The 45,607-nt window shown below is 34.7% G+C and carries 37 protein-coding genes and 2 pseudogenes; 35 read left to right on the plus strand and 4 right to left on the minus strand.

Annotated features, from left to right (window positions below):
* Positions 1-117 (plus strand): annotated as a pseudogene (locus tag QLS31_RS13025) (IS1595 family transposase); the annotation flags it as partial.
* A gap of 32 nt (positions 118-149) precedes the next feature.
* On the opposite strand, the gene QLS31_RS13030 reads toward QLS31_RS13025, so the two are convergent.
* Both QLS31_RS13030 and QLS31_RS13035 read right to left on the minus strand, forming a co-directional pair.
* Complete coding sequence (locus QLS31_RS13030) at positions 150-2,189, minus strand: transketolase (RefSeq protein WP_282744218.1); 2,040 nt, start codon at positions 2,187-2,189, stop codon at positions 150-152.
* 400 nt (positions 2,190-2,589) lie between these two features.
* The gene (locus tag QLS31_RS13035) at positions 2,590-3,588 is read right to left on the minus strand and encodes a GntR family transcriptional regulator (RefSeq protein WP_282744219.1); all 999 of its coding nucleotides are present in this window, start codon (positions 3,586-3,588) and stop codon (positions 2,590-2,592) included.
* Between the two features lie 101 nt (positions 3,589-3,689).
* Here QLS31_RS13035 and QLS31_RS13040 point away from each other — a divergent pair, with 101 nt between their 5' ends.
* The 8 genes from QLS31_RS13040 to QLS31_RS13075 all read left to right on the plus strand — a co-directional run bounded on the left by QLS31_RS13040 (position 3,690) and on the right by QLS31_RS13075 (position 14,733).
* Positions 3,690-4,742, plus strand: a complete 1,053-nt coding sequence (locus tag QLS31_RS13040; protein ID WP_282744220.1) for an aldose epimerase family protein — start codon at positions 3,690-3,692, stop codon at positions 4,740-4,742.
* Between the two features lies 1 nt (position 4,743).
* A complete protein-coding gene (locus tag QLS31_RS13045) occupies positions 4,744-5,838 on the plus strand; it encodes a glycosyl hydrolase 53 family protein (RefSeq protein ID WP_282744222.1) in 1,095 nt (364 codons plus the stop codon).
* Positions 5,839-5,844: 6 nt separating this feature from the next.
* Positions 5,845-6,891 carry a glycosyl hydrolase 53 family protein gene (locus QLS31_RS13050; RefSeq protein ID WP_282744223.1) on the plus strand — a complete coding sequence of 349 codons (1,047 nt, stop codon included), beginning with the start codon at positions 5,845-5,847 and terminating at the stop codon, positions 6,889-6,891.
* Between the two features lie 34 nt (positions 6,892-6,925).
* Positions 6,926-9,352 (plus strand): DUF4982 domain-containing protein, encoded by a 2,427-nt coding sequence (locus QLS31_RS13055; protein WP_282744224.1) that lies wholly within the window; start codon positions 6,926-6,928, stop codon positions 9,350-9,352.
* A 96-nt stretch (positions 9,353-9,448) separates the two neighbouring features.
* Complete coding sequence (galK, locus tag QLS31_RS13060; RefSeq protein WP_282744225.1) at positions 9,449-10,618, plus strand: galactokinase; 1,170 nt, start codon at positions 9,449-9,451, stop codon at positions 10,616-10,618.
* Positions 10,618-11,670 carry a UDP-glucose--hexose-1-phosphate uridylyltransferase gene (locus tag QLS31_RS13065; protein WP_282744226.1) on the plus strand — a complete coding sequence of 351 codons (1,053 nt, stop codon included), beginning with the start codon at positions 10,618-10,620 and terminating at the stop codon, positions 11,668-11,670. Before galK ends, QLS31_RS13065 begins: the two co-directional genes overlap by 1 nt.
* Positions 11,667-12,686, plus strand: a complete 1,020-nt coding sequence (gene galE, locus QLS31_RS13070; protein WP_282744228.1) for a UDP-glucose 4-epimerase GalE — start codon at positions 11,667-11,669, stop codon at positions 12,684-12,686. The genes QLS31_RS13065 and galE overlap by 4 nt, the downstream gene beginning before the upstream one ends.
* A gap of 361 nt (positions 12,687-13,047) precedes the next feature.
* Positions 13,048-14,733 carry a sodium/sugar symporter gene (locus tag QLS31_RS13075; protein ID WP_282744230.1) on the plus strand — a complete coding sequence of 562 codons (1,686 nt, stop codon included), beginning with the start codon at positions 13,048-13,050 and terminating at the stop codon, positions 14,731-14,733.
* 387 nt (positions 14,734-15,120) lie between these two features.
* Here QLS31_RS13075 and QLS31_RS13080 read toward each other — a convergent pair whose 3' ends face one another.
* Positions 15,121-15,468 (minus strand): membrane-binding protein, encoded by a 348-nt coding sequence (locus QLS31_RS13080; protein ID WP_099713783.1) that lies wholly within the window; start codon positions 15,466-15,468, stop codon positions 15,121-15,123.
* 228 nt (positions 15,469-15,696) lie between these two features.
* Here QLS31_RS13080 and aspS point away from each other — a divergent pair, with 228 nt between their 5' ends.
* The 21 genes from aspS (at position 15,697) to QLS31_RS13185 (ending at position 35,623) form a co-directional block, all read left to right on the plus strand.
* A complete protein-coding gene (gene aspS, locus QLS31_RS13085) occupies positions 15,697-17,442 on the plus strand; it encodes an aspartate--tRNA ligase (protein ID WP_282744231.1) in 1,746 nt (581 codons plus the stop codon).
* Between the two features lie 132 nt (positions 17,443-17,574).
* Positions 17,575-17,769 carry a cold shock domain-containing protein gene (locus QLS31_RS13090; protein ID WP_007137066.1) on the plus strand — a complete coding sequence of 65 codons (195 nt, stop codon included), beginning with the start codon at positions 17,575-17,577 and terminating at the stop codon, positions 17,767-17,769.
* Between the two features lie 297 nt (positions 17,770-18,066).
* The gene (locus tag QLS31_RS13095; RefSeq protein WP_282713500.1) at positions 18,067-18,432 is read left to right on the plus strand and encodes an NADH-quinone oxidoreductase subunit A; all 366 of its coding nucleotides are present in this window, start codon (positions 18,067-18,069) and stop codon (positions 18,430-18,432) included.
* 71 nt (positions 18,433-18,503) lie between these two features.
* Positions 18,504-19,052, plus strand: coding sequence for an NADH-quinone oxidoreductase subunit B (locus QLS31_RS13100; RefSeq protein ID WP_066335808.1), 549 nt, complete (start codon positions 18,504-18,506; stop codon positions 19,050-19,052).
* A 3-nt stretch (positions 19,053-19,055) separates the two neighbouring features.
* Positions 19,056-19,577 (plus strand): NADH-quinone oxidoreductase subunit C, encoded by a 522-nt coding sequence (locus QLS31_RS13105; protein ID WP_099713780.1) that lies wholly within the window; start codon positions 19,056-19,058, stop codon positions 19,575-19,577.
* 35 nt (positions 19,578-19,612) lie between these two features.
* On the plus strand, positions 19,613-20,851 hold the full coding sequence (locus QLS31_RS13110; RefSeq protein WP_282744232.1) for an NADH-quinone oxidoreductase subunit D: 1,239 nt from the start codon (positions 19,613-19,615) through the stop codon (positions 20,849-20,851).
* An 86-nt stretch (positions 20,852-20,937) separates the two neighbouring features.
* Positions 20,938-21,468, plus strand: coding sequence for an NAD(P)H-dependent oxidoreductase subunit E (locus tag QLS31_RS13115; protein WP_282744233.1), 531 nt, complete (start codon positions 20,938-20,940; stop codon positions 21,466-21,468).
* 1 nt (position 21,469) lies between these two features.
* Entirely contained in the window at positions 21,470-22,834 is a 1,365-nt protein-coding gene (gene nuoF, locus QLS31_RS13120; RefSeq protein WP_282744234.1) for an NADH-quinone oxidoreductase subunit NuoF, read from the plus strand.
* A gap of 5 nt (positions 22,835-22,839) precedes the next feature.
* The gene (locus QLS31_RS13125) at positions 22,840-23,214 is read left to right on the plus strand and encodes a four helix bundle protein (protein ID WP_282744235.1); all 375 of its coding nucleotides are present in this window, start codon (positions 22,840-22,842) and stop codon (positions 23,212-23,214) included.
* A 56-nt stretch (positions 23,215-23,270) separates the two neighbouring features.
* A complete protein-coding gene (locus tag QLS31_RS13130) occupies positions 23,271-24,320 on the plus strand; it encodes a 2Fe-2S iron-sulfur cluster-binding protein (RefSeq protein WP_121340741.1) in 1,050 nt (349 codons plus the stop codon).
* Positions 24,313-25,365 (plus strand): NADH-quinone oxidoreductase subunit NuoH, encoded by a 1,053-nt coding sequence (nuoH, locus tag QLS31_RS13135; protein WP_099713775.1) that lies wholly within the window; start codon positions 24,313-24,315, stop codon positions 25,363-25,365. The genes QLS31_RS13130 and nuoH overlap by 8 nt, the downstream gene beginning before the upstream one ends.
* Before the next feature lie 134 nt (positions 25,366-25,499).
* Entirely contained in the window at positions 25,500-26,045 is a 546-nt protein-coding gene (locus QLS31_RS13140) for an NADH-quinone oxidoreductase subunit I (protein ID WP_091172451.1), read from the plus strand.
* Complete coding sequence (locus QLS31_RS13145) at positions 26,045-26,557, plus strand: NADH-quinone oxidoreductase subunit J (protein ID WP_091172454.1); 513 nt, start codon at positions 26,045-26,047, stop codon at positions 26,555-26,557. Before QLS31_RS13140 ends, QLS31_RS13145 begins: the two co-directional genes overlap by 1 nt.
* A 1-nt stretch (position 26,558) precedes the next feature.
* The gene (gene nuoK / locus QLS31_RS13150) at positions 26,559-26,879 is read left to right on the plus strand and encodes an NADH-quinone oxidoreductase subunit NuoK (protein WP_066079401.1); all 321 of its coding nucleotides are present in this window, start codon (positions 26,559-26,561) and stop codon (positions 26,877-26,879) included.
* A 6-nt stretch (positions 26,880-26,885) separates the two neighbouring features.
* Positions 26,886-28,769, plus strand: coding sequence for an NADH-quinone oxidoreductase subunit L (gene nuoL / locus QLS31_RS13155; RefSeq protein ID WP_282744236.1), 1,884 nt, complete (start codon positions 26,886-26,888; stop codon positions 28,767-28,769).
* Positions 28,770-28,778: 9 nt separating this feature from the next.
* The gene (locus QLS31_RS13160) at positions 28,779-30,221 is read left to right on the plus strand and encodes an NADH-quinone oxidoreductase subunit M (RefSeq protein ID WP_282744237.1); all 1,443 of its coding nucleotides are present in this window, start codon (positions 28,779-28,781) and stop codon (positions 30,219-30,221) included.
* Positions 30,222-30,233: 12 nt separating this feature from the next.
* Positions 30,234-31,604: an NADH-quinone oxidoreductase subunit N gene (locus QLS31_RS13165; RefSeq protein ID WP_282744238.1), complete on the plus strand. Its 1,371-nt coding sequence runs from the start codon at positions 30,234-30,236 to the stop codon at positions 31,602-31,604.
* A gap of 217 nt (positions 31,605-31,821) precedes the next feature.
* The gene (locus QLS31_RS13170) at positions 31,822-33,402 is read left to right on the plus strand and encodes an anti-phage dCTP deaminase (protein WP_282744239.1); all 1,581 of its coding nucleotides are present in this window, start codon (positions 31,822-31,824) and stop codon (positions 33,400-33,402) included.
* A gap of 1 nt (position 33,403) precedes the next feature.
* Positions 33,404-33,613 carry a hypothetical protein gene (locus QLS31_RS13175; protein ID WP_282744240.1) on the plus strand — a complete coding sequence of 70 codons (210 nt, stop codon included), beginning with the start codon at positions 33,404-33,406 and terminating at the stop codon, positions 33,611-33,613.
* Positions 33,614-33,869: 256 nt separating this feature from the next.
* Positions 33,870-34,586, plus strand: a complete 717-nt coding sequence (locus QLS31_RS13180) for a DsbA family oxidoreductase (RefSeq protein ID WP_282744241.1) — start codon at positions 33,870-33,872, stop codon at positions 34,584-34,586.
* A gap of 53 nt (positions 34,587-34,639) precedes the next feature.
* Positions 34,640-35,623 carry a Gfo/Idh/MocA family oxidoreductase gene (locus QLS31_RS13185; RefSeq protein ID WP_282744242.1) on the plus strand — a complete coding sequence of 328 codons (984 nt, stop codon included), beginning with the start codon at positions 34,640-34,642 and terminating at the stop codon, positions 35,621-35,623.
* Positions 35,624-35,702: 79 nt separating this feature from the next.
* On the opposite strand, the gene QLS31_RS13190 is transcribed toward QLS31_RS13185, so the two are convergent.
* The gene (locus QLS31_RS13190; protein WP_282744243.1) at positions 35,703-36,299 is read right to left on the minus strand and encodes a hypothetical protein; all 597 of its coding nucleotides are present in this window, start codon (positions 36,297-36,299) and stop codon (positions 35,703-35,705) included.
* 188 nt (positions 36,300-36,487) lie between these two features.
* On the opposite strand from QLS31_RS13190, the gene QLS31_RS13195 reads away from it, so the two are divergent.
* The 5 genes and pseudogenes from QLS31_RS13195 to QLS31_RS13215 all read left to right on the plus strand — a co-directional run.
* A complete protein-coding gene (locus QLS31_RS13195; protein ID WP_282744244.1) occupies positions 36,488-37,360 on the plus strand; it encodes an AraC family transcriptional regulator in 873 nt (290 codons plus the stop codon).
* Between the two features lie 1,355 nt (positions 37,361-38,715).
* The gene (locus tag QLS31_RS13200; RefSeq protein ID WP_282744245.1) at positions 38,716-40,767 is read left to right on the plus strand and encodes a hypothetical protein; all 2,052 of its coding nucleotides are present in this window, start codon (positions 38,716-38,718) and stop codon (positions 40,765-40,767) included.
* Between the two features lie 74 nt (positions 40,768-40,841).
* A pseudogene (locus QLS31_RS13205) lies at positions 40,842-41,748 on the plus strand (IS1595 family transposase).
* 274 nt (positions 41,749-42,022) lie between these two features.
* Complete coding sequence (locus tag QLS31_RS13210) at positions 42,023-45,088, plus strand: Ig-like domain-containing protein (RefSeq protein ID WP_282744246.1); 3,066 nt, start codon at positions 42,023-42,025, stop codon at positions 45,086-45,088.
* Between the two features lie 78 nt (positions 45,089-45,166).
* The coding region (locus tag QLS31_RS13215; protein WP_282744247.1) for a DUF11 domain-containing protein at positions 45,167-45,607 on the plus strand (441 nt) is incomplete at its 3' end.

Raw genomic sequence — 45,607 nt, forward strand, 5'->3', positions numbered from 1 at the left:
ATTAAAGGGAAATATCTCCAATTATACCTAAACGAGTTCGTTTACAAGCTTAACAGACGGTATTTTGAGGAAAAATTATTCGATAGGCTAGTAATAGCAAGTATTACAGGATTATGATTAAAAACGGACAATCAAATTTATTTAAATGTTTATTTATTTTCTTCAATGTACTTTAGGATTTCTGTGCAAACACTTTCGCTGGTAAATCCAAATTTTTGATCCAATACACTTGCTGGTGCTGAATATCCAAAATGCTCCAATCCAACTATTTTTCCGCTGTCGCCAATTAAGCCTTCCAAGTTTACCGGCAGTCCGGCAGTAAATCCGAACACTAATTTTCCCTTTGGAATAATGCTTTCCTGATACGCTTTTGGTTGTGATTTGAATAATCCTTCAGATATTATTGAAGCTACGTTTATAGTTAGATTTTTTTCTTTTTCTAAAATAATTGCGGCTTCCAAAAGGGTGGCCACTTCTGATCCATTTGCGATTAATGTAATGTCAGGATTTGGTGTAGATTTAACCAAATAACCTCCTTTTACAGACGCAGTGGCTTCTTCATATCTTGAAGTTCCAGTTGCAGGAATGTCCTTGATGTTTTGTCTCGAAAGAATCAAAGCTGTTGGGGTAGTGGTGTTTTTCAAAGCCATATCCCATGCTACTGAAGTTTCAATAGCATCTGCAGGGCGGAGCGCTAATAAACTTTGATGCCCCGAATGGTTTTTTATTTTTTCCAACAAACGCATTTGTGCTTCCTGCTCAATAGGTTGGTGGGTTGGTCCGTCTTCGCCCACTCGGAAAGAATCGTGTGTCAAGACATATTTCACCGGTAATTCCTGAATTGCGGCTAATCGAATGGCAGGTTTCATATAATCCGAGAATACAAAAAAGGTTGCTACCACTGGGACCACACCTCCATGAAGGGCAATTCCGTTAGCAATAGAAGTCATGGTCAATTCTGCCACTCCGGCTTGTAAAAAGGCACCACTGAAATCATTTTTTTGTAAAACAGAAGATTTTTTTAAGAAACCATCCGTCTTATCACTGTTGGATAAATCTGCCGAAGAAACAATCATATTTTCCACGTGTTCCGCTAAGTAAGCTAATACTGCCGATGAAGCATCTCTTGTCGCGGCATTTGCTTTTTGGACTACATTACTCAAATCCAGTTCTGGAAGTTTTCCGGATAGAAATGAATCCATTTTTTGAGCCAATGCCGAGTTTTCTTTTTTCCAAGTGGCTACATGATGCTTTTTGTACGCGGCCTCTTCCGATTTTTTGGCTTTTATTTTATCATAATGTGTTGCCACATCTTCATAAATTGCAAAAGGATTTTCAGGATTTGCTCCAAGGTTTAGTAAGGTTTTTAGATAATCGGCATTGGTATCACCAATAGGTTTTCCGTGCAGTTCACATTCGCCTTCATATATATCGCCATTGGCGGTAACGCAACCTTTTCCCATAATCGTTTTTCCAATTATTAAGGTTGGTTTTTCTGATTCTTCATTGGCTTCGTTCAATGCTTTTCTAATTTGCTCGTGGTCGTGTCCGTCAATTGTGATGACTTTCCATCCCCAAGCTTCGTATTTCATAGCCGTATTCTCTGAAGTTACTTCATCTGTCATGGACGAAAGCTGTACATCATTCGAATCATAAAACATGATGAAATTGTTCAAGCCTAAATGTCCGGCGATTCTACCCGCTCCCTGAGAAATTTCTTCCTGAACACCACCATCTGTGATGAAACCGTATATTTTGTGATTGAAAATTCCCTTGAATCTGGCCTCTAGAAATTTGGCGGCGATAGCAGCACCCACTCCCATTGCGTGTCCTTGTCCCAAAGGTCCGGAAGTGTTTTCTATTCCTCTAAGCACATCTACTTCCGGATGTCCAGGAGTGACGGAACCCCATTGTCTGAAGCTTTGTAAATCTTCTTTTTTGTAATTGCCTAACAAATAATATTGGGAATACATCAAGGCTGAAAGGTGTCCTGCATCCATAAAGAAACGGTCCCTGAATGACCAATCCATTTCTGTTGGGTCAAATTTTAAGTACTCAGTATATAAAATGTGCAAAAAATCTGCGCCTCCCATGGCTCCTCCAGGATGGCCTGAATTCGCTTTTTCTACCATCGAAATAGCTAATGCTCTAATATTGTCAGCAGCTAAATTGTCAATTTTTTTATTCATGTTTAAATTGTAAAAATTAAATGTTTTTTGAATAGTATAATATGATTCGTTTTATTATTTGTGTCCAAAGTTTTATAAGCGGTGGCAAATTTTACTTTTTCCTATATTAAAATTAGAGCTTAAAAAATTCATCCTGACTAACCGACAAAATCAGTGTCAGATAAAATATATTTTACATTTAAACCAAAAATTAATTAGTAACAGCTTCTTTTTTAGTAGCTCTATGTGAAAAATAATAATAAGTGTAAAAAATACATTTACAAATGTAGACAAATTTTTTTAACAATGACAAATAAATTTTTTTCTTGCAATTTTAAAATAAGAATCGCATTTTTTTTGCCAATAAAAAATGGCAATACTAATTTTTTAAAAATAGTATTGCCATAAGAAGATTGAATTGCTACAATGAATTTCGAATTATTAACGTGCTTTTGTTTTCTATTTGTTCTTTTTTACCTTGTAGAATCATCTCTGCCAAAATTTTCCCCATAGCTTCAAAATTGGTGGAAATGGTTGTAATTCCATTGGCAACTACCTTTTTTAGAGGAGTTTCGTTATAGGAAATAATGCCAAAATCGCGCCCTAATTGTAAGTTTTGAAGCTTTGATTTTTCGATAACACGAACGAGATCTCGGTCATTTGGAATCACATAAACTTCTCCTGCTTCTATAGCTCTATTGTTGAATTCAGTGATGGTTTCGTGGTCAAAAATAAAATTTTCACAAAAGTTTTCGAAACCAATTTTCATTCCTAAAGGTTCTCTAAATCCTGGGAATATCATGATTATTTTATTGTATTTGACTAAGCGGGATTTTGCTTTCATTAAGCCTTCATAGATGTCTTTTTTATGATTTTGATATACCGCAGGAAAGGAATTTAGTTCAGGATTGGTTTGATCTAATATATAAACTTCATTTACTGGTAGGGTTTTTATAACTGATGCCGCCTCAGCCAAATTGGTAGGCATGATGATGTATTTTGTATAATTTCCATTACTGTCATTTATTAGTTTTTGGAAAACTTGAATATTAAAATGATGAAAGAAAATATCAACCTGAACGTCATTCCCAATGTTTTCCAAGAATGAGTTGTAGATGTCTTCTTTGAAAATATTTAATTCATCAAAAAGTAAAAATATCCTTTGTTTTATGGTAACCGCGATACTTTTTACATAATATCCTTTTCCAGGAATTGCATAAATAATACCTCTTTTTTTTAATTCATCATAGGCCAGTAGAACCGTATCACGAGACAGTGAAAACTCTAAACTGACTTTGTTTACAGAGGGAAGTTTGTCTCCTTTTATTAATTTTCCTTCTTCAATTCCCTTCTCAACGGTAATGATAATTTGTTTGTATTTAGGAATTCCAAGATTATTTTGAATCGAAATAATTTTCATAAATGAATGAATTTTTTCGCAAGATACAAAAACTGGTGGGTACTGGTATGTAACTGATAATAATTATTTTACTTTTGGTTTTCACATTTCATAAATAAATCATGAAAATAAAACACATATCACATTTTAAAGCTAGTTCTGCAATGAAATTATTTGGTTTTACATCAGATGGCGAAGAGGTTTCTCTTTATGAATTGACGAACAAAAACGGAATGCAGCTTAAAGTTACTAATTATGGTGCAACTATTACCTCGTTGAAAATGCCACTGAAAAACGGTGAATTTGTAGATGTGGTTTTGGGTTTTGATACTTTAGAGGCTTACATCAAATCATTTGATTTGGAAAGCGCGCCTTACTTTGGAGCAACAGTAGGAAGATTTGCAGGAAGAATAAACGACAGCGAATTTTTATTAAATGGCACGTCAATTCGTTTAAAAAAGAATTATAAGGATCATTCTTTACATGGCGGAAATAGTGGTTTCAGCCAAAAAATATGGAAAGTCAAAAATATAAATAACGGTAAAAGTCCTTCTATAACGTTAGCTTATTTTAGCCCTCATCAAGAAGAAAATTTCCCTGGGGATTTAACGGTTGAATTGACGTACACTTTATCTGATGCAAATGAATTAATTATAAATTACACGGCATCAACTACAGAAGATACTGTTGTGAATTTAACGCATCACAGTTATTTTAATCTTGATGGTCACAAATCCAATGTTTCTGAACAAGAAATAATGGTCAACTCGCATAGATTGTTAGAAACAACCAATGAGAATATTCCAACTGGAAGGTTTTTGAACGTAGCAAATTGTCCGTTTGATTTTACATCACCAAGAAAGTGTCCTTCTAAAATTGACAATACCTTTATTTTGAATAAAGAAAATGAATTTGCAGCTTCACTTTTCAATAAAAGCAATAATTTAAAAATGTCAGTGTATACCAATCAGCCGGGTGTTCATATTTATGTTGGCGGTAATTGTTTTAATACTTTAAAAGGAAAAGAAAATGCGGATTACCATGCTTTGAGCGGTATTTGTTTTGAGACGCAAAATTTCCCTAATGCACCAAATTACAAGCATTTTCCCAACTCAGTTTTGAGAAAAGAAGAGCTGTATTATCACAAAACCATTTATAAATTTCAATCTTTTTAATATGAAAAAACACATTTTGGTTTTTGGAGTATTTGCACTCCTGGGAATGTTTTTTTCCTGTTCAGCCAATGATACAAATGAAACGCCAATAGTAGAACCGCCAGTTGCGGAAGATACTTTTATCAGAGCTGCAGATATTTCTTTTCTGCCGGAAATAGAAAGTTCTGGAACTATTTTATACAATAATACTAAAGCGGAAGATATGCTTACGACTTTAAAAACTGCAGGTTGTAATGCGGTACGAATTCGTCTTTGGAAAAACCCTTCAAACGGACATTCAGGAATGACTGAAGTAAAAGCTTTGGCGGCACGTGTAAAAAAAGCAGGAATGAAAGTTTGGTTAACCGTTCATTATTCAGACACATGGGCTGATCCTGCAGTGCAAACGATACCAGCTGAATGGAAAAATTTGTCTTTTACAGATTTAAAAACGGCGGTAGCTACTTATACTTCGACAATTATTACAGAAATTAATCCTGATATTATCCAAATAGGGAATGAAATAAATAGTGGATTGCTTTGGCCACAAGGTCATTTAATTAATCAGGAAGTTCAATGCCTGGCCTTATTATCTGAGGCAAGCGCAACTATTCGCACCAAAGCCCCAAATACGAAGATAATGATTCATTATGCAGGTGTTAAAGCTTCGGAAACCAATTGGTTTTTTAATAAAATTAAAAGTGTAGATTACGATTATATTGGTTTATCCTATTATCCGATTTGGCACGGAAAAGATTTAGAAGTTGTCAAAGCGACCATTAATACGTTAGGAAAAACATACAATAAAAAAGTAATCATTGCTGAAACGGCTTATCCGTTTACGTTAGGATATAATGACTGGACCAATAATATTGTTGGTTTAGACACACAACTGGTTTCAGGGTATCCTGCTACTACTGATGGGCAAAAAAGTTTTGTAGTGGCAATAAAAACAGTCGTAAAAGAGTCTGAATACGGCTTGGGATTTGCGTATTGGGGAGGCGAATGGATTTCTTTTAAAGGGAATCAAGCCGCAAATGGCTCTACTTTTGAAAATCAGGCATTTTATGATTTTAATAATAAAGCATTACCTGTTTTGCAGGTGTTTAATAAATAAGTACACATGAAAAATTCACCAATGTATTTCCGATTCGTTTTGATGTCTTTAATGATTTCAGTGCTTTATTCTTGTAATACATCCAAAAATATTCAAACAACATCAAAGAGTTCTTTTGCAAAAGGAGCCGATGTGGGGTGGTTGCCACAAATGGAAGCCACAGGATACAAATTTTACGATACCGATGGCTCTGAAAAAGATTGCTTGCAACTGCTGAAAGACAGAGGAATGAATACCATTCGCCTTCGCGTTTGGGTAAATCCAAATGACGATAAAGCCAGTGGACATTGCAGCAAGGAAGAAACCGTTGTCATGGCTTTGCGTGCTCAAAAAATGGGAATGCGTATCATGATTGATTTTCATTACAGTGATTCGTGGGCCGATCCAGGCAAACAATTCAAACCAAAAGCATGGGAGAATCATACTTTTTCAGAGTTAATGACGGATGTGTACGACCATACTTTTGATGTTTTGAGCGCATTAAAATCAGCTGGAGTTACTCCGGAATGGGTTCAAGTAGGAAATGAAATTCCAGGAGGTATGATGTGGCCGGAAGGAAGTACAAAAAATTGGAGCCAATTGGCACAATTACTCAACAAAGGCTATGAAGCAACAAAGGCTATTGATGCTAAAATCAAAGTAATCGTTCATCTTGACGAAGGTAACAATAGTGAAAAATTCAGATGGTTTTTTGATAATGCTACAGCAAATAACGTAAAGTACGACGTGATTGGGCTGTCCTATTACCCTTTTTGGATCAAGAAAGATTATACTGAAACCATTGCGGATTTAGCCAATAATCTTAACGACATGGCTACCAGATATAACAAAGAAGTGATGGTTGTAGAAGTTGGTGGTGAATATGACAAAGTGCAAAACACGTACGAAATGTTAGCAGCAACAATCAAAGCGGTCAAAGCAGTGCCAAATAACAAAGGACTTGGTGTTATTTATTGGGAACCACAGGGCGAAAAGAGTTGGAGTCACTATTCGTTAAGTGCTTGGCAATCTGATGGGAAACCTTCGCCGGCTTTGCATGCGTTTAAAGAATAATTTGGATTAATAAAATTTTAAAAAAGATTTGAAAATGAAGAAAGTAATACACGTTCTGTTTGTATGTTTCACTTTTACACAATTGGCTGTGTCTCAAACACGAGAAGTTAAAGTGTTAGATACCAATTGGAAATTTCAAAAAGGCGATTTTGAAGAGGCAATTAAAGTAAATTTTAATGATTCGAAATGGGAATCTGTGACTGTTCCGCATGACTGGGCAATTTACGGACCTTTTGATAAAAATGTAGATATACAAAAAGTTGCCATTGTTCAAAACGGAGAAAATATAGCCACCGAAAAAACAGGAAGAACTGGCGCTTTACCTCATATCGGGACAGCGTGGTATCGCAATACATTCACATTGCCTAAAGATGTAAAAGGGAAAAAAATAATTTTGCTTTTTGAAGGTGCCATGAGCGAACCTCAAGTGTATTTAAACGGAAAAAAAGTAGGAGAATGGGCGTATGGCTATAGTTATTTTTATTTTGATGTTTCCCAATTTATACAAGAAGGAGCGAACACATTGTCAGTAAAACTAACCAATAAAGAATTTGCTTCCCGCTGGTATCCTGGTGCCGGTTTATACCGAAAAGTAAGTGTTATTATAAAAAATAACGAAAGCATTGACCAATGGGGTCAGTTTGTAACGACACCTTTTATAAGTTCAGAAATTGCGAAAGTTAACATTAAGACCAAAGCTTCTGGGGAAAATACTCGTTTAGTCACCACTATTTTTGATGCCGAAGGACAAAAACTTAGTTCAGAGGAGTCGACTATGCAATTCGGAAAAGAATTCGATCAAAATTTAAAAGTAGAAAAGCCAAAATTATGGAGTCCCGAAACCCCTTATTTGTACAAAGCGGTTTCCCAATTGTATGTTGGAAAAGAATTGAAAGATGCCATTTCAACACGTTTTGGAATTCGCGAAATAAAATACGAGGCCAATAAAGGCTTTAGTCTTAATGGAAAGATAACCAAATTTAAAGGAGTTTGTTTGCATCACGATTTGGGTCCGCTTGGAGTTGCCGTAAATAAAGCCGCGTTACGCAGGCAAATGGAGATTTTAAAAGATATGGGTTGTAATGCAATTCGCAGTTCGCACAATATGCCTTCTTTCGAGCAATTGGAGTTGGCGGATGAAATGGGTTTTATGTTTCTAGCGGAGAGTTTTGATGAATGGGTATTGCCAAAAGTAGAAAATGGCTACCATCGTTTTTTTGAAGAATATGCTGAAAAAGATATCGTGAATTTAGTGCAGGCAACAAGAAATCATCCTTCTATTGTGATGTGGAGTTCTGGAAATGAAGTGCCTGATCAATGGGGAGAAGCTGGTGTAAAACGAGCCAAATGGTTGCAGGAACTATTTCATAGAGAAGATCCAACACGTCCGGTAACTGTAGGTATGGATCAAGTAAAAGCAACTATGGAATCTGGTTTTGGAGCTTTACTGGATGTTCCGGGGTTGAATTATCGGGTACATTTATATGATGAAGCATTTAAAAAATTTCCGCAAGGGTTTATTTTAGGTTCAGAAACAGCATCAACGGTGAGCTCCAGAGGGATTTATAAATTCCCTGTGGTACAGGAAAAAATGAAACAATATCCAGATTTTCAATCTTCCTCTTATGACTTGGAAGCCTGTAGCTGGTCTAACGTGCCTGATGAAGATTTTGTGCTTCAAGATGATAAACCATGGGTAATTGGCGAGTTTGTTTGGACAGGTTTTGATTATTTAGGAGAGCCTACGCCTTATGACGAAAGCTGGCCGTCTAGAAGTTCTTATTTTGGAATTAATGATTTAGCTGGTTTACCAAAAGACCGTTATTATTTATATAGAAGTCGTTGGAATACAAAAGAATCAACACTTCATGTCTTGCCACATTGGAACTGGGAAGGCCGTGAAGGAGAGATAACTCCCGTTTTTGTATACACGAGTTACAACAGCGCGGAACTTTTTATAAATGGCAAAAGCATGGGAGTGCAGAAAAAAAATAAAAGTACACCACAGAATCGCTATCGCCTGATGTGGATGGATGTGAAATATGAGCCAGGAACAGTAAAAGTGGTGGCTTATGATGACAATGGAAAAGCTGTTGCTGAAGAAGAAGTACGTACTGCCGGCAAGCCTTATAAAATTGTTTTAGATGCGGACAGGAAAACAATCACTGCCGATGGCGAAGATATATCTTTCGTGACCGTATCTGTAGTGGATAAAAATGGAATTCTTTGTCCTACAGCGACTAATCAGTTAAAATTTAAGGTTTCAGGAGCGGGTACTTACCGTGCTGCCTGTAATGGTGATGCTACTTCACTCGAGATGTTTCATAAAGATACCATGAAACTTTTTAGTGGAAAGTTGGTAGTCCTCGTGAAATCTACTACAACTGCGGGTGATATAAAACTTGAAGTAAATGGAGGTGGGCTTAAGAGCGGAAAATTGATTTTGGCTGCTGCCAAATAAATAAAAATCTTAAAAAGAAAATAGTTGTTCAAGTATCAATTACGGATTTAAAAACGAATACTTTAACAATTTCAAAATAACGGTAATTTAAAGAAAATGAACGATTCATTAATTAAAAAAACGACAGCTTTCTTTGAAGAAAGTTTTGGTTCAGCACCCAAAAAAATAGTACTTTCTCCGGGAAGAATTAATATTATCGGAGAGCATATCGATTATAATGACGGCTATGTTTTACCAGCAGCAATTGACAAAATCATCTGCTTTGCTTTCGAAAAAAGTAATTCCAATACCTCGAAAATTATTGCGATTGACCTTGACGATTCGTTTGAAATCGACGTTACCGATTCAATGGAATTAACCGATAATGTTTGGACGAATTACATTCGAGGCGTTATCAATCAATTGAAAATCAAAGGTTTTAAATTTGATGGTTTCAACTGTGTTTTTAGCAGTAATATTCCCGTAGGTTCTGGTTTGTCTTCCTCGGCGGCATTGGAATGTGGATTTTTGTTTGGAATCAACGAGCTTTTTGAACTGAAAATAAAACCGGTTGATATTGCCTTAATGGGACAAAGTGCCGAACATTGGGTAGGAATCAATTGCGGGATAATGGATCAGTTTTCAAGTGTTATGGGTTTAGAAAATAAAGTCATAAAAATTGATTGCAAGACCTTAGAATATGAATACCATAATGCTGATTTTAATGATTATTCTTTGATTTTATTCGATTCGAATGTAAAGCATTCCTTGATGACATCGGCTTATAATGAGAGAAGACAGCAATGTGAAGAAGGGATTGCGATTATAAAAAATAATTTTCCTGAGATAACGAGTTTTAGAGATTGTAACGAAGAACATGTTTTAGGATTGCAACATACAATGAGTGAAAATGTTTTCAAAAGGTGTCTTTTTGTGGTAAAAGAAATCAATCGGGTGAAACTTGCCTGTGAAGCATTAGATAATGGAAAGATTGAAGTTTTAGGGAAATTAATGTTCGAAACACACGAAGGATTATCGGTTGATTATGAAGTAAGTTGTGCTGAGTTAGACATGATTGTGGATACACTTAAAAAGGAAGAAGCCGTAGTTGGTTCCCGATTAATGGGCGGTGGCTTTGGTGGTTGCACTATCAACTTAATCAAAAAAGGACATGAAGAGCGAATTAAACAACAGCTTTCTGCACTTTATTTAGATACTTTTGGAATAGAATTAAAAATTTACGATGTAAAAACCGGAAATGGAACATCACTTTATATCGCGAAATAATGAAAAATTTTGATATCAACGAAGATCCGCACAGACGCTATAATCCGTTAATTAACGAATGGGTTTTGGTTTCTCCACACCGTTCGAAACGCCCTTGGCAAGGACAAAATGAAACAGTAACTTCGGATGCATTGCCGGAATATGACCCAACATGTTATTTGTGTCCGGGAAATGTTCGAGCAAATGGAATGGTGAATCCGGATTATGAAAATTCTTTTGTTTTCGAAAATGATTTTGCCGCTTTAAAGCAAGAAGAAATTGCATTTGAAGAAAACAAAAAAGAGACTTTTTTTAGAGCTAAACCAGAAAGAGGAATTTCTCGAGTGGTTTGCTTTTCGCCAAAACATAATTTGACATTGCCTGAAATGCCAGCAACTGCTATTGAAAACATCATTCATACCTGGCAAAAAGAATACACAGATTTAGGTAACGTGGACTACATCAACCATGTTCAGATTTTTGAAAATAAAGGAAGCGTTATGGGTTGCAGTAATCCGCATCCTCACGGGCAAATATGGGCGCAATCGTCTTTGCCGACTGAGGTGGAGAAAACGCAAAATAACTTAAAAGCTTATTTTGAAAAACATAACAAAACACTTTTTCAAGATTATTTAAATGAAGAAATGAAACTCGACGAGCGCATTGTTATTGAGAATGATCATTTTGTGGCATTGGTTCCTTTTTGGGCGATTTGGCCGTATGAAACGATGATTGTCAGCAAACGAAATGTGAATAAAATTACGGATTTCACGGAAACGGAAGTAACCGATTTTGCAGTTATTTTAAAACAATTGACTACAAAATATGATAATCTTTTTGAAACTTCTTTTCCATATTCATCAGGAATTCATCAGTCACCTACTGATGGGGAATTGCATCCGGAATGGCATTTTCACATTCATTTTTACCCACCGTTGTTGCGATCTGCAACCGTAAAGAAATTTATGGTAGGATATGAAATGATGGGTGAATCACAACGGGATATTACGCCAGAGAAAAGTGCCGCGGTTTTAAGAGAACAGTCTAACGTACATTACAAAAATAAGTCATGAAAATAGTTGTTACCGGAGGTTTGGGATTCATTGGTTCGCATACCGTAGTGGAATTACAAAATGAAAATTTTGAAGTAGTTGTTGTTGATAATTTGTCTAATTCTTCGATTGATGTTTTGGATGGCATAGAACGAATTACAGGTAAAAAACCGCTTTTTGAACAAATAGATTTAAGAGATAAAGCAGCTGTTCAAGCTTTCTTTCAGAAGCATGAGGATGTGGCTGGAGTGATTCATTTTGCTGCCTCCAAAGCAGTTGGTGAAAGTGTGAAAGAACCCTTGTTGTATTATGAAAACAATGTTGCTTCGCTGGTTTACATTTTACAGGAGTTACAGAAAAAGCCGGAAGCCAATTTTATCTTCAGTTCATCTTGTACCGTTTATGGTCAAGCCGAAGTGATGCCCATTGCCGAAACTACGCCTGTACAAACGGCTATGTCTCCGTATGGAAATACCAAACAAATTGGGGAAGAAATTATTACCGATGTCACTAAAATAAGTAACGTCAATGCTATTTTGTTGCGTTACTTTAATCCAATAGGTTCTCATCCATCAGCTGAAATTGGGGAACTGCCTATGGGTGTACCGCAAAATTTAGTTCCTTTTATTACTCAAACCGGAATGGGTTTGCGTGAATCATTATCCGTTTATGGGAATGATTACCCAACGGTTGATGGAACCTGTGTTCGCGATTATATTCACGTAGTTGATTTGGCGAAAGCCCATGTCATTGCTTTACAAAGATTAATGAACAAAAAGAATTCTGAGAAATTAGAAGTTTTTAATTTGGGAACCGGAACCGGAAGCTCGGTGTTGGAAGTGATTAGCGCTTTCGAAAAAGTTAGCGGACAAAAATTACCTTATACCATTGTTCCAAGAAGAGAAGGCGATGTGACTTCGGTTTATGCCAATACCGATAAAGCGAATACTGTGCTTGGATGGAAAACACAGTCAACTCTGGAAGAAGCGATTGCCAGTGCTTGGAAATGGGAACAAAAGGTCAGAAATAGCCGTTAAAATTTTATGGAATCCATTTTTTGTTGTGAAACATGTATAAAAATGGGATTTAGATAGTAGTTTAAGTGCTTTTTTTAAGATTTAACCTATACAATAATAATAAATGTAAAAAATACATTTATAAATGATGTAAATAAATATTTTTATTTTACTTTTGACTTTCATAATTCATAAAAAAACAATAAAATTAAAATACATATCACATTTTATATTCAATTCTATAATGGAATTGTTTGGTTTTAAGCCAAGTTGTGTGTGATTTGTTTAAAAAAAAGCAGTATAATTACATTAATAAAAACATTACATATTACAAGACAATAATCTCATTCATTTATATTAATTTCTAAAAAACAAATTACTCATGAACCAGAACCTTGCTTTTGCTGATTACGCAGTATTTATTATCTATTTTATCGTGGTGTCCACTTACGGATATACCGTTTATCGCAAACGTGAGAAAAACGAACATGATGCCAAAGCCTATTTCCTGGCTGAGGGTACATTGACATGGTGGGCTATTGGAGCTTCTTTGATTGCTTCTAATATTTCTGCTGAACAGTTTATTGGAATGAGTGGGGAAGGATTCTTTTTAGGAATTGCAGTTGCCGCTTATGAATGGATTGCCGCTATTGCTTTGATTATTGTAGCCGTTTGGTTTATTCCTGTTTATTTAAAAAACAAGATTTATACTATGCCTCAATTTTTAAAAACAAGGTATAACGAATCAACTGCTTTAATTATGGCCGTTTTCTGGTTGTTCTTATATGTATTTGTAAATCTTACCTCTATTTTATATTTAGGAGCTGTTGCCATTAATGGATTGGCTGGTGGTGAATATTTACACGCTATTATGATTGGGCTTGCCGTTTTTGCTTTAGTGATCTCTTTAGGAGGTATGAAAGTGGTGGCGTATACAGATGTAATTCAGGTTGCAGTTTTAATTATCGGTGGACTAGTTACATCATATATTGCTTTAACTACAGTTGGACAATATTTTGGAGTTGGAGAAAATGCTATTGCAGGTTTCAAGGTGTTAATGAGAGAAGCTCCGGAGCATTTCAAAATGATTATCCCGGAACCAACTGCTACTTCTTCTCAAAATGATATTAATAAGTATCTTACTTTTCCGGGGATGATGTCATACTTGGCGGGTATTTGGATTATTAATCTTAATTATTGGGGTTGCAACCAATACATTACGCAGAGAGCTTTGGGTGCCGATTTACAAACTGCCCGTACCGGTATTTTGTTTGCAGGTATTTTGAAATTATTAATGCCGCTTATTGTTATGTTACCAGGTATTGCTGCTTATGTTTTATATGAAAACGGACATTTACCTCAATTAGTAGGTGGAAAAGATGGTGCGTATTCTGCTGTGTTGACGTTCTTGCCTACGGGATTAAAAGGATTATCTGTTGCTGCTTTAACAGCTGCTATTGTTGCTTCTTTGGCTGGAAAAGTGAATAGTATTTCTACTATTTATACCTTAGATGTGCATAAAAAATACATTCAAAAAGATGCGAGCGACAGAAGCCAGGTGAATATTGGAAGATATGCTGTTTTTGCAGCGATGCTTCTTGCTGTTTTGTTTACATGGAATGATATATTAGGAATTGGTGGTGTAGGTGGATTTACTTATATCCAAAAATACACAGGGTTTATCAGTCCTGGAGTTTTTGCCATGTTTTTCCTTGGAATGTTTTGGAAAAGAACTACTGGAACTGCTGCGATAATAGGGGTGATTTCCGGTTTCTTATTGTCAGTTTTGTTCAACGAATTTGCACCGGCATTATTTGGCACCGAAACATTACTTTACACGGCTTATGCCAATGGAAAAGGTGGATATGAAATACCATTCCACATTTGTATGGGATTGTCATTTATGTTTACAATGCTTATTATGATTGCAGTGAGTTTTGCCGGACCAAAAGTGAATCCAAAAGCTTTTGAGTTAGATACTGAAATGTTCAAGGTAAAACCACAAACAACAGTATTAATCGTAATCACTTTATTGATTATTTTTGCATTGTACGCTAAGTTCTGGTAGTATATAACAACTAGTTTCAAGTTACAGAAATAACTATCATTGCCGTTTAGTTAAGATCAGTTGGTAATCCCAAATGAAAACGTAACTAAACGGCATTTGATTTTAAATGTATTTGGAGTACGTAACAATAGATTTTGAAAGCGTTTCCACAAAAGAATTTCTGTGTTGTTAAAGTAAATAGAATCGCTGTAAGACAATTTAAATATTAGAATTAGTACTGGTAAATCTTGCGAGATTAGCCGTATTTCAGGCGGATTAATTGCTCTGTTTTGAGAATTTTCAACTAGTGATTGAAAGAGTTGTATTTATTGCTTATTTAGTAAATAGTAGGCATAAAAAAAGCTTCCGAAATTAACGGAAGCTTTTTTTATATTTTAAGTGATGCTTTTAGTCTCTGTTAACCAATGCTTCTTGTTTCCATGTTTTTACGGAAGCAATTCTGCTGTTAGAATAGTCTACTTCGCTTAAGTTGTTACCATTCCAAAAAAGCCATTTTCCAGTTTTTTCTCCATTTTCATAATTAGCAACAGATAATTTGTTACCATTTGTGTCATATGAAGTCCAAAGTCCTTCAAGTTTCCCGTTTTTAAAGAAACCTTCTTGTTGTACTTTTCCATTTTCAAAGTAGTAAGTTGTTTTTACTAATTCACCTACAGCTTCTAATTTTGGATTGTTTTCTTGAGCAAATGCTATACCTGAGAAGATTAATGCGGTTAAGATTATATATTTTTTCATGTCGTTTGGATTTTTAAATTCATATTAGCTTAACAAATATATAAAACATTTTACAATAAAAAAACTTTAAGTTAACAATTTAGTAACATTGGAGTAAAACTTAACATTGGAAATAAAATTTTCAGTAAAAATCTAACACTAAAAAATGGTATTTCTCAATTCATTATTCATAATTAGTCCTAAATTTGCACCCGAGCCTAAAGGGCGAAACAATCTAAAATTAGAATAATGTATAGAAGTCATAATTGTGGCGAGTTGAATGCCTCACATATTAATACAGAAGTTACACTTGCGGGATGGGTTCAAAAATCGCGTGATAAGGGATTTATGAACTGGGTTGATTTACGGGATCGTTATGGAATTACGCAATTAATTTTTGACGAAGGTCGTTCAGAGAAATCAGTTTTTGAACTGGCTAAAACTCTTGGTCGTGAATTTGTAATTCAGGTAAAAGGTACTGTTATTGAGCGTGAAGCTAAAAATAAAAATATTGCAACAGGTGAGATTGAAATTTTAGTTACTCAACTTACTATTCTTAACGCTTCTCTTACGCCTCCTTTTACAATTGAAGATGAAACGGACGGTGGAGAAGACATCAGAATGAAATACCGTTACCTTGACATTCGAAGAAATCCGGTGAAAAACAGTTTGATGTTTCGTCATAAAGTAGCAATGGAAGTGCGTAAATACCTTTCGGATTTGGATTTTTGTGAAGTGGAAACACCTTATTTAATTAAATCTACTCCAGAAGGAGCAAGAGATTTTGTGGTGCCTTCTCGAATGAATGAAGGACAATTTTATGCGTTGCCACAATCTCCTCAAACGTTCAAACAATTATTGATGGTGGGTGGAATGGATAAATATTTCCAAATCGTGAAATGTTTCCGTGACGAAGATTTACGTGCAGACAGACAGCCGGAATTTACGCAAATCGATTGCGAGATGGCTTTTGTGGAGCAAGAAGATATCTTGAATGTTTTCGAAGGATTGACAAGACATTTATTAAAAGAAATAAAAGGCATTCAAGTAGAAAAATTCCCAAGAATTACCTACGAATACGCCATGAAAACATATGGGAATGACAAGCCGGACATCCGTTTCGGAATGGAGTTTGGTGAGTTGAATGAAGTGGCGCAACACAAAGAATTTCCAGTTTTTAATGCTGCGGAATTAGTGGTGGGAATTGCGGTTCCAGGAGTTGGAAACTATACTCGTAAGGAAATAGATGGATTAATTGACTGGGTCAAACGTTCTCAGGTGGGTGCATCTGGAATGGTCTATGTGAAATGTAATGAAGACGGAACCTATAAATCATCAGTAGATAAATTCTACGATCAAGACGATTTAACGCAATGGGCAAAAATCACTGGTGCAAAAGCTGGAGATATGATTTTTGTGCTTTCTGGTCCAGCCGATAAAACGCGTGGACAATTAAGCGCATTACGTATGGAATTAGCAACGCGATTAGGATTGAGAAACCCGGCTGAATTTGCACCTCTTTGGGTAGTTGATTTTCCTTTATTGGAATTTGACGAAGAAAGCGGTCGTTACCATGCCATGCACCATCCTTTTACTTCTCCTAAGCCAGAAGATATGCATTTGCTGGAAACGAATCCAGGTAAAGTTCGTGCTAATGCGTATGATATGGTTTTGAATGGAAATGAAATTGGTGGTGGATCGATTCGTATTCATGATAAAGCGACACAACAATTGATGTTTAAATATTTAGGTTTTACCGAAGAAGAAGCTAAGGCTCAATTCGGATTCTTAATGGATGCTTTCCAGTTTGGTGCACCGCCACACGGAGGTTTGGCTTTTGGATTGGATAGATTGGTGGCAATTCTAGGTGGTCAGGAAACAATTCGTGACTTCATTGCTTTTCCAAAAAATAATTCAGGAAGAGATGTCATGATTGATGCTCCGTCAGCAATTGATGATTTGCAATTAAAAGAGTTGCATATAAAATTAGCGTAGTTGTACTTTATCGATTAAATTTGTTAGAAAACGTTGAATATCAATATTTTTACAAAATAAAAAGAGAAGAATGTCTTTCGTATTATATTAAATATTACATTTGCTCCATTATAAATTATTATTACTATTACAATGCGTACAGGTACAGTTAAATTTTTCAATGAATCTAAAGGTTACGGATTCATTACAGACGAAGAAACAGGAAAAGACATTTTTGTTCATGCATCAGGAATCAACGCGGAAGAATTACGCGAAGGTGACAGAGTTAGCTATGAAGAAGAAGAAGGAAGAAAAGGAAAAGTTGCTGCGAAAGTAGCAGTGATCTAAGCATAAAAAAATTAATTTTTTTTGCCTACGAATGTTTAAAAAACGTTCCGAATTATTTCGGGACGTTTTTTTTATTCAAAATTGTTGTCATTTTCGGAATAAATGAACCTTCTTTTTAGAATTGTTAAATTTTTAAACGTTAAACACATCTTAAGATAAAAATCTTTTCTTATTTATAATTAATAAAAATTGTAAATTTACAACGTTGTAGTTGCGATGTATTTTTGAGTTTTTATTGTTATTTAATAATTTGAAAGTTATCTTTGTGGCTTATTTTTATTCAAAAAAATCGATAATATGCAATCCGATCAATTAAATTATATACCAATTTTAATGCAGTTTATCCTAGCTGTAGGATTTGTTGTAGGAACTATAATAGTTTCAGGAAAATTAGGCCCTAAAAGATCTTCTGAAATCAAAGATAAGAACTTCGAATGTGGGATTGAATCTGTTGGAAATGCGAGAATTCCATTTTCAGTAAAATATTTCCTTGTGGCCATCTTATTTGTTTTGTTTGACGTTGAGGTGATTTTCTTGTATCCATGGGCAATCAATTTCAAGGAATTGGGAATGGAAGGAATGGTTAAAATGGTGATTTTTATGCTTTTGCTTTTGGTGGGATTTTTCTACATCATCAAAAAGAAAGCATTAGAGTGGGAATAAAAATTTATTTTAAATGCTGAATTTAAATGATGTCATTGTAATTCAGAATTTATAATTCAAAATAATAAAAAATGAGTGATTCAAATATAAATATGGTTGCCCCTCCGGAAGGCGTTGTTGGTGAAGGTTTTTTTGCTACAAAGCTGAATGATGTTGTGGGATTGGCTCGTGCAAATTCTTTGTGGCCTTTGCCTTTTGCAACATCTTGTTGCGGGATTGAATTTATGGCAACAATGGCTTCGCATTACGATTTGGCACGATTTGGTTCGGAGCGAGTGAGTTTTTCTCCTCGTCAAGCGGATATGCTAATGGTAATGGGGACGATTTCGAAAAAAATGGCGCCAATTTTACGTCAGGTTTACGAACAAATGTCAGAGCCTCGTTGGGTAATTGCTGTTGGAGCTTGTGCTTCATCTGGTGGAATTTTTGATACTTATTCTGTTTTACAAGGGATTGATAAAGTAATTCCGGTTGATGTTTATGTTCCGGGATGTCCGCCAAGACCAGAGCAAATTGTTGACGGTGTTATGAAATTGCAAGAATTGGTTAAAACGGAATCGGTAAGAAGAAGAAGTTCTCCAGAATACCAAGAATTATTAGCTTCTTATAATATCAAATAAATAATGGCGCTAGAAACGATACAAATCCAAGAAAAATTAGTTGAAACATTTGATTCAGCTGTTTTTGAATTCAATCAGGAAAGAGATATATTTTCATTTGAAGTCGCTGCTGATAAAATTACGGCAGTGATTCTTTTTTTGAAAAATGACCCAACATTACGTTTTCATTTTTTAACTGATTTGTGTGGGATTCACTATCCTGACAATGATGTTGATCATCAATTTGCAGTGGTATATCATTTGCACAATTGGTACGAAAATAAAAGGATTAAAATTAAGGCATTTATCAACGGTGAAAACCCAGAAATAAAAACGATATCAAACATTTTCTTGAGTTCTAACTGGATGGAAAGAGAAACATATGATTTTTATGGGATAAACTTCATTGGTCATCCGCAATTGAAACGTATTTTGAATATGGATGAAATGATTTCTTTTCCAATGCGAAAAGAATTTCCAATGGAAGATAGCGGAAGAACAGATAAAGATGACCGTTTCTTTGGAAGAACAACCGACAATTATTAAAAACACACACTATTATAATTTTTCACATTAAATAAATGTCAGAACTATTATTACCACCAGAGCATCGCTATGCTAAAAGAATTGCAGCCCAACTAAACGATGACGGAAGCGAGCTTTCGATCTTAAATTTAGGGCCTACTCACCCAGCTACACACGGTATTTTTCAAAATATCTTGTTGATGGATGGAGAAAGAATTCTAGAAGCGGAACCAACTATTGGTTACATTCACAGAGCTTTCGAAAAAATCGCTGAAAATCGTCCTTTTTACCAAATCACACCTCTTACTGATAGAATGAACTATTGTTCATCGCCTATAAACAATATGGGTTGGTGGATGACATTAGAAAAATTGTTGGATATTGAAGTTCCTAAAAGAGCGCAATATTTAAGAGTAATTGTAATGGAATTGGCTAGAATCACGGATCATATCATCTGTAATTCAATCCTTGGTGTGGACACCGGAGCGTATACCGGATTTTTATATGTATTCCAATTTAGAGAAAAAGTGTATGAAATCTACGAAGAAATTTGTGGAGCTCGTTTGACTACTAATATGGGAAGAATTGGTGGTTTCGAAAGAGATTGGTCACCAGAAGCTTTTAGAAAATTAGATGTGTTTTTAGCGGAATTTCCTGCTGCCTGGAAAGAATTTGAAAACTTATTCGAAAGAAATAGAATTTTTATTGACAGAACTGTAAATGTTGGAGCTATAACAGCTGAACAAGCTATGGCTTACGGATTTACAGGTCCAAATTTACGTGCTGCAGGTGTTGATTATGACGTCCGTGTAGCGCAACCGTATTCTTCTTATGAGGATTTTGATTTTATTATTCCTGTTGGAAAATCTGGTGATACGTACGATCGTTTTTGTGTTCGTAATGCCGAAGTTTGGGAGAGTTTGAGTATTATTCGTCAAGCATTAGATAAAATGCCGGAAGGAAATGACTTTCATGCTGATGTTCCGGATTATTACCTTCCTCCAAAAGAAGATGTTTACACCAGTATGGAATCGTTGATTTACCATTTCAAAATTGTTATGGGTGAAGTTCCTGTTCCAGTTGCCGAAATCTACCATCCTGTTGAAGGTGGAAATGGAGAACTAGGTTTTTACTTGGTTACTGACGGAAGTCGAACTCCTTATAGATTGCATTTCCGCAGACCTTGTTTTATTTACTATCAAGCGTATCCAGAAATGATTAAAGGTTCATTACTATCGGATGCAATTGTTATTTTGTCAAGTTTAAATGTTATTGCCGGAGAATTAGACGCTTAATAAAATTATAAATGATGAATTGTAAATTAGGAATGGAAGTCAAAAAACATTTAAAATTTAGGATTCAAAATTTGAAATAATAAAAAATGGAACGTACGTATCACAAACAAGAAATAAATATGACTGAAGCATTGATGTCCCGCATCAATGAACTAATCAGTCATTATCCTGAAGACAAAAGAAAATCGGCTTTATTGCCTGTTTTGCATGAAGTTCAAGATGCTCATGAGAATTGGTTGAGTATTGAATTAATGAATAAAGTAGCCGAAATCCTTTTGATTAAGCCAATTGAAGTTTATGAAGTAGTTTCGTTTTATACGATGTACAACCAAAGACCAGTTGGAAAATACATGTTTGAATTTTGTCAAACTTCTCCTTGTTGTTTGAATGGAGTAGAGGATTTAATGGATTACACTTGTGAAAAACTAGGTGTAAAAGTAGGTGAGCCTACTCCAGACGGTCTGTTTGAAGTTAGAGGTGTTGAATGTTTAGGTGCTTGTGGTTACGCTCCAATGATGCAATTAGGCGATTTTTACAAAGAACATTTGACGGCAGCAAAAATCGACCAGTTAATTGATGATTGCAAAAACGATACAATAATATTACACGATAAATAATATGTCACAAAAAATATTATTAGACAAAATAAATATTCCAGGAATTAAAACGTACGAAGTATACCGTCAAAACGGTGGTTATGCTTCAGTAGAAAAAGCCTTAAAAACATTAACGCCAGACGAAGTTGTCGAAGAAGTGAAAACTTCAGGATTGCGTGGTCGTGGTGGAGCAGGATTCCCAGCAGGAATGAAATGGAGTTTTATTGATAAAAAATCAGGAAAACCAAGACATTTAGTTTGTAATGCGGATGAATCAGAGCCAGGAACTTTCAAAGACCGTTATTTGATGGAATTTATTCCTCATTTATTGATTGAGGGAATGATTACTTCCAGTTATGCTTTGGGTGCAAACCTTTCTTACATCTACATTCGTGGAGAATACATGTGGGTTTATAAAATATTAGAAAGAGCCATTAATGAAGCAAAAGCTGCTGGATTTTTGGGTAAAAATATATTAGGTTCAGGGTACGATTTAGAACTTTATGTTCATTGTGGTGCCGGAGCTTACATTTGTGGTGAAGAAACTGCATTAATCGAATCTTTGGAAGGAAAAAGAGGAAATCCTCGTATCAAACCACCATTTCCTGCTATTTCAGGACTTTGGGCAAATCCAACGGTTGTAAATAACGTAGAAACAATTGCCGCTGTGCCTTGGATTATCAATAATACAGGTGCGGAATATGCTAAAATTGGTATCGGTCGTTCTACAGGAACCAAATTAATTTCGGCTTCTGGACATATCAAAAATCCTGGTGTTTATGAAATTGAATTAGGTTTAAGTGTTTATGAATTCATGAATTCTGATGAATATTTAGGCGGAATGAGTTCTGACAGACCTTTGAAAGCATTTGTACCGGGAGGAAGTTCTGTTCCCGTTTTACCTGTGAATTTAATTTATAAAACGGCAAACGGTGAAGATCGTTTGATGTCATACGAATCGTTAAGTGACGGTGGATTTGCAACTGGTTCTATGTTAGGATCAGGCGGATTTATTGTTTACAATGATACGTCTTGCATTGTTCGTAATACTTGGAATTTCTCTCGTTTTTACCACCATGAAAGCTGTGGACAATGTTCTCCATGTCGTGAAGGTACTGGTTGGATGGAAAAAGTATTGCACAGAATCGAAAATGGTCACGGTCGTGAAGAAGATATCGATTTGCTATTGAGTATTCAAAGTAAAATTGAAGGAAATACCATTTGTCCTTTAGGTGACGCAGCAGCTTGGCCAGTGGCAGCTGCAATTCGTCACTTTAGAGAAGAGTTTGAATACCATATTCGTTTCCCGGAAAAAATAAAAAATAGAGATCATTTTGTTGCTGAACCTTTCTCCAAAGTCATAATGTCCAATGTCTTAAAGTCATAACGGAAATGGGAAGGTTTAATTCATTTGAAGAAATTAATTCTTGTAAAAAATCAAGGATTTTCAACAAACGGATTTATGAAATAACCAATGGTGCAGAATTTAAAAAAGATTTTGATTTAGTTAGACAAATTAGAAGGGCATCAATTTCAATTTCTTCAAATATTGCAGAAGGATTTGAAAGAAACACGGATAAAGAATTTATATATTTTTTGTACGTGGCTAAAGCATCTTCTGCAGAAGTAAGATCACAATTGTATTTAGCATTGGATTTAAATTATATTACAAAAATAGAATTTGACGAATTATTTGAGAATGTTTCAGATATTTCAAAATTATTAAGTGGATTTATAAAATATTTAAATGACAGTCAAAAGAAGTAAAGTCGAAATGTATTCGACATTAAGACATTTGACTTTAAGACGTTAAGACTTTAAACATGAAAGTAACCATAGACGGTCAAAGCATAGAAGTAGAACCAGGAACAACAATCCTGCAAGCAGCACGTATGATAGGTGGAGAAGTAGTTCCGCCAGCAATGTGCTATTATTCTAAACTAAAAGGTAGCGGTGGAAAATGCCGTTGTTGTTTAGTGGAAGTTTCCAAAGGAAGTGAAGCCGATCCAAGACCAATGCCTAAATTAATGGCATCTTGTGTAACCGGTTGTATGGACGGAATGGAAGTAAATAGTAAATCTTCGCCAAGAGTAACCGAAGCCAGAAAATCAGTAACGGAATTTTTATTGATTAATCACCCGTTAGATTGTCCGGTTTGTGATCAGGCAGGAGAATGTGATTTGCAAAACTTAAGCTTTGAGCACGGGAAATCAGAAACTCGTTTTATCGAAGAAAAAAGAACTTTTGAGCCAGAAAATATTGGTCCAAATATTCAATTGCACATGAACCGTTGTATTCTATGTTACCGTTGCGTAATGGTGGCAGATCAATTGACTGATGATCGTGTACACGGAGTAATGGATAGAGGAGATCATTCTAATATATCAACTTGTATCTCAAAAGCGGTTGATAATGAGTTCTCTGGAAATATGATTGATGTTTGCCCGGTAGGAGCTTTAACTGATAAAACGTTTAGATTTAAATCTAGAGTTTGGTTCAGTAAGCCTTATAATGCACACAGAAATTGCCCTACTTGTTCTGGAAAAACTACCGTTTGGATGTTTGGTGACGAAATCCAACGTGTTACCGGAAGAAAAGACGAATACCATGAAGTAGATGAATTTATTTGTAATGGATGTCGTTTTGATCACAAAGACATTGCAGATTGGACTATTGAAGGACCGAGAGCATTCGAAAAAGATTCGGTTATCAACCAAAATAAATACAACAGAAAATTACAAAAAGTGGAAATCGCTACTGAAGAAAATATCCTTTTAGGTAGAGAAGAAGACCGTAAGAAAATAAGCATGGTCGAAATTCCTTTGACTGAAGAAGACATTATTAATCAAAAAAGCTTGGGTAATAATGGATAGTACTATTATCATAGAAAAAAGTGTCATTATTATTGCAGTTTTTGCTTTGACAATGTTGATGGCAATGTATTCCACTTGGGCTGAACGAAAAGTTGCCGCTTGGCTTCAAGATCGTGTCGGACCAAATAGAGCCGGTCCTTTTGGATTGTTTCAACCGCTTGCCGATGGTTTAAAATTATTCTCAAAAGAAGAATTTGAGCCTAATACACCAAACAGATTTTTGTTTTTTGTAGGTCCGGCAATCGCAATGAGTACCGCTTTAATGACTAGTGCCGTAATTCCTTGGGGAGATAAATTGCATTTGTTTGGAAGAGATATTTTATTGCAGGCCACTGATTTGAACATTGGATTGTTATACTTTTTTGGAGTTGTTTCAGTAGGTGTTTACGGAATCATGATTGGTGGTTGGGCATCTAATAATAAGTTCTCTTTGATGGGTGCAGTTCGTGCTGCTTCGCAAATGGTATCTTATGAAGTTGCCATGGGACTTTCGATGATTGCTTTGTTGATGATGACCGGAACATTGAGTTTAAGAGAGATTTCAGCACAACAAGCAGGTATGAACTGGAATGTTTTTTACCAACCGTTATCTTTTATTATATTTTTAATTTGTGCTTTTGCAGAAACGAACAGAACTCCTTTTGACTTAGCGGAATGCGAAAGTGAATTAATTGGAGGTTATCATACCGAATATTCATCGATGAAAATGGGATTCTATTTATTTGCTGAATATGCTAATATGTTTATTTCTTCTACAATTTTGGCGGTTTTATTCTTTGGAGGATATAATTATCCTGGAATGAGTTGGGCTGTTGAAAACTGGGGTGTAAATATTGCCAACATTATAGGATTTGGTGCTTTGTTTATCAAATTGTGCGGATTCATATTTTTCTATATGTGGGTTCGTTGGACTATTCCAAGATTCAGATACGATCAATTGATGCATTTGGGTTGGAGAATATTAATTCCATTGTCAATTATTAATATTATAATTACTGGAATTGTAATTTTGAGAAGTGAAATTGCAACTTATTTAGGATTTTAATCAGTACCGAAAAAGCCCTAGCCCTGATAGCAGTGGAAATCCTTTTATCCTGAACTTGTTTCAGGATCCTGAAACAAGTTCAGGATAAAAGATTGAAACGAATAGCAGGATTAAGCTTCAAATAAAAATAAAAAATGTCAATAGAAAGTATATCCTTATCGGGAAGAAAAAAGCAAGTCTCTAACAAGGAGATGACTTTTTGGGAAAGAATGTATCTTGTTGCAATTGTCAAAGGTTTGATAATTACAATTCAGCATTTGTTTACTAGAAAAGTAACGATTCAGTATCCGGAGCAAGTACGTGAAATGAGTCCGGTGTATCGCGGTCAACATATGTTGAAACGTGATGAGCAAGGTCGTGAGAACTGTACGGCTTGTGGTTTATGTGCGTTGTCTTGTCCTGCGGAAGCGATTACGATGAAGGCTGAAGAACGCAGAGCAGATGAAAAACATTTGTACAGAGAAGAAAAATATGCGTCGATTTATGAAATCAATATGTTGCGTTGTATTTTTTGTGGATTGTGTGAAGAGGCTTGTCCGAAAGACGCTATTTACTTGACAACTTCGAAAGTTCTGGTTCCTTCAAGCTACGAAAGAGAAGATTTTATCTTTGGAAAAGACAAATTGGTCATGCCGCTTGAAATGGCAATGAAAAACGCTCAACTTAAAAACGCTAACTAATGTCTACGATACTTATAATTTTTTGTGTATTGGCTGCTATCACATTAGCAACCGCATTTTTGACAATTTTTAGCAAAAATCCGATTCACAGTGCTATTTATTTAGTGATTTGTTTCTTTTCGATTGCAGGTCATTATCTATTATTGAATTCTCAATTCTTGGCGATAGTGCATATTATTGTGTATTCTGGAGCGATTATGATTTTGTTTTTATTCACCATCATGTTGATGAATTTAAATGAGGAAAGAGAAGTGCACCGACCTAGAATTACGCGATTAGGAGCTATTGTTTCTTTTTGTTTAATCTGTTTGGTTTTGATAGCTATTTTCATCAACTCAAAACCTATTGTTGGAGAATACGTAACTACCGGCGAAGATTATCAGTCTATAAAAGTATTAGGTAAAATACTGCTGAATGAATATATGGTTCCGTTTGAATTTGCTTCTATATTACTTTTGGTTGCTATGATTGGAACTGTGTTATTGTCTAAAAAAGAAAAATTGCAAAAATAAGATGAACAATATTTTAAACCACATTGGTATTGAAAATTATATATTCCTAAGCGTAATACTTTTTTGTATTGGCGTTTTCGGAGTGTTGTACAGACGAAATGCCATTATCGTATTTATGTCAATTGAAATTATGCTGAATGCAGTAAACTTATTGTTTGTAGCATTTTCAACTTATCATCAAGATGCGCAAGGACAAGTTTTTGTGTTCTTCTCGATGGCTGTTGCTGCGGCAGAAGTTGCGGTAGGATTGGCAATTCTGGTTTCTATCTTTAGAAATTTAGGATCAATTACTATCGATAATTTAAAAAACTTAAAAGGATAAATGGAAATGAATACCAATATAGCTTTAGTTTTAGTTCTCGCTCCTTTTTTAGGATTTTTAATCAATGTTTTCTTTGGCAAAAGCCTTGGGAAATCACTTTCAGGAATAATCGGTACACTTTCAGTGATAGTTTCTTTTATTGCAACTGCTTATTTCTTTAGTGGAATTGCAGCGCAACCGGAAGGAATTTGTATTTCACTTTTTGATTGGATCCAAATCAGTAATTTCAATGTTGATTTTGGATTTCAATTGGATCAATTATCCATTTTGTGGTTGCTTTTCGTAACTGGAATTGGGTCTTTGATTCATTTGTATTCGATCAGTTACATGCACGATGATGAAAATATGCACAAGTTTTTCGCGTATTTGAATCTGTTTATATTCTTCATGATTACTTTGGTAATAGGAAGTAACTTATTAGTGTTGTTCATCGGTTGGGAAGGCGTTGGTCTTTGTTCGTATCTGTTAATTGGATTTTGGCATAAAAACCAAGAGTACAATGACGCTGCAAAGAAAGCATTCATCATGAACCGTATTGGTGATTTAGGGTTGTTAGTGGGGATTTTCATTCTTGGAAATTTATTCTCGACTTTAGATTACGCTACTTTAAAAACGGCTATCGCTGGTGCAACGAATCTTGATATGTATTGGCTTTCTGTTGCTGCTTTCGCTTTATTTATTGGAGCTTGTGGTAAATCAGCACAAATTCCATTGTATACTTGGTTACCGGATGCGATGGCAGGTCCAACACCAGTTTCTGCATTGATTCACGCAGCTACAATGGTAACTGCAGGGATATTTATGATTACAAGATTGAATTTCTTATTTGATTTAACTCCAGATGTACAATCTATAATTGCAATTGTTGGAGCTGTTACTGCTTTAGTTGCTGCAACCATTGGTTTGGTTCAAAATGATATCAAGAAAGTATTGGCTTATTCTACCGTTTCTCAATTAGGGTTAATGTTTTTGGCTTTAGGTTTAGGCGCTTATGAAGTGGCTGTTTTCCACGTAATCACGCACGCTTTCTTCAAAGCTTGTTTGTTCTTGGGTTCAGGTTCTGTAATTCATGCTTTGCACGGAGAACAAGACATGCGAAACATGGGTGGTTTGAAAAAAGCGATGCCAATTACTTTTGCAACAATGTTGATTGCTTCTTTAGCAATTTCAGGAGTTCCATTATTCTCTGGGTTTTTCTCGAAAGACGAAATCTTATTAGTGGCTTTCCATCATAATATTCCGTTATGGGTTGTGGCTTCGGTTGCTTCTATAATGACTGCTTTTTATATGTTCCGTTTGATGTTTTTAACGTTCTTCCAAGAATTCAGAGGAACCGCAGAACAAAAACATCATTTGCACGAAAGTCCTTCTTTGATTACTATTCCTTTGATTGTTTTAGCAATTTTGGCAACTATCGGTGGTTTGATTAGTTTACCAGGAAACAGTTGGTTGAATCATTATCTGATTCCAATTTTACCAAAATTAGCAACCGCTGAACACCATTTAGGAACTACTGAATATATCTTGATGGCCATTGCTGTTGTGGGTGGATTAGTAGGAATTGGTATTGCTTACGCCAAATACATCAAACAAAATACAGTTCCGACTGAAGATGCTGAAATTACAGGATTTTCTAAAGTGCTTTACAATAAATATTATGTTGATGAATTTTATGACGCTATTTTTGTTAAACCAATTAATTTCTTGTCTCGTTTTTTCAGAGACACTGTAGAAACTGGTTTGTCAGCTTTAGTTTTTGGATTCGGAAAAGTTACCAACGAAATAAGTTACCAAGGAAAGAAAATACAAAATGGAAGCATTGGTCTTTATCTTTTTGTTTTCGTATTAGGGCTTTGTGCCATTGTTTCTTATTTATTTTTAGCTCAATAATCTTATACTATGAATGTATCTCTAATATTAATTATACTTTTGGTTGGTGCGTTTGCAACTTTTCTTGCAGGCGATAAACTGGCTTCAAAAGTGGCTTTGTTCTTTGGATTAGCTGCTGCAGGCGCTTCTATTGTATTATTAAATCACTATAATTTAGGTGAAAATATCAGTTTCATCAACCAGTGGATTACGCAGCCTAATATTTCTTTTGCTCTAAAAGCAGATGGATTATCAATGGCAATGCTGTTATTGACCACAGTTTTGACTCCAATAATTATATTTTCCTCTTTTGGAAATGACTATAAAAATTCAAAATCATTTTATGCTTTAATCTTGTTTATGGCGTTTGCAATGGCAGGAACTTTCTTGGCATCAGATGGTTTGTTGTATTATATTTTCTGGGAATTAGCATTGATTCCTATTTACTTTATTGCCTTAATTTGGGGTAACGGAGATACTGAAGAACGCAAAAAAGCGGTAGTTAAATTCTTTATCTACACACTTGCAGGTTCTTTATTTATGTTGGTTGCTTTTATTTACATGTATCAAAAAGCAGGAAGTCTTTTATTAGAAGTTTTATACAAGTTGAACTTATCAGCAACGGAACAATTGTGGATATTCTTGGCTTTCTTCTTGGCGTATGCCATTAAGATTCCATTAATTCCTTTTCACACTTGGCAAGCAAATGTGTATCAAAAAGCACCAACTGTTGGGACAATGCTTTTGTCTGGTATCATGCTAAAAATGGGATTGTACAGTGTTATCCGTTGGCAATTGCCATTGGCGCCATTGGCAGCCAAAGAATACATGTATATTTTCATAGGACTTGGAATTGCAGGTGTCATTTACGGATCTATCGTAGCATTGAAACAAAAAGATTTAAAGAAATTATTAGCGTATTCTTCTTTGGCTCACGTTGGTTTGATTGCAGCCGGAACCTACACTTTGACATTAGACGGATTGCGTGGAGCAGTTTTACAAATGATTGCACACGGATTTGTAGTTGTTGGATTGTTTTATGCAGCTGAAATTATTTTCAGAAGATACGAGACCAGAGCGATTGCTGAAATGGGCGGCATTCGTACACAATCACCAAAATTCACTTCGATGTTTTTGATTTTGGTATTGGCATCTGTTGCTTTGCCTACTACTTTTAACTTTATTGGAGAATTCACCGTTTTATACAGTCTTTCACAAATTAATATTTGGTTTGCCATTTTAGGAGGAACTACCATAATTTTAGGAGCGTATTATATGTTGAAAATGTTTCAACATGCAATGTTGGGAGAAACCAATTCTAAAGTTTTTGCTGATGTAACGATCAATGAAGGAATAACATTGGTACTTATAATTGGTGTTTTATTCTTTTTTGGGATGTATCCAAAACCAATTACCGATCTGATTACTCCAAGTCTGGAAGAAATTTTAACTCAAATAAACCGAATTAACTAAGTCAAATAAAAAATGAATACATTAATAGCTATAATAGGATTAGGTGTTTTATGCCTTTTATTTGAAATTTTTAATTTAAGGAAAGCCATTGTTCCTATAACAATACTAGGATTATTGGGAGTCTTGGGTTTAACTATATCTGAATTTAATTCTACGGAGAGTTACTACAATAACATGATTGTTGTGAGTAAATTTTCTAGTACTTTTTCGTCTTTGTTTATTGTGCTTACCATTTTCTTAGTGGCCTTAGGACATAACTTTTACGAAAATCATCAATCTAAAATCTCTGATTATATTGCCATAAAAATATTTTTATTGGCAGGAGCAGTGGCGATGGTTTCTTTTGGGAACTTAGCAATGTTCTTTTTAGGAATTGAAGTATTATCAATTGCGCTTTATATTCTTGCGGCAAGTGATCGTATGAATTTAAAAAGTAACGAAGCTGGAATGAAATATTTCTTGATGGGATCTTTTGCTTCGGGAATCATTCTGTTTGGTATCTGTTTAATTTACGGAGCCATGGGAAGTTTTGATGTTACTGAAATCAGTGAATTATCACAATCAGCTGAATTGCCGGTTTGGTTTCCAATAGGAATTGTATTGGTAACAATCGGAATGTTATTTAAAGTTGCTGCAGTTCCATTTCATTTCTGGGCACCGGACGTTTACGAAGGTTCTCCAGCGTTGACAACGGCATTAATGAGCACTTTAGCGAAAGTAGTTGCGATGGCGACTTTGTACAAATTATTATCTGTTATGAATGCAGATGTTTCAGAGTCATTCAAAATTATTGTAGTCGTGATTTCTATGGCTTCGATGACAGTTGGTAATATTATGGCATTGAGACAAACGAATGTAAAACGTATGTTGGCTTTTTCAGGGGTTTCTCATGCTGGTTTTATGTTGATGACTTTATTGAGTTTGTCTACATCAGCAGGAAGTTTGTTGTATTATGCCTCAGCGTATTCTTTATCAGGAATCGCAGCTTTTAGTGTGATTTTATACGTTTGTAAAAATAGAGACAACGAAGATGTGGTTAATTTCCACGGATTAGGAAAAACAAATCCATTATTAGCAGCCATTCTTACGGCAGCTTTACTTTCTATGGCTGGTATTCCAATTTTTGCCGGATTCTTTGCTAAGTTGGTTTTGTTCAATCAAACGATTCAAGCGGGTTACTTGGCTTTAGTAATTGTAGCTGTAGTAAATTCCATTATAAGCGTTGGTTACTACTTCAAATTAATTTTGGCGATATACACGAAAGAACCAAATGAAGAACGAAAAGGAACTCCGGTTATTATTTATGCTGTTGCTGTTATAGCAATTGTATTGAATATTGCATTAGGTTTGTACCCTTCATTTGTGTTGGATTTATTGGCATAAACCAAAGTTTTTTAAATATACAGAAAACCATCAAGAGCAATTTTGATGGTTTTTTTTATTGGACATTGGTATAATAGGAATGAGCACGTATTGTAAGTTTATGTGATTAGGTTTATATTTTTAGTGTAAATATTAAAATGATTAGCAAATGAATGTGCTTTGAAATTATTAATTAGCTTATGTTTGTTGAAAATATTATAATAATCTTTTTGAAGATATGGAGCAAACAAAATTAAACGTTCTTATTCCTAATGAGGAAGATAAAAAGGGTAAAACTACCAGAGAAAAGGTAAAAAACACATACACAGAAGAATTATTTTTAGGAATATGTGCACCAATAGGTTCAATGAAAGATAATGTTATATCGTCAATAACAAAAATCTTAAAAGAAACTTATAATTACGAAATTCAAATTTTAAAATTAACTGATTATATTGAAAAATATAAAACACAAGAATATGCGCAAAGAGCTGGAAAAACTGAGGCTTATTCTAAATTAGTCTATAAAATTGATGAGGGTAACGCTATAAGGTCAAAATATAATAATAAATCGGTTTTAGTTGAACTTGCAATAAAAGATATACATAATGCCCGAATAAGCCAAACAAAAACTTTAGAAGCTATACCAAAACCAGAAGAATATAAGAGCAGAAGGATATGTTTTATATTTAATTCGATCAAAAATATAGAAGAACTTTTACTACTGAGACAAATTTACACTGATAACTTTTATCAATTTAGCATATTCTCACCACAAGATGAGAGAGAAACAAATTTGAGAGAAAAAGATTTATCGCCATCGGAAATAAAAAATATTGTTGAAACTGATGATTATGATAATATAAGCTATGGTCAAAACGTAAGAGGAACATTTACTGAAGGAGATTTCTTTTTAAGAGTTTCTAATGAAAATTTAGATAAGTTAGATGATAAAATTAAGAGATATCTAAATCTAATTTTTGAAAGTTCAATCGTCACTCCTACAGCTGACGAGATTGCAATGTATGCTGCAAAATCAGCAGCGGGAAATTCAGCATGTCTATCAAGACAAGTTGGCGCAGCAATTACAACTAAAAAAGGAAATTTAATTTCTACTGGGTGGAATGACGTACCTAAATTTGGTGGAAATTTGTATACCGAAGGGGATATGAGTGATTCAAGATGCATAACAACTGGCCTTTGTAGTAATGACGCACAGAAAGATATTCTTGTAGAGAGTATTGTAGAAACATTAAAAAGCGATATTGAGTTAAGTACGATTTTTAATGATGAAAAAGGGTTTGTTGATCTTAAAAAGATTAATCTGTTTACTTCAAAATTAAGGTTTTCTAAGATTAAAGATTTGATAGAATTTTCTCGTTCAGTTCATGCTGAAATGCATGCTATAATTACAGGAAGTCAATTATCCGGAAGCAAAATGGTAAATGGGAAGTTATTTTGTACAACATACCCTTGTCATAATTGTGCAAAACATATAATTGCTGCAGGCATAAAAGAAGTATATTATATTGAACCATACATTAAAAGTTTATGTCTAACTTTGCACAATGATGCAATAACTGAAGATGAGAATAGTAAAGATAAAGTTAGAATTTTAATATTTGATGGAGTAGCACCTAGAAAATATCTAAACTTTTTCACTAACTTTACAGAGAGGAAAGACAAATCAGGAAGAATGATTAAGAAAAATTTCAAAACAATAACTCCTAAAGTATCAAAATCACTTCAAGCATTACCTACTTTAGAAGCTCAAGCAATTCATTCTCTAGAGCAATGTGGATTATTAAAAATTGATTAATATGGAAAAAGACAAAAAAAACGAAGTTAAAATCCAATCAAAAAACACCCAATTCTCTTTAGAGTTTTCGAATAATCCTATAGTAAATCAAAAAGCTAATCAACCTGGAATCGAAAGTTCAAGGATTATTTCATTGTCTGATTATAAATCTTCAGACAAAGGTCAAACTGACTATTCAAATTTAGTTCTAAAATTAACTAAGTCATTTTAATCAAAACACCTCTTAAATTGAGGTGTTTTTTTGCTACAGAATTTATCAGTTACTCAAATTGTTTGTAATATACAACTTCATTGATAAAACTGTGCAATTATCTCTGACCTTTCCTTTATAAGTTGTATTTATAAATTATTTTGAACAATTACCTATCTATCAATTCCTAATAAAAGCACAATATCGAATTGATTCCAAACTACTTTTATTAAATTTGTATATACAAATGATTTAATCGTTTACTAAATAAAGAAAGATGGCAAATACATTAAAAATACAAATTTGGTCGGATATCATGTGTCCGTTTTGTTATATTGGAAAAAGAAGAATTGAAGGTGCGCTACAAAATTTTGAACATAAAGATGCAGTTCAAATTGAATGGAAAAGCTTTCAGCTAGACGCTGGCTTTGTTGCTTCTCCCGAGGACAATATGGTAGAGCATTTGGCAGAAAAATATAGAAAAGATACTGATTGGGCTCAAGAGATGCTTGACAATATGACCCAGAATGCTAAAAATTCAGGTTTGGATTTTCATTTTGAAAAAGCGATTATGGCCAATTCATTACATGCGCATCGCTTGTTGCATTTGGCGAAAAAGTATAATATGGCAAATGATTTAGAGGAATTACTGTTCAAAGCCTATTTGACCGATGGTAAGAATATTAATGATTTGAATACATTGAAGGCATTGGGACTGGAAGTAGGACTGAATGCTGAAGCGATTGATGAAGTATTGCATTCTGATGCTTATAAAAATGAAGTACAGCAGGACATTGCAGCAGCACAATCTATCCGTGTTCAAGGGGTTCCTTTCTTTGTTTTCGATAATAAATATGCTATTTCGGGTGCGCAACATGTTGAAACATTTGTGAAAACACTAGAGAAAGTATGGGAAGAAGGAAAGTTTGATTCAAAAGTAACGCTATTAAATGCTACCGATGGAGACAGCTGCGGAATCGATGGTTGTGATTAAAACTATAAACCTTTTTATTCTAAATTCTCAGAAGCAATAAAAAATCAGTAATTATGAGTGAAAGTACAAAAGTAATCCGTTGGGGAATATTGGGATGTGGAAATGTTACCGAACTGAAAAGTGGTCCTGCATACCAGAAAACTGATGGCTTTGAAGTGGTTGCAGTAATGCGAAGAGATACGGATAAAGCTGCAGATTATGCTAAAAGACACGGAATTAGTAAGTATTACACGAATGCTGATGATTTGATTAATGATCCTGAGATTGATGCGATTTACATTGCTACGCCTCCGGATGTTCATAAGTTTTACGGACTGAAGGTGGCCGAAGTCGGAAAGATATGCTGTATCGAAAAACCTTTGGCTCCAAATTACCAAGACAGTCTAGATATTTATAATGCTTTTCAAGAAAAAAATATTCCTTTGTTTGTTGCCTATTACCGTCGGACATTACCTCGTTTTGAACAAGTGAAAACGTGGTTAGATACAGGTTGCATTGGTGAAATCAGGCACATAAGATGGCATTTGAGTAAATCGGCAAATGCTAAAGATTTATCTGGAGAATACAATTGGCGAACTGATGCCACGATTGCTACAGGCGGTTATTTTGATGATTTAGCAAGTCACGGTCTGGATTTATTCACACATTTATTAGGAAATATAAAAGAGGTCTCCGGATTAAGTCTCAATCAACAAGGATTCTATTCGGCTAAAGATGCAGCGACTGCCTGTTGGTTGCATGAGTCAGGAATTACCGGCTCAGGAAGTTGGAATTTTGGTTGCTATGAACGTGAAGATAAAGTGGAGATTTTTGGGAGTAAAGGAAAAATAACATTTTCTGTATTTGAAAATGATCCTCTGGTACTTTCGAACGAAGCGAGGCAAACTGAGGTATTCATTGAACATCCTGAAAACATACAGTTGTATCATGTTCAGCAAATGCGAGAAGACCTTTTGGGGAACAGTAAACACCCTTCTACAGGTTTAACAGGAGCTCATACGAGCTGGGTTATGGATAAGATTATTGGGAATCTTTAGTGTTTTTCAATTGTTTAAAACCCAAAAAAAAGGCTGTCTAATAAAGACAGCCTCATAATTACTACAATTTATTTAATCACTATTTGGTAGCAACTGTTTCGCTAAATGTTTTACCATTGTAGGTTATCTCAAACGTATATTTACCGTTATGAGCGCTACTCAAGTCAAATATTTTACCTACATAAAGATTAGCAGTTAAAGTTTCTTTATACACTTCAGTTTGATCTGAGTTGTAAACAGCAACAGTAACCGGAACTTTTTCAAGGTTTAAAACATTAACAGTAACGATTCCGTTTTTGTTTACCACAACTGGTTTGTACACTTCAGAAATAGCATTGGCAGACAATTTTGCTTTGTTACCTACTACCTCAATTTTATACTTTGAAATTTTAAGAGCACTTTCTGCTTTCAAGAAGTAGATTCCGTCTGGCAAAGCAGTCAAATCGTATGTTCTGTTGATGTTATCTTCAGAAGTTACTTTTTCCTGATAGATCAAACCGTCATTGGTGTCATAAATAGACAAATCAATTTTCTTAATCTCTTTCAAACTAAAACTTACAGTTTTTCCTTCTTCTTTTATTAAATCCAGTGAAAAATCTGCGTTTCCTGCATGTGCTTGTACGGCAGTCAATACTATTGCTGCTAACACTAAACTAAATTTTAAAATCTTTTTCATAATTGTAATTTTTTAGATTTATAATGATATTTATCTGATGCTAAATTAGCCTAACCTATTCAGTATGAGTAGTGCTGAATTTTCTATTTTGTGTGCTATTTTACCTTTTACGAAATCGATTAAGGTTAAAAAAGTTAATCGAGTGTCTATTTTCGATAATTTTGTGCTAATTCTAAATACGTATTCGTATGAAAATTATACCACCAGCTTTTGAAATTATTGCTCCATCCTTTGGGAGTTCTTTTTCTTTTTCGAAATATGTTGAAAATACCAACAGCAAAGCACACTTGTGGCATTATCATCCTGAAATAGAACTGGTTTTTGTTAATGGGGGTTCTGGAAAACGCCAGATAGGAAGTCATATTTCATATTATACCGATGGTGATTTGATTCTGATAGGAAGTAATTTACCCCATTGTGGGTTTACCAATGAAGAAACCGGAAACAAAAATGAAACGGTCATACAGATGAAACCGGATTTCTTGGGGAATGGATTTTTTGATATTTCCGAAATGACCAATATTAGGAATCTTTTTAGTCAAGCCAAAGCCGGAATTGCTTTTGAAGGTGAAACTAAAAGAAATATCGGAAAGAAAATAGAATCGATGGAAGAACAGTCGCATTTTGAAAGACTGTTGACCATGTTGAGTATTCTGAATGAGTTGGAACTGTCCAAAGAATCTACCGTTTTGAATGCCGATGGATTTTCGATGGAAATGCAAATGCAGGATAATGACCGCATCAATGCTGTTTTTAATTATGTAAAAGATAATTTTCAGGAACATATTACGCTCGAACAAGTTTCGGAATTGGTGAGTATGACGGAACCTTCCTTTTGTAGGTATTTTAAAAAAATAACTAATAAAACCTTTACCAAATTTGTAAATGATTACCGCTTGGTTCACGCCTCAAAATTGCTGGCTGAAAAGCCCATCAGTATTTCTGAGATATGTTATGAAAGTGGTTTTAATAATTTCAGTTACTTCAATAAATCATTCAAAGAATTTACAGGTAAAAGTGCTTCGCAATACCGTCAAGAACTGAAGTCGGTGCTGAAGTAAATAAGAGCTTTAAGTGCCTGGATTTTTTCTGCTACAATTTTATGCAGTAGTCAGAATGGGAAAAACTATTTAGGATAACTCGCTATAAATTATTTTGTCGTTAAAAATGATTTTTATTGCTGAAGAATTTCTCTCAAGTACTGTGTTTAGTGCTTTTTTTATTTTACAAAAGTAAAAATACATAGTAATATTTTTTTAATACGGAAATAATGGATGTGTTTTAACGGATTTTTATGTTTTTAATCGATTTTTTATTTTTAAAATTATTTTTAAGATCAAATGATAATAAATGTTGTATTTTCGGTTTTTTTTTTCATTTTTATGATTTCATTAGGAAATATTTAACGGATTTAGAAAAAATATCCAGATTCAAATTAGGCTTTTTTGAATATAGATTACAGCAATTTCAGGATAGTTTGTGCTAATTTTTTCGGTATATCATCATAAAGTATTTTTAAGAATATAAAAAATACTATCATATTTATCTTAGTTTGTTTAAATTTTCAACAAAACTTTCATTTTAAAAATGCAAAACCATAGGGTTTGTAAAAAATATAAAATGTATGTACAACTTTACTAGAAATTTATTTTATTTCATAAAACATAAATTTATTTTTCAAAATTATAACATACTTTAAATGCATATCTGTGATAATAAAATATAATTTCGAAAAATATTAACACATCAACTATGAATAATAAATACTTAAGCAAAATAAATATTAAAAATAAAAAATTTAGTTTAATACTTTTGATTTCAAATTTTTTTTATAAGTTTTGGTGTAATAAGTCAAATATAAATACTTATACTTCGTCAAGTAAAGCAACTTTAAAAGTTGTTTCATTTGGACAAAAGGGAGCTTTAGGAAATGTGGATCCTTCATCATGATGAACAATAAATAATATTTTAAAAAAATATTTGAAAATTTTGATGGGAATCAAATCAATGATTTTTTTGAAAAAATCGATAATCATTAGGTGGGTTTTTCTGAAAATAAAACGAAGAGCTGAAACTGCTTTAGATTTTATCGAGTAAAGAAATTAGGTTGAAGTCGATTGAAAAAGTATATAGTTGTATTTTATTTAAACGGTAATTTTTTGTAAAATAAAGCAAAATTAATATGCATTTAAACGTTGTAAAGTTAGATGTAATCTATTTTTTTACACTCAAAATTTTATATGGTTATTGTTTATTCAAATTTAACAAACTATTTTAAAAAATAAATAGTTTAAATTAAAATTTTAACAATTTGCAGGCATTAAGTGTAATTAATTTACATTAGTTAGGTTACTTTTGTTTTATCTATCTATCAAAAAAAGGCATTAATAATATTGGCTCTAATAAACTTACATAAATGAAAAACTTTACTAACTTAAAATTTGTAAAAATCAAGTACATTGATAAAATATTTGTTTTAATTTTTATTTTCTTTTATAGTTTTGGGATATCCCAAAATTTTCAAAATGTAGCTATAACAGGTGTAATTTCAGGTAGCGGTACCAATAATGCTTTATTTAGTGCTACTTCTCCTACTATTCCACTGCTTGCTAGAGTTAGGGCGCAGAGAATAGCGGGGCCTCAAGCAGGAACTTTCACACAAAATGGAGATAATATTGTTTATACCCATGGCGCTGGAGGTACTGGAATACCAAATAATAAATCAAGAATACGTTTTACATTTTTAAGATCAGATGGCGTAACACCAATACCTGTAAGCGATTTCAGATTTGTTATTAATGATATTGATGGCCCCAACAATGAAGCTTTAGCCACGGATTGTGGTTCTTCAGTACGATTTGCCGGTACAGCTGATCCTACAAGGATACTCATTGACAAAACACCACCAGATCTTAATGCTACTGGTACCGCCACTGAATCAGGAGCTGCTCCCAGCAGAGTAATGTTTGAATTTAATGATATTTCAAGCATTGAATTTGATAATTATGCTAATAACGGTTTTCTGAAGGAATTTGATATGAATCAAAATAATTTTGCTATTACTTTGCCTTTATATTCAGTTTGCTTGCAAGATTCGGACGGAGATGGTAAAAATGACGCTATTGATTTAGATGATGATAATGACGGTATTTTAGATTCTGTTGAAGCTGGTGGAAATAATCCAAATGGCGATCAAGATGGTGATGGTTTGCCTAACTATTTAGATACAACAAATAACAGTGGACAATCAGCCACATATACTGCAAATGCTGACGGTTCAGTGACCAACTATACCGACGCAGATGGTGATGGTGTTCCAGATGTATATGAGTCAAGTTCAGATTCTGACCCTTTACCTAATCATTTAGATTTAGACTCAGATAATGATGGTTGTTCAGATTCCAACGAATATTATAATTCTTCAACGGCTGATGGTGGAGGCGGGCAATATGGTTCAGGATCAGATCCAGCTCCTACTAACGCCAATGGAACAGTAATTGCTGCTTCGTACACTGGCACATATACCAATGTAATTACTGTTGGTAATTTGATAACAGTTCAACCTGCTAATCAGGTGACATTTTTTAATGGCAATGCTGCTTTTTCAGTAACAATTCCATTTTCAGGCACTATTCAATACCAATGGCAAGAAAGTACTAATGGAGGTACAGTGTGGTCTAATATTTCAGATACGGGAATATATTCAGGAACAGCAACATCTTCTTTAAATCTAACAGGAGTAACTTTAACACAGAATGGTTATGATTATAGAGTAATTATAACAAAAAGTGATTATGTGTGTGGGAATGTTGTTTCAACATCAGCAGATTTGATAGTAAACCCACAATCCAATGTTGGAATCACTAAAACCTCTAGTACAGCTACACCAAATGTAGGGTCAGATGTCATCTTCACCTTAACAGCCAGCAATGCTGGACCAAGTTCAGCAACAGGAGTTTCTGTTACCGATGCACTTCCATCGGGCTATACGTTTGTAAGTGCGACAACAGCAACAGGAACGTACACTAGTGGTACAGGAGTGTGGAGTGTAGGCACCTTAGCCAATGGAGCGAGTGCAACTTTAAACATCACCGCCACAGTAAATGCATCAGGCAGTTATGCTAATACAGCAACAATAGCAGCCAATGAAGCCGATCCAACACTAGGGAATAATACCTCGACCAATACACCAACACCAGTGCCACAGGCGAATGTAAGCGTTGTTAAAACAGTAAACAATGCTACCCCAAATGTGGGTAGCAATGTTGTATTCACAATTGTAGCGAGTAATGCAGGACCAAGTGCAGCAACAGGTGTAAACGTTAATGATTTATTGCCGTCAGGATATACTTTTGTGAGTTCAACAGGAACCACAGGTACGTATAACAGCGGAACAGGAGTTTGGGCTGTCGGAAGTATCGCCAATGGTGCAAGTCAAACTTTAACAATAACAGCAATTGTTAATTAGTAATAATAAAAACCTATTTGATTATCAGTAATTAATCCTAATTAATAACAAGTGTTACATATGAAAAAAAAGCGATGAATTTATTCAGATTTACAGCAAATTTTGGGAGTGAAGAATCTCGCAGACTTCATATTAAAGAAGAGAAAGATAAAGTCGAAGTTCCAATGTAAAAGCGGATGCAAAGAACATTTTTGGATAAAAAGCAGATGGAGTTATGAATGTAAAAAATGTAGAAGTAGAACATCATTACTAAGTGGTACGATAATACAAAGCTCTAATTTATCAATTTTGATTTGGGACAGAACCATGTTCTTATTAACGGCAACTAAAAAAGAATTTTCCAGTAAAGAAATTCAAAAAAAATTGGTATTGAAGCGATACGGACCCGATTGGTACATGGTTCATAGGTTGCGAAAAGTAATGGGTAATAGAGATGCTCTTTATACTTTGGAAGGAATGATTGAGATTGATGAAGGATATTTTACAATTGAATTTACAGAAATAGAACAAGAGAAAGGAATTCGTGGACATGGTGCTATTGGGAAATCTAACGTTGCAATTATGGCTGAGTCAACTATTTTAGAAGAAGTTGAAACAGGTAAAAAATCAAATCAATGCGGTATTGTAAAGCAAAGATCTTGACAGCTAACACATCAGAACTAATAAATCAAACAATTCAGGAATCCTTTTGGCAAAAAAGTATTACTTTTACAGACAAAAGCACATCATATATAGATGTTGCAGATTACGAGGAAATTCATATTACTGAAAAATCAAATAAAGCAACAAGTACAGAAGCTTTAAAGTGGGTGCATATTGCAATTAGTAATACCAAAAGAAATTTTCAAGGAACTTGTCATTAAATTAATGGCAAATATCTTGCAACTGTACCAAAAAAAGTTCGTTTACGAGCTTAGTAGAACATATTTTGAAGAAAAGTTATTCGATAGGTTAGTAATAGCAAGCATTACAGGATTATGACTAAAAACGGACAAGCAAAAAATATTTAATTTGTGTATTAGCAGTGTTAATTTAACTTTGGTAATAAGTGATTAAAGAATAAAAAAAATTAAAAATTCTCATTAATTAATGGAATGTAACATTGTTAAATTTGCAGACTAACTGATTCTTAAACATAAAGGTAAATTTCATGAAGAAAAATTTACAATTTTTTATACTATTCTTTTTTTTTATTTTAGGATTTCATGTTTTCTCCCAAACTAAAACTATAGCTCCTGGGTCAAAAATTATAAACATGGGAATAACACCTCAAACAATTTCAAACGGTTTAAAGCCTTATGGACTAGTATACAATTTATTAGACATACAAAAAACACCAGTTTTATGGTCAATAAATCCAACAAAATTTAAAGATGATATTGATTTTACAGTAGATGGAATTAACTTTAGAGGAGGAACTTTTGTGGTCGAAGCTCAGTATGCATCGGCACCTAATGTGGTTACTGCCATTAACAATTTTATTGCTCAAGGTGTTGTTATTCATACAACATTAACTACCGTAACAATACCCATATATAAGGAATTGAAGGTTTTCCCGAGATGGGTTTTAGATTCAGATAATGGTTCAATCGCATCTGCTTATTTGGTTAACGCCGGTATACCGGTTACGGCATACAGGTCTGCATTACCTACTGGATTAAATTTGTGCGATGATTTATTCATACTACCTCATGCAGATCCTACATGGGCTACTCATGGATTACCTCTGTTAAATTGGAACGCACCAATTGCTAATGGTGGTAATGCTGGTTGGTTGTGGGCAGCTTGTCATGCTGTGAGTGTGCTTGAGAATTTAGGGAATACATTTCCCGGAGCAACTCAAAGAACAAATTTCTTATCAGTAAACGGGCTTTGGAAGTATACTGGTGGTTCTGGTAATGGATTTGACAATGCTGTTTCAGGAGCTATAAATCCTCAACATAATAACACTCAAACACCACCATTTAATAATCCACCTTTATACCCAACAGATCCTGTAATGCAATATATGGGAATTTCAGATGGTGCTCATAATGCTGGTTCAGAAAAAATTTATGTACCCACAAATGGTTGGAGATCTTCTACAAAAGTTTCAGTTTTTGATCCAGATCATCCGCAAATGCCTACAGGTTTATTTCCTAATCAAACCGCGTTAATTGCTTATGGGTATGCGTTTGGTGATTCAAATAGAGGAAAAGTAATGTATGAAGGTGGTCATGATCACGATAATGGTACTGTAGCAGAAAACGTAGCAGCACAAAGAGCTTTTTTGAACTTTTCATTTGATGCTCCTTCAGGTAAGTCTCCTGTAATTACAGCAAATACTCCACCACCATCACAATTAAATCAATCTCAAACTGTAGCTATGAGCGTTGTTTCATCAGATAGTCAGGGTGGTTCAGTATCATATCAATGGACTTCATCTTGTGGTGGTTCTTTTTCTGCTCCTACATCTGGAAACACAAATTTTACCGCGCCACCACTTAATCCGGGTGATGCAAATTTAAATTGTGTTATTTCTGTTACAGTAACTGACGCATGTTCTAGAAAATCATTTGAATCATATTCTGTAATTATTAAAGCACCACCTGCACCGCCAGTGGCAAATGATGATAGTTATTCAACATACAGTTCAAATGTATTATTAATTAATCCTTTACTTAATGATACAGATTTTAATAACAATATTAATCCATCTTCATTATCTAATACTTCACCTTTAGCGGTTGCAGGTGGTGTATTTAGTATTAATACAGATGGGACAGTTACATTTACTCCAACTTCAGGATTTTCAGGAACAGCTATTTTAGATTATCAAATATGTGATTCAACTCCAGCAATAGACGGCGGACCATTGTGTGATACAGCAAGAATAACCATAAATGTAACTGCATCACCATGTGTTTCACCGCAAATTGTTTCATCAACAACGGCTTATGCAACTGCAGTAACTTCATCAACAACTTGGACAGCAACTACAGCTAATGCTTTAAATGCACCCGATGCTTTAGGGTCATTATCAAATGGTAATGGTGTTTTAGTTTTAGATCTTGGTGCAGGTAATCAAGCATTAGTTGGTTCTCAAATTCAGTTTAGAATTTTCACAAACAATGGTAGTATTCAAACAGGCACCATTGATGCCTCAACCAATACAACTTTTCCTGTGGCGCCAATCACAGTTACAACAACTGCTGCTGGAGTTTTAGCATCTCCAAATGTATTTATATATAATGTAACACAACCTGGCACAAGATATGTTAGAATTACAACAAACACTAACAGATTTGGTGTTGAATCTATAACATATCAAAGATTACTTTGTGTTACTCCATCGGCTGACTTGTCTATATTGAAAACAGTAAACAACCCTACACCAAACATAGGTAGTAATGTTATTTTTACTTTAACAGCCAATAATGCTGGACCAGATTCAGCAACCGGAGTAACAGTCAATGATTTGTTACCATCGGGCTATACTTTTGTAAGTGCAACCGCATCAACAGGCACGTACACAAGTGGTACAGGAGTGTGGAGTGTAGGCACCTTAGCCAATGGATCAAGTGCAACTTTAAACATCACCGCTACGGTAAACGCAACAGGAAGCTATGCCAATACAGCGACTATTGCAGCCAACGAAGCTGACCCAACACCAGGGAATAATACATCAACTAGTACACCAGTACCGGTTCCACAAGCCAATGTAAGCGTAGCTAAAACAGTAAACAACCCTACACCTAACGTAGGTAGCAATGTCATCTTCACCTTAACAGCGAGCAATGCCGGACCAAGTTCAGCAACAGGAGTTTCTGTTACCGATGCACTTCCAGCGGGTTACACCTTTGTAAGTGCAACCGCATCAACAGGGACGTACTCAAGCGGAACAGGTATTTGGTCAATAGGCACCTTAGCCAATGGAGCAAGTGCAACTTTAAACATCACCGCTACGGTAAATGCAACAGGCAGTTATGCCAATACGGCGACTATTGCAGCCAACGAAGCCGATCCAACACCAGGAAACAATACATCAACTAGCACACCAGTACCGGTTCCACAAGCCAATGTAAGCGTAGCTAAAACAGTAAACAACCCTACACCAAACGTAGGCAGCAATGTCATCTTCACTTTAACAGCAAGCAATGCCGGACCAAGTTCAGCAACTGGAGTTTCTGTTACCGATGCACTTCCATCGGGTTATACCTTTGTAAGTGCAACCGCATCAACAGGCACGTACACTAGTGGAACAGGAGTGTGGAGTGTAGGCACCTTAGCCAATGGAGCAAGTGCAACTTTAAACATCACCGCTACGGTTAATGCTCTATAATATATGCCAATACAACAACGATATAGACTTTGTTATTTTAAAATTCTGTTAACAAAAAAATTATTAAATCATTAAATAATGAAAAAAATTCTATTTTATTTTATAATTCTTTTTCTTGCACAATCAATACAAGCTCAAACTTACACCAATGTAGCTACGATTAGTGCAACAGAAGCCGACCCAACCCCAGCAAATAACACTTCGAGCATTACACCAATACCGGTTCCACAATCCAATGTAAGCGTAGCTAAAACAGTAGATAACCCTACACCAAACGTAGGCAGCAATGTCATCTTCACCTTAACAGCGAGCAATGCCGGACCAAGTTCAGCAACGGGAGTTTCTGTTACCGATGCACTTCCAGCAGGTTATACTTTTGTAAGTTCAACCGCATCAACAGGCACGTACACTAGTGGTACAGGAGTGTGGAGTGTAGGCACCTTAGCCAATGGAGCAAGTGCAACTTTAAACATCACCGCTACGGTAAACGCAACAGGCAGTTATGCTAATACAGCAACA

The sequence above is a fragment of the Flavobacterium sp. XS2P24 genome (assembly GCF_030010285.1).
Lineage (GTDB): Bacteria > Bacteroidota > Bacteroidia > Flavobacteriales > Flavobacteriaceae > Flavobacterium > Flavobacterium algoritolerans.

What these genes read in the sequence shown, in the direction of transcription:
- QLS31_RS13030 (WP_282744218.1), bottom strand. Translation starts at nt 2,189, where the DNA reads ATGAATAAAAAAATTGACAATTTAGCTGCTGACAATATTAGAGCATTA.
- QLS31_RS13035 (WP_282744219.1), bottom strand. Translation starts at nt 3,588, where the DNA reads ATGAAAATTATTTCGATTCAAAATAATCTTGGAATTCCTAAATACAAA.
- QLS31_RS13040 (WP_282744220.1), top strand. Translation starts at nt 3,690, where the DNA reads ATGAAAATAAAACACATATCACATTTTAAAGCTAGTTCTGCAATGAAA.
- QLS31_RS13045 (WP_282744222.1), top strand. Translation starts at nt 4,744, where the DNA reads ATGAAAAAACACATTTTGGTTTTTGGAGTATTTGCACTCCTGGGAATG.
- QLS31_RS13050 (WP_282744223.1), top strand. Translation starts at nt 5,845, where the DNA reads ATGAAAAATTCACCAATGTATTTCCGATTCGTTTTGATGTCTTTAATG.
- QLS31_RS13055 (WP_282744224.1), top strand. Translation starts at nt 6,926, where the DNA reads ATGAAGAAAGTAATACACGTTCTGTTTGTATGTTTCACTTTTACACAA.
- galK (WP_282744225.1), top strand. Translation starts at nt 9,449, where the DNA reads ATGAACGATTCATTAATTAAAAAAACGACAGCTTTCTTTGAAGAAAGT.
- QLS31_RS13065 (WP_282744226.1), top strand. Translation starts at nt 10,618, where the DNA reads ATGAAAAATTTTGATATCAACGAAGATCCGCACAGACGCTATAATCCG.
- galE (WP_282744228.1), top strand. Translation starts at nt 11,667, where the DNA reads ATGAAAATAGTTGTTACCGGAGGTTTGGGATTCATTGGTTCGCATACC.
- QLS31_RS13075 (WP_282744230.1), top strand. Translation starts at nt 13,048, where the DNA reads ATGAACCAGAACCTTGCTTTTGCTGATTACGCAGTATTTATTATCTAT.
- QLS31_RS13080 (WP_099713783.1), bottom strand. Translation starts at nt 15,468, where the DNA reads ATGAAAAAATATATAATCTTAACCGCATTAATCTTCTCAGGTATAGCA.
- aspS (WP_282744231.1), top strand. Translation starts at nt 15,697, where the DNA reads ATGTATAGAAGTCATAATTGTGGCGAGTTGAATGCCTCACATATTAAT.
- QLS31_RS13090 (WP_007137066.1), top strand. Translation starts at nt 17,575, where the DNA reads ATGCGTACAGGTACAGTTAAATTTTTCAATGAATCTAAAGGTTACGGA.
- QLS31_RS13095 (WP_282713500.1), top strand. Translation starts at nt 18,067, where the DNA reads ATGCAATCCGATCAATTAAATTATATACCAATTTTAATGCAGTTTATC.
- QLS31_RS13100 (WP_066335808.1), top strand. Translation starts at nt 18,504, where the DNA reads ATGAGTGATTCAAATATAAATATGGTTGCCCCTCCGGAAGGCGTTGTT.
- QLS31_RS13105 (WP_099713780.1), top strand. Translation starts at nt 19,056, where the DNA reads ATGGCGCTAGAAACGATACAAATCCAAGAAAAATTAGTTGAAACATTT.
- QLS31_RS13110 (WP_282744232.1), top strand. Translation starts at nt 19,613, where the DNA reads ATGTCAGAACTATTATTACCACCAGAGCATCGCTATGCTAAAAGAATT.
- QLS31_RS13115 (WP_282744233.1), top strand. Translation starts at nt 20,938, where the DNA reads ATGGAACGTACGTATCACAAACAAGAAATAAATATGACTGAAGCATTG.
- nuoF (WP_282744234.1), top strand. Translation starts at nt 21,470, where the DNA reads ATGTCACAAAAAATATTATTAGACAAAATAAATATTCCAGGAATTAAA.
- QLS31_RS13125 (WP_282744235.1), top strand. Translation starts at nt 22,840, where the DNA reads ATGGGAAGGTTTAATTCATTTGAAGAAATTAATTCTTGTAAAAAATCA.
- QLS31_RS13130 (WP_121340741.1), top strand. Translation starts at nt 23,271, where the DNA reads ATGAAAGTAACCATAGACGGTCAAAGCATAGAAGTAGAACCAGGAACA.
- nuoH (WP_099713775.1), top strand. Translation starts at nt 24,313, where the DNA reads ATGGATAGTACTATTATCATAGAAAAAAGTGTCATTATTATTGCAGTT.
- QLS31_RS13140 (WP_091172451.1), top strand. Translation starts at nt 25,500, where the DNA reads ATGTCAATAGAAAGTATATCCTTATCGGGAAGAAAAAAGCAAGTCTCT.
- QLS31_RS13145 (WP_091172454.1), top strand. Translation starts at nt 26,045, where the DNA reads ATGTCTACGATACTTATAATTTTTTGTGTATTGGCTGCTATCACATTA.
- nuoK (WP_066079401.1), top strand. Translation starts at nt 26,559, where the DNA reads ATGAACAATATTTTAAACCACATTGGTATTGAAAATTATATATTCCTA.
- nuoL (WP_282744236.1), top strand. Translation starts at nt 26,886, where the DNA reads ATGAATACCAATATAGCTTTAGTTTTAGTTCTCGCTCCTTTTTTAGGA.
- QLS31_RS13160 (WP_282744237.1), top strand. Translation starts at nt 28,779, where the DNA reads ATGAATGTATCTCTAATATTAATTATACTTTTGGTTGGTGCGTTTGCA.
- QLS31_RS13165 (WP_282744238.1), top strand. Translation starts at nt 30,234, where the DNA reads ATGAATACATTAATAGCTATAATAGGATTAGGTGTTTTATGCCTTTTA.
- QLS31_RS13170 (WP_282744239.1), top strand. Translation starts at nt 31,822, where the DNA reads ATGGAGCAAACAAAATTAAACGTTCTTATTCCTAATGAGGAAGATAAA.
- QLS31_RS13175 (WP_282744240.1), top strand. Translation starts at nt 33,404, where the DNA reads ATGGAAAAAGACAAAAAAAACGAAGTTAAAATCCAATCAAAAAACACC.
- QLS31_RS13180 (WP_282744241.1), top strand. Translation starts at nt 33,870, where the DNA reads ATGGCAAATACATTAAAAATACAAATTTGGTCGGATATCATGTGTCCG.
- QLS31_RS13185 (WP_282744242.1), top strand. Translation starts at nt 34,640, where the DNA reads ATGAGTGAAAGTACAAAAGTAATCCGTTGGGGAATATTGGGATGTGGA.
- QLS31_RS13190 (WP_282744243.1), bottom strand. Translation starts at nt 36,299, where the DNA reads ATGAAAAAGATTTTAAAATTTAGTTTAGTGTTAGCAGCAATAGTATTG.
- QLS31_RS13195 (WP_282744244.1), top strand. Translation starts at nt 36,488, where the DNA reads ATGAAAATTATACCACCAGCTTTTGAAATTATTGCTCCATCCTTTGGG.
- QLS31_RS13200 (WP_282744245.1), top strand. Translation starts at nt 38,716, where the DNA reads ATGAAAAACTTTACTAACTTAAAATTTGTAAAAATCAAGTACATTGAT.
- QLS31_RS13210 (WP_282744246.1), top strand. Translation starts at nt 42,023, where the DNA reads ATGGGAATAACACCTCAAACAATTTCAAACGGTTTAAAGCCTTATGGA.